Origin of the sequence: Streptomyces sp. NPDC058157, assembly GCF_042884105.1 — a bacterium.
Taxonomy (GTDB): Bacteria; Actinomycetota; Actinomycetes; order Streptomycetales; family Streptomycetaceae; genus Streptomyces.
The window spans coordinates 1-49,932 of sequence record NZ_JBHVUQ010000042.1; the positions used below are offsets into that span (position 1 = coordinate 1).

The 49,932-nt window shown below is 72.8% G+C and carries 52 protein-coding genes and 1 riboswitch; of the genes, 33 read left to right on the top strand and 19 right to left on the bottom strand.

Going from position 1 to position 49,932, the window contains the following annotated elements; genetic code table 11:
- The first annotated feature begins 173 nt into the window (after window positions 1–173).
- The 10 genes from ACFVXK_RS13460 (at window position 174) to ACFVXK_RS13505 (ending at window position 10,238) form a co-directional block, all read left to right on the top strand.
- Window positions 174–764 carry a CDP-alcohol phosphatidyltransferase family protein gene (locus ACFVXK_RS13460; protein WP_344170800.1) on the top strand — a complete coding sequence of 197 codons (591 nt, stop codon included), beginning with the start codon at window positions 174–176 and terminating at the stop codon, window positions 762–764.
- 101 nt (window positions 765–865) lie between these two features.
- The gene (locus ACFVXK_RS13465; protein ID WP_389611650.1) at window positions 866–3,364 is read left to right on the top strand and encodes a sugar phosphate nucleotidyltransferase; all 2,499 of its coding nucleotides are present in this window, start codon (window positions 866–868) and stop codon (window positions 3,362–3,364) included.
- Window positions 3,365–3,485: 121 nt separating this feature from the next.
- Window positions 3,486–4,391: a DUF881 domain-containing protein gene (locus ACFVXK_RS13470; RefSeq protein ID WP_389611651.1), complete on the top strand. Its 906-nt coding sequence runs from the start codon at window positions 3,486–3,488 to the stop codon at window positions 4,389–4,391.
- The gene (locus ACFVXK_RS13475; protein WP_007262894.1) at window positions 4,388–4,720 is read left to right on the top strand and encodes a small basic family protein; all 333 of its coding nucleotides are present in this window, start codon (window positions 4,388–4,390) and stop codon (window positions 4,718–4,720) included. The genes ACFVXK_RS13470 and ACFVXK_RS13475 overlap by 4 nt, the downstream gene beginning before the upstream one ends.
- 5 nt (window positions 4,721–4,725) lie before the next feature.
- Window positions 4,726–5,526, top strand: coding sequence for a DUF881 domain-containing protein (locus tag ACFVXK_RS13480; RefSeq protein ID WP_389611652.1), 801 nt, complete (start codon window positions 4,726–4,728; stop codon window positions 5,524–5,526).
- A gap of 130 nt (window positions 5,527–5,656) precedes the next feature.
- Window positions 5,657–6,550 carry an FHA domain-containing protein gene (locus ACFVXK_RS13485; protein WP_389611653.1) on the top strand — a complete coding sequence of 298 codons (894 nt, stop codon included), beginning with the start codon at window positions 5,657–5,659 and terminating at the stop codon, window positions 6,548–6,550.
- Window positions 6,551–6,598: 48 nt separating this feature from the next.
- Window positions 6,599–7,372, top strand: a complete 774-nt coding sequence (locus ACFVXK_RS13490; RefSeq protein WP_389611654.1) for a MerR family transcriptional regulator — start codon at window positions 6,599–6,601, stop codon at window positions 7,370–7,372.
- 63 nt (window positions 7,373–7,435) lie between these two features.
- On the top strand, window positions 7,436–7,909 hold the full coding sequence (locus ACFVXK_RS13495) for a bifunctional nuclease family protein (RefSeq protein ID WP_007262890.1): 474 nt from the start codon (window positions 7,436–7,438) through the stop codon (window positions 7,907–7,909).
- Window positions 7,910–8,105: 196 nt separating this feature from the next.
- Window positions 8,106–8,744, top strand: a complete 639-nt coding sequence (locus ACFVXK_RS13500) for a MerR family transcriptional regulator (protein ID WP_389611655.1) — start codon at window positions 8,106–8,108, stop codon at window positions 8,742–8,744.
- A 90-nt stretch (window positions 8,745–8,834) separates the two neighbouring features.
- Window positions 8,835–10,238, top strand: a complete 1,404-nt coding sequence (locus tag ACFVXK_RS13505) for a DNA polymerase IV (protein ID WP_389611656.1) — start codon at window positions 8,835–8,837, stop codon at window positions 10,236–10,238.
- 7 nt (window positions 10,239–10,245) lie between these two features.
- Here ACFVXK_RS13505 and ACFVXK_RS13510 read toward each other — a convergent pair whose 3' ends face one another.
- A complete protein-coding gene (locus ACFVXK_RS13510; protein WP_389611657.1) occupies window positions 10,246–10,599 on the bottom strand; it encodes a PRC-barrel domain-containing protein in 354 nt (117 codons plus the stop codon).
- A 112-nt stretch (window positions 10,600–10,711) separates the two neighbouring features.
- Window positions 10,712–10,810, top strand: a riboswitch (glycine riboswitch).
- Between the two features lie 195 nt (window positions 10,811–11,005).
- Here ACFVXK_RS13510 and gcvP point away from each other — a divergent pair.
- Complete coding sequence (gene gcvP, locus ACFVXK_RS13515; protein WP_389611658.1) at window positions 11,006–13,891, top strand: aminomethyl-transferring glycine dehydrogenase; 2,886 nt, start codon at window positions 11,006–11,008, stop codon at window positions 13,889–13,891.
- Window positions 13,892–13,971: 80 nt separating this feature from the next.
- Here gcvP and ACFVXK_RS13520 read toward each other — a convergent pair whose 3' ends face one another.
- Both ACFVXK_RS13520 and ACFVXK_RS13525 read right to left on the bottom strand, forming a co-directional pair.
- Complete coding sequence (locus ACFVXK_RS13520) at window positions 13,972–14,160, bottom strand: DUF5999 family protein (protein WP_042809437.1); 189 nt, start codon at window positions 14,158–14,160, stop codon at window positions 13,972–13,974.
- Window positions 14,161–14,434: 274 nt separating this feature from the next.
- Window positions 14,435–15,055: a hypothetical protein gene (locus tag ACFVXK_RS13525; protein ID WP_389611659.1), complete on the bottom strand. Its 621-nt coding sequence runs from the start codon at window positions 15,053–15,055 to the stop codon at window positions 14,435–14,437.
- A gap of 495 nt (window positions 15,056–15,550) precedes the next feature.
- Here ACFVXK_RS13525 and ACFVXK_RS13530 point away from each other — a divergent pair, with 495 nt between their 5' ends.
- A complete protein-coding gene (locus ACFVXK_RS13530) occupies window positions 15,551–17,086 on the top strand; it encodes a glutamate-cysteine ligase family protein (protein WP_389611660.1) in 1,536 nt (511 codons plus the stop codon).
- Between the two features lie 117 nt (window positions 17,087–17,203).
- Window positions 17,204–18,004: a CPBP family intramembrane glutamic endopeptidase gene (locus tag ACFVXK_RS13535; RefSeq protein ID WP_389611694.1), complete on the top strand. Its 801-nt coding sequence runs from the start codon at window positions 17,204–17,206 to the stop codon at window positions 18,002–18,004.
- Between the two features lie 9 nt (window positions 18,005–18,013).
- Here the strand turns inward: ACFVXK_RS13535 and ACFVXK_RS13540 are convergent, their stop codons facing one another.
- The gene (locus ACFVXK_RS13540) at window positions 18,014–18,832 is read right to left on the bottom strand and encodes a PhzF family phenazine biosynthesis protein (protein ID WP_389611661.1); all 819 of its coding nucleotides are present in this window, start codon (window positions 18,830–18,832) and stop codon (window positions 18,014–18,016) included.
- Between the two features lie 82 nt (window positions 18,833–18,914).
- The gene (locus tag ACFVXK_RS13545; RefSeq protein ID WP_389611662.1) at window positions 18,915–19,670 is read right to left on the bottom strand and encodes a hypothetical protein; all 756 of its coding nucleotides are present in this window, start codon (window positions 19,668–19,670) and stop codon (window positions 18,915–18,917) included.
- Window positions 19,671–19,908: 238 nt separating this feature from the next.
- On the opposite strand from ACFVXK_RS13545, the gene ACFVXK_RS13550 reads away from it, so the two are divergent.
- The gene (locus ACFVXK_RS13550) at window positions 19,909–20,523 is read left to right on the top strand and encodes a PadR family transcriptional regulator (RefSeq protein ID WP_389611663.1); all 615 of its coding nucleotides are present in this window, start codon (window positions 19,909–19,911) and stop codon (window positions 20,521–20,523) included.
- A 72-nt stretch (window positions 20,524–20,595) separates the two neighbouring features.
- Here ACFVXK_RS13550 and ACFVXK_RS13555 read toward each other — a convergent pair whose 3' ends face one another.
- Window positions 20,596–21,024, bottom strand: a complete 429-nt coding sequence (locus ACFVXK_RS13555; protein ID WP_389611664.1) for an SRPBCC family protein — start codon at window positions 21,022–21,024, stop codon at window positions 20,596–20,598.
- A gap of 181 nt (window positions 21,025–21,205) precedes the next feature.
- Between ACFVXK_RS13555 and ACFVXK_RS13560 the strand changes: the two genes are divergently transcribed.
- A complete protein-coding gene (locus ACFVXK_RS13560; protein ID WP_389611665.1) occupies window positions 21,206–22,234 on the top strand; it encodes a DMT family transporter in 1,029 nt (342 codons plus the stop codon).
- A 220-nt stretch (window positions 22,235–22,454) separates the two neighbouring features.
- Window positions 22,455–23,426: a DMT family transporter gene (locus ACFVXK_RS13565; RefSeq protein ID WP_389611666.1), complete on the top strand. Its 972-nt coding sequence runs from the start codon at window positions 22,455–22,457 to the stop codon at window positions 23,424–23,426.
- Here ACFVXK_RS13565 and ACFVXK_RS13570 read toward each other — a convergent pair.
- Complete coding sequence (locus ACFVXK_RS13570) at window positions 23,408–24,073, bottom strand: pyridoxamine 5'-phosphate oxidase family protein (RefSeq protein WP_389611667.1); 666 nt, start codon at window positions 24,071–24,073, stop codon at window positions 23,408–23,410. The two genes, ACFVXK_RS13565 and ACFVXK_RS13570, sit on opposite strands and share 19 nt — an antisense overlap.
- Before the next feature lie 37 nt (window positions 24,074–24,110).
- On the opposite strand from ACFVXK_RS13570, the gene ACFVXK_RS13575 reads away from it, so the two are divergent.
- Window positions 24,111–25,442, top strand: a complete 1,332-nt coding sequence (locus ACFVXK_RS13575) for an aminotransferase class I/II-fold pyridoxal phosphate-dependent enzyme (RefSeq protein ID WP_389611668.1) — start codon at window positions 24,111–24,113, stop codon at window positions 25,440–25,442.
- An 81-nt stretch (window positions 25,443–25,523) separates the two neighbouring features.
- Here the strand turns inward: ACFVXK_RS13575 and ACFVXK_RS13580 are convergent, their stop codons facing one another.
- Window positions 25,524–26,513, bottom strand: a complete 990-nt coding sequence (locus ACFVXK_RS13580) for a DMT family transporter (protein ID WP_389611669.1) — start codon at window positions 26,511–26,513, stop codon at window positions 25,524–25,526.
- Window positions 26,514–26,587: 74 nt separating this feature from the next.
- On the opposite strand from ACFVXK_RS13580, the gene ACFVXK_RS13585 reads away from it, so the two are divergent.
- On the top strand, window positions 26,588–27,499 hold the full coding sequence (locus tag ACFVXK_RS13585; protein ID WP_389611670.1) for a LysR family transcriptional regulator: 912 nt from the start codon (window positions 26,588–26,590) through the stop codon (window positions 27,497–27,499).
- On the opposite strand, the gene ACFVXK_RS13590 is transcribed toward ACFVXK_RS13585, so the two are convergent.
- Window positions 27,496–27,969, bottom strand: a complete 474-nt coding sequence (locus ACFVXK_RS13590) for a pyridoxamine 5'-phosphate oxidase family protein (protein WP_389611671.1) — start codon at window positions 27,967–27,969, stop codon at window positions 27,496–27,498. The genes ACFVXK_RS13585 and ACFVXK_RS13590 overlap by 4 nt on opposite strands.
- Window positions 27,970–28,045: 76 nt before the next feature.
- On the opposite strand from ACFVXK_RS13590, the gene ACFVXK_RS13595 reads away from it, so the two are divergent.
- The 8 genes from ACFVXK_RS13595 (at window position 28,046) to ACFVXK_RS13630 (ending at window position 34,704) form a co-directional block, all read left to right on the top strand.
- Window positions 28,046–28,660 (top strand): cysteine hydrolase, encoded by a 615-nt coding sequence (locus tag ACFVXK_RS13595; RefSeq protein WP_389611672.1) that lies wholly within the window; start codon window positions 28,046–28,048, stop codon window positions 28,658–28,660.
- Between the two features lie 18 nt (window positions 28,661–28,678).
- A complete protein-coding gene (locus ACFVXK_RS13600) occupies window positions 28,679–29,530 on the top strand; it encodes a HipA family kinase (protein ID WP_389611673.1) in 852 nt (283 codons plus the stop codon).
- The gene (locus tag ACFVXK_RS13605; protein ID WP_389611674.1) at window positions 29,527–29,910 is read left to right on the top strand and encodes a DUF3037 domain-containing protein; all 384 of its coding nucleotides are present in this window, start codon (window positions 29,527–29,529) and stop codon (window positions 29,908–29,910) included. The genes ACFVXK_RS13600 and ACFVXK_RS13605 overlap by 4 nt, the downstream gene beginning before the upstream one ends.
- A 146-nt stretch (window positions 29,911–30,056) precedes the next feature.
- The gene (gene fabG / locus ACFVXK_RS13610; RefSeq protein WP_079424777.1) at window positions 30,057–30,818 is read left to right on the top strand and encodes a 3-oxoacyl-ACP reductase FabG; all 762 of its coding nucleotides are present in this window, start codon (window positions 30,057–30,059) and stop codon (window positions 30,816–30,818) included.
- Between the two features lie 29 nt (window positions 30,819–30,847).
- Window positions 30,848–31,609: an SDR family oxidoreductase gene (locus ACFVXK_RS13615; RefSeq protein WP_389611675.1), complete on the top strand. Its 762-nt coding sequence runs from the start codon at window positions 30,848–30,850 to the stop codon at window positions 31,607–31,609.
- A 153-nt stretch (window positions 31,610–31,762) separates the two neighbouring features.
- A complete protein-coding gene (locus tag ACFVXK_RS13620) occupies window positions 31,763–33,346 on the top strand; it encodes an ABC transporter substrate-binding protein (protein WP_389611676.1) in 1,584 nt (527 codons plus the stop codon).
- A 108-nt stretch (window positions 33,347–33,454) separates the two neighbouring features.
- Window positions 33,455–34,123 carry a uracil-DNA glycosylase gene (locus tag ACFVXK_RS13625; protein WP_389611695.1) on the top strand — a complete coding sequence of 223 codons (669 nt, stop codon included), beginning with the start codon at window positions 33,455–33,457 and terminating at the stop codon, window positions 34,121–34,123.
- A 134-nt stretch (window positions 34,124–34,257) separates the two neighbouring features.
- Complete coding sequence (locus tag ACFVXK_RS13630; RefSeq protein WP_389611696.1) at window positions 34,258–34,704, top strand: hypothetical protein; 447 nt, start codon at window positions 34,258–34,260, stop codon at window positions 34,702–34,704.
- Window positions 34,705–34,734: 30 nt separating this feature from the next.
- Here the strand turns inward: ACFVXK_RS13630 and ACFVXK_RS13635 are convergent, their stop codons facing one another.
- Entirely contained in the window at window positions 34,735–35,286 is a 552-nt protein-coding gene (locus ACFVXK_RS13635; protein WP_389611677.1) for a hypothetical protein, read from the bottom strand.
- Between the two features lie 113 nt (window positions 35,287–35,399).
- Window positions 35,400–35,924: a DinB family protein gene (locus ACFVXK_RS13640; protein ID WP_389611678.1), complete on the bottom strand. Its 525-nt coding sequence runs from the start codon at window positions 35,922–35,924 to the stop codon at window positions 35,400–35,402.
- Window positions 35,925–36,014: 90 nt separating this feature from the next.
- Here ACFVXK_RS13640 and ACFVXK_RS13645 point away from each other — a divergent pair, with 90 nt between their 5' ends.
- Window positions 36,015–36,926, top strand: a complete 912-nt coding sequence (locus ACFVXK_RS13645) for a Gfo/Idh/MocA family protein (RefSeq protein WP_389611679.1) — start codon at window positions 36,015–36,017, stop codon at window positions 36,924–36,926.
- On the opposite strand, the gene lnt is transcribed toward ACFVXK_RS13645, so the two are convergent.
- The 5 genes from lnt to ACFVXK_RS13670 form a co-directional block, all read right to left on the bottom strand.
- Entirely contained in the window at window positions 36,865–38,499 is a 1,635-nt protein-coding gene (gene lnt / locus ACFVXK_RS13650; protein ID WP_389611680.1) for an apolipoprotein N-acyltransferase, read from the bottom strand. The genes ACFVXK_RS13645 and lnt overlap by 62 nt on opposite strands.
- Before the next feature lie 67 nt (window positions 38,500–38,566).
- A complete protein-coding gene (locus ACFVXK_RS13655) occupies window positions 38,567–39,028 on the bottom strand; it encodes a nuclear transport factor 2 family protein (protein WP_389611681.1) in 462 nt (153 codons plus the stop codon).
- Between the two features lie 69 nt (window positions 39,029–39,097).
- Entirely contained in the window at window positions 39,098–39,274 is a 177-nt protein-coding gene (locus tag ACFVXK_RS13660; RefSeq protein WP_094191774.1) for a hypothetical protein, read from the bottom strand.
- 115 nt (window positions 39,275–39,389) lie between these two features.
- Window positions 39,390–40,268: an undecaprenyl-diphosphate phosphatase gene (locus tag ACFVXK_RS13665; RefSeq protein WP_389611682.1), complete on the bottom strand. Its 879-nt coding sequence runs from the start codon at window positions 40,266–40,268 to the stop codon at window positions 39,390–39,392.
- A gap of 48 nt (window positions 40,269–40,316) precedes the next feature.
- Entirely contained in the window at window positions 40,317–41,033 is a 717-nt protein-coding gene (locus ACFVXK_RS13670; protein ID WP_389611683.1) for a TVP38/TMEM64 family protein, read from the bottom strand.
- A 389-nt stretch (window positions 41,034–41,422) separates the two neighbouring features.
- On the opposite strand from ACFVXK_RS13670, the gene tuf reads away from it, so the two are divergent.
- The 3 genes from tuf (at window position 41,423) to ACFVXK_RS13685 (ending at window position 44,435) form a co-directional block, all read left to right on the top strand.
- Window positions 41,423–42,604 carry an elongation factor Tu gene (gene tuf / locus ACFVXK_RS13675; RefSeq protein WP_389611685.1) on the top strand — a complete coding sequence of 394 codons (1,182 nt, stop codon included), beginning with the start codon at window positions 41,423–41,425 and terminating at the stop codon, window positions 42,602–42,604.
- Between the two features lie 86 nt (window positions 42,605–42,690).
- A complete protein-coding gene (locus ACFVXK_RS13680; RefSeq protein ID WP_389611687.1) occupies window positions 42,691–43,566 on the top strand; it encodes a patatin-like phospholipase family protein in 876 nt (291 codons plus the stop codon).
- 77 nt (window positions 43,567–43,643) lie between these two features.
- Window positions 43,644–44,435, top strand: a complete 792-nt coding sequence (locus tag ACFVXK_RS13685; RefSeq protein WP_389611697.1) for a spermidine synthase — start codon at window positions 43,644–43,646, stop codon at window positions 44,433–44,435.
- Here ACFVXK_RS13685 and ACFVXK_RS13690 read toward each other — a convergent pair.
- Window positions 44,422–45,738 carry an MFS transporter gene (locus ACFVXK_RS13690; RefSeq protein ID WP_389611689.1) on the bottom strand — a complete coding sequence of 439 codons (1,317 nt, stop codon included), beginning with the start codon at window positions 45,736–45,738 and terminating at the stop codon, window positions 44,422–44,424. The genes ACFVXK_RS13685 and ACFVXK_RS13690 overlap by 14 nt on opposite strands.
- A gap of 88 nt (window positions 45,739–45,826) precedes the next feature.
- Window positions 45,827–46,864: a hypothetical protein gene (locus tag ACFVXK_RS13695; protein WP_389611690.1), complete on the bottom strand. Its 1,038-nt coding sequence runs from the start codon at window positions 46,862–46,864 to the stop codon at window positions 45,827–45,829.
- Between the two features lie 96 nt (window positions 46,865–46,960).
- Here ACFVXK_RS13695 and ACFVXK_RS13700 point away from each other — a divergent pair, with 96 nt between their 5' ends.
- Together ACFVXK_RS13700 and ACFVXK_RS13705 are read left to right on the top strand one after the other, a co-directional pair.
- Window positions 46,961–47,413, top strand: a complete 453-nt coding sequence (locus tag ACFVXK_RS13700) for a DUF4442 domain-containing protein (protein WP_389611691.1) — start codon at window positions 46,961–46,963, stop codon at window positions 47,411–47,413.
- Window positions 47,414–47,580: 167 nt separating this feature from the next.
- Window positions 47,581–48,246, top strand: coding sequence for a DedA family protein (locus ACFVXK_RS13705; protein WP_389611698.1), 666 nt, complete (start codon window positions 47,581–47,583; stop codon window positions 48,244–48,246).
- 103 nt (window positions 48,247–48,349) lie between these two features.
- Here ACFVXK_RS13705 and ACFVXK_RS13710 read toward each other — a convergent pair whose 3' ends face one another.
- Complete coding sequence (locus tag ACFVXK_RS13710) at window positions 48,350–48,925, bottom strand: gamma carbonic anhydrase family protein (protein WP_389611692.1); 576 nt, start codon at window positions 48,923–48,925, stop codon at window positions 48,350–48,352.
- Between the two features lie 132 nt (window positions 48,926–49,057).
- On the opposite strand from ACFVXK_RS13710, the gene ACFVXK_RS13715 reads away from it, so the two are divergent.
- Window positions 49,058–49,804, top strand: a complete 747-nt coding sequence (locus ACFVXK_RS13715) for an acyltransferase (protein WP_389611693.1) — start codon at window positions 49,058–49,060, stop codon at window positions 49,802–49,804.
- Window positions 49,805–49,932: the final 128 nt, after the last annotated feature.

Genomic DNA, 49,932 nt, shown 5'->3' on the forward strand with positions numbered 1-49,932 from the left:
TACTGCAGGGGGGACCCTGTGGGAGAGTAGGACGCCGCCGAACAATCATTGTGGGAAAGCCCCGCACCAGTCATGGTGCGGGGCTTTTCTGCGTTCACGGGCCGATCGTGGACTCCTGTAGGGTCAGGGGAGCATAGATTCGACATTTCTACAGTCACAGTGGAGGCCCCCGGGTGGAGGTCCAGGAGACTCGGGTCCAGACTGACCGAATTTTCACCATTCCGAACATCCTGAGCATGGCCCGTCTCGTGGGCGTGCCGCTGTTCCTCTGGCTCATCCTCGCGAAGCACGACGGTTGGGCCCTGCTCGTGCTCATGCTGAGCGGCGTCAGTGACTACCTCGACGGGAAACTCGCGCGGCGCTGGAACCAGATCAGCAAGCTGGGCCGGCTCCTGGACCCCGCCGCCGACCGGCTCTACGTCCTGACCACGCTGTTCGGACTCACCTACCGGGGGATCCTGCCGCTGTGGCTCACCGCCGCGCTGCTGGCCCGCGAGGCAATGCTGCTGGTCATGGTGTGGATCCTGCGCCGGCACGGCTATCCGCCGCCCCAGGTCAACTTCCTCGGCAAGGCCGCCACCTTCAACCTGATGTACGCCTTCCCACTGCTCCTGCTCAGTGACGGTACGGGGTGGTTGGCCTGGATGGCGTCCGTTTTCGGATGGGCGTTCGCAGGTTGGGGTACAACGCTCTATTGGTGGGCAGGAATCCTTTACGTGGTGCAAGTCCGCCGTCTGGTGAAGGCGGACGCCACGGCCGATTGAGCTCACTCGGCGCCGGTGCTGACGCGGAGGAGTTGCGGAGTAACCGTCCGGGACGGGTGAGGTCGGCCAGACCGTCATCTCTCTAGGAGGACTCTTCCGACATGAAGGCCGTCGTGATGGCCGGTGGCGAAGGAACGCGGCTTCGCCCCATGACCTCAAGCATGCCCAAGCCGCTCCTGCCGGTGGCGAACCGGCCGATCATGGAGCACGTGCTCAGGCTGCTCAAGCGGCATGGGCTCAGCGAGACCGTGGTGACCGTTCAGTTCCTGGCGTCACTCGTCAAGAACTACTTCGGTGACGGCGAGGAGCTCGGCATGGAGCTCACCTACGCCAACGAGGAGAAGCCACTCGGCACCGCCGGCAGCGTGAAGAACGCCGAGGAGGCCCTCAAGGACGACACGTTCCTGGTCATCTCCGGCGACGCGCTCACCGACTTCGACCTCACCGACCTCATCAGCTTCCACAAGGAGAAGGGCGCACTGGTCACGGTGTGCCTCACCCGGGTGCCGAACCCGCTGGAATTCGGCATCACCATCGTGGACGAAGAGGGCAAGGTCGAGCGCTTCCTCGAGAAGCCGACCTGGGGACAGGTGTTCTCGGACACCATCAACACCGGCATCTACGTGATGGAGCCGGAGATCTTCGACTACGTCGACCCCGACGTCTCGGTCGACTGGTCGGGCGACGTCTTCCCGCAGCTGATGAAGGAAGGCCGGCCGATCTACGGCTACGTCGCCGAGGGCTACTGGGAGGACGTGGGCACCCACGAGAGCTACGTCAAGGCGCAGGCCGACGTCCTCGAGGGCAAGGTCCAGGTCGAGATGGACGGCTTCGAGATCTCGCCCGGGGTGTGGATCGCCGAAGGCGCCGAGGTGAGCCCCGACGCCGAGCTGCGCGGGCCGCTGTACATCGGCGACTACGCCAAGGTCGAGGCCGGGGCGGAGGTCCGCGAGCACACCGTCGTCGGCTCCAACGTCGTCGTCAAGAGCGGGGCCTTCCTGCACAAGGCCGTCGTCCACGACAACGTCTACATCGGGCCGCACAGCAACCTGCGCGGCTGCGTCATCGGCAAGAACACCGACATCATGCGGGCCGCCCGGATCGAGGACGGCGCCGTCATCGGCGACGAGTGCCTCGTGGGCGAGGAATCGATCGTCCAGGGCAACGTACGGGTCTACCCGTTCAAGACCATCGAGGCCGGTGCCTTCGTCAACACCTCGGTGATCTGGGAGTCCCGCGGGCAGGCCCACCTGTTCGGCGCGCGCGGCGTCTCCGGGATCCTCAACGTGGAGATCACCCCCGAACTGGTGGTGAAGCTCGCCGGCGCCTACGCGACGACCCTCAAGAAGGGGGCGATCGTCACCACGGCACGTGACCACTCCCGAGGCGCCCGGGCGCTCAAGCGCGCCGTGATCTCGGCGCTCCAGGCCAGCGCCATCGACGTCCGAGACCTGGAGAACGTACCGCTGCCCGTGGCCCGTCAGCAGACGGCCCGGGGCGCCGCGGGCGGGATCATGATCCGGACCTCGCCCGGGGTGCCGGACTCGGTGGACATCATGTTCCTCGACGAGCGCGGCGCGGACCTCTCACAGGCGCAGCAGCGCAAGCTGGACCGCGTGTACGCACGTCAGGAGTACCGCCGGGCCTTCCCCGGGGAGATCGGCGACCTCCAGTTCCCGTCGAGCATCTTCGACTCGTACACGGGCTCCCTGCTGCGGCGGGTGGACACCACCGGGATCGCCGACTCCGGCCTCAAGGTGGTCGTGGACGCCTCCAACGGCAGCGCCGGGCTGGTCCTGCCCAGCCTGCTCGGCCGGCTGGGCGTGGACGCGCTCACGATCAACCCCGGCCTGGACGAGTCCCGGCCCACCGAGAGCAGCGAGTCCCGGCGCGCCGGGCTGGTCCGGCTCGGGGAGATCGTGGCCTCGGCCCGGGCGGCCTTCGGCGTGCGCTTCGACCCCGTCGGCGAGCGGATCTCGCTGGTGGACGAGCGCGGCCGGATCATCGAGGACGACCGGGCGCTGCTGGTCCTGCTCGACCTGGTGGCGGCGGAGAAGCGCAGCGGCAAGGTGGCCCTGCCGGTGACCACGACCCGGGTCGCCGAGCAGGTGGCGGCGTACCACGGCACCCAGGTGGAGTGGACGACGACCTCGCCCGACGACCTGACCCGGGTGGGCCGCGAGGAGACCACGATCTTCGGCGGGGACGGCCGGGGCGGGTTCATCGTCCCGGAGTTCGGCAGCGTCTTCGACGGATCGGCGGCCTTCGTCCAGCTGATCGGGCTGGTCGCGCGCACGCAGCTCACGCTCAGCCAGATCGACTCCCGGATCCCGCGGGCGCACGTCCTCAAGCGGGACGTGCCCACCCCGTGGGCGGCCAAGGGGCTCGTGATGCGCCGGGTCGTGGAAGCGGCCGGGGAGCGGCAGGTGGACACCACCGACGGCGTGCGGGTGGTCGAGGCCGACGGCCGGTGGGCGCTGGTCCTGCCGGACCCGGCCGAGGCCGTCACGCACCTGTGGGCCGAGGGCCCCGACGACGCGTCCGCGCAGGCCCTCCTGGACGAGTGGGCCGCCGTGGTCGACGGAGCCGGCCAGCACTGACCGCAATCCCGCGCGTACGCGCGTACGGAGCGGGACAGGAGTACGGCGGGCCGGGCCGGGAGGCATCCGGCCCGGCCCGCCGGAAGGCCGCATTCGGTGTGGGCGGTGCCGACATGCGACGATGTGCGGCATGTCGCAGCCGTCCAACAACCGGAGTTCGGCCACACCGTCCGCACGCCCGGACGCGTCCATGTCGCTGCTGACCCACGTGATGGACCACAGCCTCGACGAGGGCTATGCGGAAGCCTCGGCGCGGCGCGAGGCGGAGGGTACGGCGGGTCTGCCGCGCACCCTCAAGGCCAAGCTGGCCCTCGCCGCCGGGCTCGTGCTGGCGGCCCTGGTCGTCACGCTGGGCGCGGCGCAGGCGCGGGCGACGGCACCGGTGCTGGCCAAGGAGCGCCAGGAGCTGATTGACCGGGTCGAGCGGGCCGACAAGCGCGCGGACACCCTGGAGCGCGACATCGAACGGCTGCGGACCGAGGTCGCCGACCGCCAGCGCGAGGCGCTCAAGCAGCAGGGCGGGCAGCAGGCCCAGCTCGTGGCGTTGCTGGCGGGTGCAACCGAGGTGCACGGTCCCGGCGTCAAGCTTGTGGTGGACGACGCCAAGGGGTCCTCGTCGGGCGGCGGAGGCGGCCCGCGCGAGAGCGCCGGGTTCTCCGACACCGGGCGGGTCCGGGACCGTGACATGCAGCGGATCGTCAACGGGCTCTGGCAGTCCGGCGCGGAAGCCGTCTCGATCAACGGGCAGCGGCTCACGGCGCTGTCGGCGATCAGGGCGGCCGGTGACGCGATACTGGTCGACAACAGGCCGCTGGTGCCGCCGTACGAGGTCCTCGCCGTCGGGGACGGGAAACGGCTCGGCACCACGTTCCAGGACTCCGTGGACGGGCAGTACCTGCACGTGCTGCAGCAGAGCTACGGGATTCGCTACAGCCTGTCCCCGGTGGACGAGGTGAAGCTGCCGGCCGCGTCGAGTCTGACCGTGCGGACGGCCACTGCAGAAGAGCCGAAGAAGGGTGCGTCGTGATCGCGGTACTGGGCCTCCTGGCGGGAGTGGTGGTCGGGCTTCTCGTCCGCCCCGAAGTGCCGGCCGTGGTGGAGCCTTATCTGCCGATCGCCGTCGTGGCGGCCCTGGACGCGGTGTTCGGCGGTCTGCGCGCGATGCTGGACGGGATCTTCGTGGACAAGGTCTTCGTGGTGTCCTTCCTGTCGAACGTGGTGGTCGCCGCGCTCATCGTCTTCCTCGGCGACAAGCTGGGCGTCGGCTCGCAGCTGTCGACCGGCGTGGTCGTCGTCCTCGGCATCCGGATCTTCTCCAACGCGGCCGCCATCCGCCGGCACGTCTTCCGGGCGTGAGGCCGATGAGCACGGACAACGCCCCGCAGGGGGAGCCGGGACCGGAGCGGGAGCCGGCGCCGGCGCCGCGGCCGGAGCCGCAGCAGACGGGCCGGCAGCGCCTGGCGGCCGGTCTGTGGCCGCCGAGGTTCAGCCGGGCCCAATTGATCGTCGCGCTGCTGCTCTTCGTCCTCGGCCTCGGGCTCGCCATCCAGGTGCGCTCCAACAGCGATTCCAGCGCGCCCCTGCGCGGTGCCCGGCAGGAGGACCTCGTGCGGATCCTCGACGAGCTGGACGGGCGGACCAAGCGGCTGGAGGACGAGAAGCAGAAGCTGGACGACCAGCGCAAGGAGCTCCAGAGCAGCTCCAACCAGGCCGAGGAGGCCCGCAAGCAGACGCTGGAGCGGGAGCGCCAACTGGGCATCCTGGCCGGTACCGTGGCCGCACAGGGCCCCGGCATCACGCTGAGGATCACCGACGCCAAGGGCCAGGTGCGCTCCGACCAGCTGCTGGACACCCTCCAGGAGCTGCGGGCGGCCGGGGCCGAGGCGATCCAGATCAACGGCGTGCGCGTGGTGGCGGGCTCGTACTTCTCGGACGAGGGCGGCGGAGTGGCGATCGACGGTAAGAAGATCACACAGCCCTACGAGTTCAGGGTCATCGGCAAACCGCAGGATCTGGAGCCGGCGCTCAACATTCCGGGCGGCGTCGTCCAGACCATGGAGAAGGAACAGGCCACGGTCGCCGTCACACGGTCGGCGAAGATCGTTGTGGATGCCTTGCGGGCTGCGAAGCAGCCTGACTACGCTCGGTCGTCATCGCCGTGAGACGGGGCGGCGCGAGGACGGTCCCACGCGGGCTGACGCCTGCGGGGGGTCGACGCACAGAAGTCGCGGTGCGTGGTGGAAACTGTCTGGTGGTTACGGACGTTGTCAGAATGTCCGGGTCGGCAGGTGTGTGTATGAGGAGTTCGTCCTGCCCCACGGGCGGGTCTGTTTCGGTCAAGGGGAATCGCCCGTGAAGTTGTTTGAGAAGTTGTTCGGCAAGAAGAACCGCGAGGAAAGCGGTACGGCACGCCACCGTGCGGGCCATGGCGAGGGGGAGGGCCAGGGAGACCGGCCCCTCTTCCGTGACGAGGTGGCCGGCCAGGGACCCGGCGCCGGGGCGCCCGGCGCCCCGTCCGGTGACCCCTCGGCTGCGGGGCGCATAGGTTTCGGAGACCCGGCGACCCCGAACGCGGGTGGCGGGTACGCCCCCGACCCGTACGCCACCAACGCCTCCGCGGGGCAGCCGCGGCGCGAGGAGCCGTCCATGTCGGCCGAGCAGACGTGCGGCAGGTGTGGGCAGCGCAGCGGAGCGGCGAGCCGTTTCTGCTCCAACTGCGGTGCGCCGCTGCGTCCGGGCCTGACGCCCGAGCGCGCCTCGGAGACCACGTCCACCATCTCGATCTCGGGCCTCGAGGCCTACGAGGCCGAGGCGACCGGACAGCACGTCTCGTCCTCGCTCTCGCCCGAGGCCCAGGCCGCGGTCGAGGCGCTGCCGCCCGGTTCCGCCCTGCTCATCGTGCGGCGCGGCCCCAACTCGGGCAGCCGTTTCCTGCTCGACGGCGAGCTGACCACGGCGGGCCGGCACCCGCAGAGCGACATCTTCCTGGACGACGTCACCGTCTCCCGGCTGCATGTCGAGTTCCGCCGGGGTCCGGAGGGCGGCTTCACCGTCGCCGACGTCGGCAGCCTCAACGGCACGTACGTGAACCGCGAGCCGATCGACTCCGTCGCCCTGCACAACGGCGACGAGGTGCAGATCGGCAAGTACCGGCTGGTCTTCTACGCCAGCCTGCGGGGCGTCTGACCCCCACCCCCGGAGAAACTCCGGGGGGACCTCCAGAGGGAAGGTCCCATGCTGCGCACCCCGACCGGCGGTGCCCCGAAGAAGGGCGCCGCCGGCACCGCCGGCTCGTCCGGGCAGCTGGTGAGCATCGGCCAGGTGCTCACGACGCTGCGTGACGAGTTCCCCGAAGTCACGATCTCGAAGATCCGGTTCCTGGAGGCGGAGGGGCTCGTCGAGCCCCGGCGCACTCCTTCCGGGTACCGCAAGTTCAGTACCGGCGACGTGGAGCGGCTCGGGCGCATCCTGCGCCTCCAGCGCGACCACTACCTGCCGCTGAAGGTCATCCGCGAGCAGCTCGACGCGCTCGACCGGGGCGAGCAGGTCCGGATCCCGGCCCCGGCCGCGCACGGGGAGTCCGTGGAGGGCGACGCGCGCGGCCCCGGGTACGGGGAGGCGGGCGGGGAGCGGCCCGCCGCGGCCCGGGTCGGACGGGCCGAGCTGATCGCCGCCGCCGAGGTGGACGAGGAGCAGCTGGCCGAGTGGGAGTCCTACGGGCTCCTCTCGGAGGAGGCCGGCGGCGGCTTCGACGCCGAGGTGGTGGCCGTGGCCCGCTTGATCGCCGATCTCGGCCGGTTCGGGCTCGAACCGCGCCACCTGCGGGCCATGAAGGCCGCGGCCGACCGGGAGGCCGGTCTGGTGGAACAGGTGGTCGCCCCGCTGCGCCGCCACCGCAATCCGCAGACCAGGACGCATGCCGAGGCCACGATGAAGGAGCTCGCGGGGCTCTCCGTACGGCTGCACGAGGCCTTCGTGCAGAGCGCCCTCGGGGTGCGCCTGCACTGAACGCGCACGCCGTGAGCGGGCCCCGACTACCCAAACCTGCCGGGCAGGTCCTAGGGTTGCTGTGTGAACGAGCTCGACGTTGTGGGTGTCCGGGTGGAAATGCCCTCCAACCAGCCGATCGTGCTCCTGCGTGAAGTGGGAGGCGACCGGTACCTCCCCATCTGGATCGGTCCTGGGGAGGCGACCGCCATTGCCTTCGCGCAGCAGGGGATGGCACCTGCCAGGCCGCTGACGCACGACCTGTTCAAGGACGTGCTGGAGGCGGTCGGCGAGGAGCTGACCGAGGTCCGGATCACGGATCTGCGGGAGGGTGTCTTCTACGCGGAGCTGGTCTTCGCCAGCGGCGTCGAGGTGAGCGCGCGGCCTTCCGACGCCATAGCGCTCGCCCTGCGGACGGGGACGCCGATCTACGGCAGTGACGGCGTGCTGGACGACGCCGGGATCGCCATTCCCGACGAGCAGGAGGACGAGGTGGAGAAGTTCCGCGAGTTCCTCGACCAGATCTCCCCCGAGGACTTCGGCACGGGCCCGCAGTAGGGGCGGACGCCGTCGGGGCGAGGGCCGCGTCGTCCACCGGGAAGCTTCAGCCCATTCGAGTAGCCTTTCCCGGCGATGGGGTACGGGAAACCACTCTCAGGGTGATTATCACTCGGCGTGCCGAGTGTGGCGATCGTTGACGCACCCCTGGTCACTGCCTACCTTCGAGGTGGCAGGTCAAGGACGGAGGGTCGGCGTGAGGATCACGGGCGACGGTACGACCGGGGGAATCCCCGTACGGAGTGACGGTGGACCGTCCCCGCTGCTCGGCGGCGGGGCGGGTTCCGCGCACCGTCAGCCGGGGTCGGAACCGGTCGGACCGGTGAACGACTCCCAGGCCCCCGAGCAGGTCGGCTACCGCGGACCGACGGCGTGCGCCGCCGCGGGGATCACCTACCGGCAGCTGGACTACTGGGCGCGCACGGGGCTGGTGGAGCCCAGCGTGCGGCCCGCCTACGGGTCGGGCACCCAGCGGCTCTACAGCTTCCGGGACGTCGTCGTCCTCAAGATCGTGAAGCGCTTCCTCGACACGGGCGTCGCCCTGCAGAACATCCGCACCGCCGTACAGCACCTGCGTGGCCGGGGCTTCTCGGACCTGGAGCGGATGACGCTGATGAGCGACGGCGCGACCGTGTACGAGTGCACCTCCCCCGACCAGGTGGTGAGCCTGCTCCAGGGCGGCCAGGGGGTCTTCGGCATCGCGGTGGGCGTGGTCTGGCGGGACGTCGAGAACGCGCTGTCGCAGCTGCACGGGGAGCGCGTGGACACGGGCGAGACCGTGGTGGGCCACAACCCGGCCGACGAGCTCGCCGCCCGCAGGAACCGGGCCGGCTGACCCCGCGGCTCCCGCAGCGGCCCCCGCGGCCGCGGGGCGGGACCACGCCGGATCACCGTCTTGTCAGTGGCATGCGGCAGCATCGGTGCCGTGAGAACCGCGCCGACCATCCTGCACCTGGACATGGACGCCTTCTACGCCTCCGTGGAGCAGGCGTCGAAGCCCAGTCTGCGGGGGAAGGCCGTGATCGTGGGCGGGCTCGGCCCGCGCGGGGTGGTGGCCACCGCCTCGTACGAGGCCCGGCGCTTCGGGGTGCACTCGGCGATGCCGACGGCCCAGGCCCGCCGGCTCTGTCCCAACGGCGCCTACCTGATCCCCCGCTTCCTGCTCTACCGCGAGGTCAGCGAGGTCGTCATGGGCCTGCTGCGCGAGCTGTCGCCGCTGGTGGAGCCGCTCAGCCTGGACGAGGCGTTCGTGGACCTGGAGGCGGGCGGTACGGCCTTCGACTCCGCGGGCGCCCGGGCCGCGGGGGAGCGGCTGCGGGCCGACATCACCGCCGCGACGGGGCTCAGCGGCTCGGTGGGGCTGGCCGGCTCGAAGATGCTGGCCAAGGTGGCCTCCGAGGAGGCCAAGCCGAACGGGCTGCTGCTGATCGAGCCCGGGACCGAGCGCGAGCTCCTCGCCCCCATGTCGGTGCGGACCCTGCCCGGGGTTGGGCCGGCCACCGGGGAGCACCTGCGCCGGGCCGGGATCACCACCGTGGGGGAGCTGGCCGAGGCGGGTGAGGACGAGCTGGTCCGGATGGTGGGCCGGGCGCACGGGGTCGGCCTGTACCGGATGGCGCTGGGCCTGGACGACCGGCCGGTGGTCGCGGAGCGGGACGCGAAGTCCGTGTCGGTGGAGGACACCTTCGACGTGGACCTCCACGACCGGGTGCGGATCCGCTTCGAGGTGCAGCGGCTCGCCGACCGCTGCGTGGGCCGGCTCCGGGCCTCGGGCCACTCGGGGCGGACCATCGTGCTGAAGGTGCGCCGCTACGACTTCTCCACCCTGACCCGCTCCGAGACCCTGCGCGGGCCCACGGACGATCCGGCGGTGGTGCGGGAGGCGGCCGCCCGGCTGCTGGAGGGCGTGGACACCACCGGCGGGGTGCGGCTGCTGGGGGTGGGCGTGACGGGGCTCGCGGACTACACCCAGGAGGACCTGTTCGCCCAGGCGCTCGGCGGCGCGGCCCAGGAGGCGGAGGCCGCTCCCGCGGAGGGGGCCGCGGAGGCGGAGGGGGCCGACGGGGTCGCAGGGGCTCCAGGGGCCGCCGAGACGGCCGTGGCGCCGGGGGAGGACCCGGGGCGGGCCGCCGGGCGCCACTGGGCCGCGGGGAGCGACGTACGGCACGCGCTGTACGGGCCCGGGTGGGTGCAGGGCAGCGGGGTGGGGCGGGTCACCGTGCGCTTCGAGCAGCCCGGATCGCCGCCCGGCCGGGTCCGCACCTTCCTGGTGGACGACCCCGAGCTGGAGCCCTCCGACCCGCTGCCCCTCGTGGGGCGGCCCGGTTGAGGCCCGGCTAGCCGTTCTCCGGCGGGGGGAGGTGGAAGTCGCCGGGGAGGGAGACGTCCAGGCCGTAGTGGTGGTAGAGCTTGAGCTCCTGCTCGGGGGAGAGGTGGCGGCCCACGCCGAAGTCGGGGGCGTCCTTGATCAGGGAGCGTTCGAACGGGACGCGCAGGACCTCGCCGTCCACCTCGCTCGGCTCCAGCGGGACGAAGGCGTCCCGGCCGAACAGACCGGTGCGGACCGCCGCCCACTCCGGCACGCCGGTGGCGTCGTCCAGGTAGACCTCGTCCACGGTGCCGATCTTGGCCCCGTTCCGGTCGAACGCCTTGCGGCCGATCAGGCTGCGCGGATCGATGTCGGTCTGCACGGTCCCTCCACGTGGTCGCAGTCATCCGTAATGACTACAAAAGTGCATAACGGGATAGGGGGCCACTCGAGGGAGGGTCCAGATCCTCGCTGGTAGGCTGGGTGACGGCTGTTGACCCTGTGCGGGAGAGTCCTCCGAGTGAGCTCGACGGAGGCGCCGAAGGAGCAAATCCTCCCCGGAATCTCTCAGGCATACGTACCGCACGCGACGAGGCCACTCTGGAAAGCAGGAGCGGGTCCCGGGCGCGCAGTGCCGGTCCCCACTCCTCACCGACGGTGAAAGCCGGACGACGGGCGACCCCCGAGACTCCGGTGAAGCTCTCAGGTTGAGATGACAGAGGGGGAGGCCGTCCGGGTGCCCGCGCCGTGGTGCCCCTCGCAGGTCATACGACCAGGAGGCCTCCGTAATGACCGCCAACCGCATTCCGCTCTCCCAGCTCGAGCGGGGCATCCCCTTCGAGCAGCGTCACATCGGCCCGGATGCCGAGGCGCAGGCGAAGATGCTCGCCCAGGTGGGCTACGGCTCCCTCGACGAGCTGACCGCCGCCGCGGTGCCGGATGTGATCAAGACCGCCGAAGCGCTGAACCTGCCCGAGGCGCGGACCGAGGCCGAGGTGCTCGCCGAGCTGCGCTCGCTCGCCGACCGCAACCAGGTCCTGTCCTCCATGATCGGTCTCGGCTACTACGGGACGTTCACGCCGCCGGTGATCCTGCGCAACGTCATGGAGAACCCGGCCTGGTACACGGCCTACACCCCGTACCAGCCGGAGATCTCGCAGGGCCGCCTCGAGGCGCTGCTGAACTTCCAGACCGTCGTCGCCGAGCTGACCGGCCTGCCGACCTCCGGCGCCTCCCTCCTCGACGAGGGCACCGCCGCCGCCGAGGCCATGACGCTGGCCCGCCGCGTGGGCAAGGTCAAGGGCAACGTCTTCCTCATCGACGCCGACGCGCTGCCGCAGACCATCGCCGTGATCGAGACCCGCGCCGAGCCGATCGGCATCGAGGTCGTCGTCGCGGACCTCTCCGACGGCATCCCCGCCGAGATCGCCGAGCGCGGCGTCTACGGCGTGCTCCTGCAGTACCCGGGCGCCTCCGGCGCGGTGCGCGACATCAAGGCCGTCGTCGACCAGGCCCACGAGCTCGGTGCGATCGTCACCGTCTCCGCCGACCTGCTCGCGCTGACCCTGCTGACCTCCCCGGGCGCCCTCGGCGCGGACATCGCGGTCGGCACCACCCAGCGCTTCGGCGTCCCGATGGGCTTCGGCGGCCCGCACGCCGGCTACATGGCCGTCCAGGCCAAGCACGCCCGCTCCCTGCCCGGCCGCCTCGTCGGCGTCTCCGTGGACGCGGACGGCAACAAGGCCTACCGCCTGGCCCTGCAGACCCGCGAGCAGCACATCCGCCGCGAGAAGGCCACCAGCAACATCTGTACCGCCCAGGTGCTGCTCGCCGTCATGGCCGGCATGTACGCCGTCTACCACGGCCCGGACGGCCTGCGGACGATCGCCCGCCGCACCCACCGCTACGCCGCGCTGCTGGCCGCGGGCCTGCGGGCCGGCGGGGTCGAGCTGGTGCACGGCTCCTTCTTCGACACGGTCACCGCCCGGGTGCCCGGCAAGGCCGCCGAGGTCGTCGCCGCCGCCCGCGAGGGCGGGGTCAACCTCCACCAGGCCGACGCCGACCTCGTCTCGATCTCCTGTGACGAGACCACCCTGCGCGCCGACATCGAGGCCGTCTGGGCCGCCTTCGGCGTCTCCGCGGACATCGAGGCCCTGGACGCCGCCACCGAGGACGCGCTGCCCGAGGGCCTGCTGCGCTCGGACGCGTACCTGACCCACCCGGTCTTCCACCAGCACCGTTCCGAGACCGCGATGCTGCGCTACCTGCGCAAGCTCTCGGACAAGGACTACGCGCTGGACCGCGGCATGATCCCGCTGGGCTCCTGCACCATGAAGCTCAACGCGACCACCGAGATGGAGCCGGTCACCTGGCCCGAGTTCGGCCAGCTGCACCCCTTCGCGCCGGTCGAGCAGGCCGGGGGCTACCTCACGCTCATCAACGAGCTGGAGGAACGTCTCTGCGAGGTCACCGGCTACGACAAGGTCTCCATCCAGCCGAACGCCGGCTCCCAGGGCGAGCTCGCCGGCCTGCTGGCCGTGCGCGCCTACCACCGCGCCAACGGCGACGAGCAGCGCACCGTCTGCCTCATCCCGTCCTCCGCGCACGGCACCAACGCCGCGAGCGCCGTGATGGCCGGCATGAAGGTCGTCGTCGTCAAGACGGCCGACGACGGCGAGGTCGACACCGACGACCTGCGCGCCAAGATCGAGCAGCACCGCGACGAGCTGGCCGTGCTCATGATCACCTACCCGTCGACGCACGGTGTGTTCGAGGAGCACGTCGCCGACATCTGCGCCCAGGTGCACGAGGCGGGCGGCCAGGTCTACGTGGACGGTGCCAACCTGAACGCCCTGGTGGGCCTGGCCAAGCCGGGTCACTTCGGCGGCGACGTCTCGCACCTGAACCTGCACAAGACCTTCTGCATCCCGCACGGCGGCGGCGGTCCGGGCGTCGGCCCGGTCGGTGTCCGGGCGCACCTGGCCCCGTACCTGCCCAACCACCCGCTCCAGCCGACCGCCGGCCCGGAGACGGGCGTCGGCCCGATCTCGGCCGCGCCGTGGGGCTCCGCGGGCATCCTGCCGATCTCCTGGTCGTACGTGCGCCTGATGGGCGGCGAGGGCCTCAAGCGCGCCACGCAGGTGGCGGTGCTGGGTGCCAACTACATCGCCAAGCGCCTGGAGCCGCACTACCCGGTGCTCTACACCGGCCCGGGCGACCTGGTCGCGCACGAGTGCATCATCGACCTGCGCCCGCTGTCGAAGGAGACCGGCGTCAGCGTCGACGACATCGCCAAGCGCCTGATCGACTACGGCTTCCACGCCCCGACCATGTCCTTCCCGGTCGCCGGCACGCTCATGATCGAGCCGACGGAGTCCGAGGACCTCGCCGAGATCGACCGCTTCTGCGACGCGATGATCGCCATCCGCGCCGAGATCGAGCGGGTCGCGGGCGGCGAGTGGCCGGCGGACGACAACCCGCTGGCGAACGCCCCGCACACGGCGGCGTCCCTGGGCGGCGAGTGGAACCACCCGTACACCCGTGACGAGGCGGTCTTCCCCGGTGGCGTCTCCGCCGCCGAGAAGTACTGGCCGCCGGTGCGCCGGATCGACGGCGCCTTCGGCGACCGCAACCTGGTGTGCTCCTGCCCGCCGCTGGACGAGTACGACAACTGAGCCCTGACAGGGTGAAGGGGCCGGTCCCGGAGCGTCTGCTCCGGGACCGGCCCCTTCTCGTGTCCGTGCGCCGTGCGGGCTCAGGCCGCCGCGAGCGGGCGGTGCGGAGCGATGATCTTTCCGTCCGGCAGCAGCTCACCGGTGTCCTCGAAGAGCAGGACGCCGTTGCACAGCAGGCTCCAGCCCTGTTCCGGGTGGTTGGCCACCGGGCGCGCGGCCTCCCGGTCGGCGGACTCTGATGACGGGCAGGCAGGCTGGTGCTGGCACATGGATGCGTTCTTTCGCTGCGGTGTGGTCTGTTCGCGGGTCTGTTCGCTACGGCTCGATGCGTGATTCATGGCCGTCCCCCTGGGTCGTCCCCGCACCTGCGGGGAGGATGGTCCTCAGTCTTCCCCCATGACGGCTGCTTCGCAGGGATTTCACGGCAGCAGTCCTCATGGATTGAGGACGCATCACTCGTGCGGGCGGTTCAGGCCAACTGCCCTGTCCTTTCGGATGGTTCGCGGCTGACCCCGGAGGACTAGGCCGAATGGGTGATTCGGATCAGGCCGCGGGGGCCGCCAGGGTGGGCGGCAGCGGCGGGGCCGCCGGGGTCAGCCGGTGGGTCAGCACGGGCAGCAGCTCCGAGACGGGATGCGGCCGGTACGGGGCGATCCCGGGCGGGGCAGGGGCCAGTGGGACGAGCAGGTCGGCGGCGGCGGGCAGGCCGGCGGCGGCGTCGGCGCCGACCGCCCCGTGCAGCCACAGGGTCAGCATGTACAGCTCCGGTACGGAGAGCAGGCGGGGCTGGTAGCCCTTGCCGAGCTGCTCCGCCTGGCGCAGGGCGCGCTCGGTGGCTGCGACGTAGGGACCCTCGAAGAAGTGCGAGAAGGCCCAGCCGTCGGGGGTGAGCCGCGTGTCGGCCGCCGCCACGAAGCGGTCGCCGCTGCGGATCAGGAACCGCCATCCGGTCAGGCGGGTACGGGGCGGCCTGCCGCCGGCCGCGCGGCCGGACATGCTCAGGCGGTCGAGCACGTGCACCGGCAGGGGGAGCTCGGCGGTCATCGGACCCTGGACCGCGCGCAGGGCGGGGGTGTGTGCCTCGTGGACGGCGGTGGGAGAACCGAGTGCCGCGAGAACGCTGCGCAGGGCGGGCGTGGGGGCCGGGGGGACATGCAGCGGCATGGTGGGTCGCCTCTCACTTGGGAGACCTGTGGTGCAGGGGAAGGTGCGGACGGCGCTGTCGCATTCTGGGGTCAGAGGTGGGCATTGGGGCAATGGCCGCGCGCCAACTCTCTGCCTCGTTTGCGGAGTTTATACGACATGTGTTCACACAGTGTTTCGGCTAGCCGTCCCGCCTATTGCCGACAAGGCGCTTACCGGACCCGCTGTCATGGTATTCATGCCGCTCGCGCGTGAAGGAACCGCGCTGACCTCGGAGGTTACCGGAAGGGGGCTCGGCTGGAAAGTGCCGCCAATCATGAACGGGCAAAACCCATGCGGAATTTGCGCAATACGGGTTGCCAGGTGAATGTGCCGGAGCGCCCATCCGGCCACACCGGCGCGCGCTCCCCGCCAAGCCGCTCCCCGCGGCGTTATCGATCACGGGCCCTGGGCATCATCGACCGTAACGTGCGCCCGGGTGTCCCGGGCCGGGCCCGCTCGAGGAGGGACGCTTCGATGGGGGAGAAGGTCGTGGCAGGCGGATTCGACCTGTCCGATCGGCATCGGTATCGGAGGAAGCTTCACGAGTGCCTGGAGGGACTGGAGCGGCTTCTGGCGGAGAAGAGGTTCGACCGCCCCAAGAACATGATGGGACTGGAGATCGAGCTGAATCTCGCGGGTGCCGACGGTTTGCCGCGCATGGTGAATGCGCAGGTACTGGAACGGATAGCGAGCCCCGATTTCCAGACCGAACTCGGAATGTTCAACCTGGAGGTGAACGTACTCCCGCACCGGCTCGACGGCCGGGTATTCGACCGCCTCGCGGAGGAGCTGAGCGCGGGACTGCACTACGCCCACCGGCAGGCCGCCGAGATCGACGCCGGGGTGGTGATGATCGGCATCCTGCCGACGATCACCCGCGCCGACCTGGCCCTGGCCAACCTGTCCGCCGTGGACCGCTACTCGCTGCTCAACGAACAGATCCTGATGATGCGCGGAGAGGACTTCCGGCTGGACATCGAGGGGGTCGAGCGGCTGACCTGGAACACCGGGTCGATCGTGCCGGAGGCCGCCTGCACCTCCGTGCAGCTGCACCTCCAGGTGACCCCGGCCCGGTTCTCGGACGTGTGGAACGCCGCCCAGGCGGTGACCGCCGTACAGATAGCGGTGGGGGCGAACTCGCCCTTCCTGTTCGGGCGCGAGCTGTGGCGGGAGTCGCGGCCGCCGCTGTTCACCCAGGCCACCGACACCCGCCCGCCCGAGCTCCAGGCCCAGGGGGTGCGACCGCGCACCTGGTTCGGGGAGCGGTGGGTGGACTCGGTGTACGAGCTGTTCGCCGAGAACGTCCGCTTCTTCCCCGCCCTGCTGCCCATCTGCGACGAGGAGGAGCCGCTGCGGGTGCTCGCCGAGGGCGGGGTGCCCAGCCTCCAGGAGCTGGTGCTGCACAACGGCACGGTCTACCGCTGGAACCGGCCCGTCTACGGGGTCGCGGACGGGATGCCGCACCTGCGGGTGGAGAACCGGGTGCTGCCCGCCGGTCCCACCGTCGCCGACGTCGTGGCCAACGCGGCCTTCTACTACGGGCTGGTGCGCACCCTCGCGGACGAGCAGCGCCCGGTGTGGACCCGGATGTCCTTCGCGGAGGCGGAGGCCAACTTCGACGCCGCCTGCCGGTACGGGATCGACGCACGGATCCGCTGGCCCCGCCGGGGCCGCTCCGGGGGACTGGTGAACGTGCCGGCGGTGCGGCTGGTGCTGGACGAGCTGCTGCCGATGGCGGCGGCCGGGCTGGACGCCTGGGGCATCGAGCCCGCCGACCGGGACCTGTACCTGGGGATCATCGAGGAGCGGTGCCGGCGCCGGGTGAACGGGGCGACGTGGCAGGTGGACACCTACCACCGGGCGCTCGCGGGCGGACTGGACCGCGACGCCGCCCTGGCGGCCACGACCCGCCGCTACAGCGAGCTCATGCACCGCGGCGACCCCGTGCACACCTGGCCGGTGGGGCTGGCAGGGCAGGAGGTGGAAGCACCCGCGGCCGCCCGCCGCTGACCCCCGCCGCCGACCCCGGATCCGCTCCGGCCATGTCCCGGTGATCCCCTCCGGTCCCCGAGGGGGCAGTATGGGGTGGGTCGGAGCGTGACGGACGGGGCAGGACGGGAGTCGGGCGTGCGGGCGGAGCCGGAGCCGGTGGTCGTGGAGCTGCGCGAGGACGGGCGGCGTGGTGTCCTGCGCACCGAGACGCTGCTCGTGCTCGCGCTGTCGCTGGGCGCGAGCGGGGTCTCGGCGCTGATCAGTTTCATCGGCTCGCTCACCAAGCCCGGCGGCCTCAAGGACCAGGCCGCCACCCTCAACGGCTCCTACGCCCCCGGACGGCCCTGGCTGGACCTGGCCTGGCAGCTGTTCGGGATCGCCACCGCCCTGGTGCCGGTGCTGCTCGTCGCGCACCTGCTGACCCGTGAGGGTGCCCCCGGGCTGCGGGTGCTGGGCTTCGACCGGACCCGGCCCGGGCCGGACCTGGCCCGGGGCGCGCTGGTGGCGGCCGGGATCGGCAGCGCCGGGCTCGCCTTCTACCTGGCGGCCCGCGCCACCGGCTTCAACCTGACGGTGGTGCCCGAGGCGCTGCCCGACGTGTGGTGGAAGTTCCCGGTGCTGGTCCTCTCAGCGGTGCAGAACTCCGTGGTGGAGGAGGTCATCGTGCTGGCCTACCTGCTGCGCCGGCTCGGCCAGCTGGGGTGGTCGCCGACGGCCGCGCTGCTGGCCAGCTCCCTGCTGCGCGGCTCGTACCACCTCTACCAGGGCATCGGCGGGTTCCTCGGCAACGTGGTGATGGGCGTGGTCTTCGTCCTGGCCTACCGGCGCTGGGGCCGGGTGGGGCCGCTGGTCGTCGCGCACGCGCTGCTCGACATCGTGGCCTTCGGCGGGTACGCCCTGCTGGCCGGCAAGGTCGGCTGGCTGCCGACCCCCTAGCGGACGCGTTCACGGGGAGGCGTGCAGCTCCCCGTCGATGACCGTGACCGCGTGGCCGGTCAGCAGGGTGCGCTCGCCCTTGAGACGGACCCGGACCAGGCCCCGGCGCGCCCCGCCCTGCAGGCCGGTCATCTCGGTGCGGCCCGTGCGGGCGGCCCAGAACGGGGCCAGGGCGGTGTGCGCGCTGCCCGTGACCGGGTCCTCGTCGATGCCGAGGGCGGGGAAGAAGCCGCGGCTGACGAAGTCGTGGCCGCGGGCGGGGTCCTCGGCGGGGGCCGTGACGATCACCCCGCGGCGGGAGTACCCGCGCAGGGCCGCGAAGTCGGGGGTGAGCTCCCGTACGGTCCGCTCGTCGGCCAGCTCCACCACCAGGTCGCCGATGTGCGCGGAGGTGTCGTGCACCGACTTGATCTCGGCGCCGAGCGCGCGGGCGACCTCCGGGTCGGGCTCGACCGGGGTGAGGGAGGAGGTGGGGAAGTCCATGGTGATCGTGCCGTCCTCGGCGACCTCGGCCGTCAGGACGCCGCAGCGGGCGGTGAACCGGATCAGCCCCTCGGCCAGGCCGCTCGTGGCCAGGGCGTGGGCGGTGGCGAGGGTGGCGTGGCCGCACATGTCGACCTCGGCGGCCGGGGTGAACCAGCGCAGCGCCCAGTCGGCGTCCCCGCCGGGCGGCAGCGGGTGGGCGAAGGCGGTCTCGGAGAGGTTGACCTCCGCGGCGACCTGCTGGAGCCAGGCGTCCGGGGGGAAGGGGCCGTCGAGGAGCAGGACTCCGGCGGGGTTCCCGTGGAAGGGGCGGTCGGTGAAGGCGTCGATGATTCGCAGGCGCATGGACCGACCGTAGGGGGCCACTTCGGACCCGCGCCAAGGCCAATCCGGGATGACTGGCCTTGGCGCGGGGTGGCGGCGGGGGTCAGGTCCGGGAGAGGGCCTTGGTACCGGAGAGCAGCGGGATCAGGTTGAAGTTCCCGTCACCCCGGCCGCATGTCGGGGCCGTGTCGACGGTGTTCGACACCTTGGTGCCCGTGGTGAACCGGCCGTCGCGGGTGGTCGGGGCCACCGTGGTGAAGTGGTCGTTGAAGCCGTTGCGGCCGTAGTAGTAGACGCACTGCTGGAGGTTCACGTACCGCCCGGCGGACAGGTCCAGGACCTTGACCTCGGACAGGAGGGGGACGAGGTAGTAGAGGCCGCGGCCGGGGCCGCAGTTCGGGGTGGTGTCCCGGGCGTCGGAGACGTTCGTCCCCGTCGAGAACTCGCCGCCGCCGAGGGAGACGACCGTGGTGATGTGGTCGTGCTGGGCCTCGGAGTAGTAGACGCACTGGTGCAGGTTGAGGTAGCGGCCGGCGTTCAGGTCGAGCGTCTGGGCCCAGGTCACCGGGACGGACGTCGTGTAGTTGCCGTCACCGGCGCCGCAGGAGACGTCGGCGTCGGCCGTGGCGGATGCCTTCGTACCGGTGGTGAAGCGGCCGTCGTCGCCCGGTACCACCACCGTGAAGAAGTCCCCGCCCAGGGCCGGCAGGTAGACGCACTGGTGGAGGTTGAGGTAGCGGCCGGCCAGCGGCGCGCGGCTGTCGGCGGTGGCCGCGGCCGGTCCCGGCAGTACGGACAGCAGTGCGGCGGCTCCGGCCGCCGCGGCGAGCCACTTCCTGATCCGTCCCTGGTGGCGCACGGATGTCCCCTTTCATCGGCTTCCTGTGGTTTCGCGGGGCAAGAACAGCACGTGCGGACGAGCGTCGACTAGGAGTCCTGCCGCCGATCCACCCCAAAGGGTGCAGGTGGGGACCGGTGTTGCCGTCTTCGGGTGGCGTTCGCTTGCGATAGTTTCCGATATATCGTTGACACGTCGCGATGGGTCAGCGATAGTGGAACACGTCAAGGAAACCCAGTGAGACGAAAGGAGCGCAGTGATGCGTTCACACGGACAGCACGACCACGGACACGACCACGGACGGGGTCACGGCCACTGCGGGCCGGACCGTCGGGAGGAGTTCAGGGGGCGGCGCGCCGCCTTCGGGCCGTTCGGCCCCGGCTTCGGCGGCGGACCGTTCGGCGGCAGGGGCGGGCGCGGCGGCCCGCGCGGGAGGGCGCGGCGCGGTGACGTGCGCGCGTCCATCCTGGCGCTGCTCGCCGACCGGCCCATGCACGGCTACGAGATGATCCAGGAGATCGGCGAGCGCAGCGGCGGGGCGTGGAAGCCCAGCCCGGGCTCGGTCTACCCGACCCTCCAGCTGCTCGAGGACGAGGGGCTGATCAGCAGCGCGAGCGAGGGCGGCAAGAAGCTGTTCACGCTCACCGACACCGGCCGTACCGAGGCCGAGTCGGGCCCCGACGCCCCCTGGGCGGACGCCGGTCGCGGCTTCGACTTCGAGGCGATGCACGAGATCCGTGCCGCCGGCGTCGGTCTGATGGAAGCCTTCGGGCAGGTCTTCAAGACCGGCACGCCCGAGCAGCGGGAGAAGGCCCTCGCGGTGATCAACGACGCCCGCAAGAAGCTGTACCTGATCCTGGCCGACGAGCACTGACCCGGCCCGTACGACGGCGCGCCCCGCGAGAGCTCTCTCGCGGGGCGCGCCGTCGTGTGCGTGCGGGCGGGGTCAGGCGACCAGGGCGGCGAGCCGGCGCAGCGACTCGTTGAGCGCGGCGGTGGCCGAGTCCTTGAGCTTGCCCGCCATGAGGGAGACGGCGGCGCCGGTGAACTCCCCGTCGATGCGGACCCCGGTGGCCGTGCCTTCGGGGGTCAGGGTGTACCGGGTCAGCACGACGACCCCCATCGGGCCCTTGCCCGTGATGGCGAAGAGGCGCTGGTCCTCCAGCTCCGAGACCGTCCAGAGGACCTCGGCGGGGAAGCCCATCATCTTCATGTTCTCGGTGAAGGTGGCGCCGACCGCGAGGGTCTCGGGGCCGCCCTTGGGGAAGTCGGTGTGGGTCATGCTCCACTGGCCGTACGCGCCCCAGTCGGTCAGCTGGGCCCAGAGCCGCGCGGCGGGCGCCTCGATGCGTGATTCCGCGGTGACTTCAGCCATGCGTCCACCCCTTCTCGTCGGTACGTGCGGCGGAACGTAGCCCCGGGGGCCGGAACATTCAATACTGATGACCTGTCAGAAATCGGGGTCGCCGGACCGGTGTCCGGCCCTTCGGTATCGGGTGCGTCTCAACAGGTGTCACCCTGGTGACGGTCCTGACGCGCCCTGTCATGATGGCCCGATGCAAGCGTCAGGGAAGAACGCCGGACTGGGCCTCGCCCTCGTCTCGGCGTGTGCGTTCGGTGGTTCCGGCGTCGCGGCGAAGCCGCTGATCGAGGCGGGTCTCGACCCGCTCCACATGGTGTGGCTGCGGGTGGCGGGGGCGGCCCTGGTGCTCTCCCCGCTGGCCTGGCGGCACCGTGCGCTGGTGCGCCGGCGGCCCCTGCTGCTGGCCGGCTTCGGGCTGGTGGCCGTCGCGGGCGTGCAGGCCTTCTACTTCGCCTCCCTGTCGCGGATCCCGGTCGGCGTGGCCCTGCTCCTGGAGTACCTCGGCCCGGCGCTGCTGCTCGGCTGGATCAGGTTCGTGCAGCGCAAGCCGGTCACCCGGGCGGCCGCGGCCGGCGCGGCGGTGGCCGTGGTGGGCCTGGCCTGCGTGGTCCAGATCTGGGCCGGGCTCAGCCTGGACCCGCTCGGGGTGCTCCTCGGTCTCGCCGCCGCCTGCTGCCAGGCCTTCTACTTCGTCTTCGCCGACCAGGGCACCGACGGCGAGGACGTGCCCGACCCGATGGGCGTGATCGCGTACGGCATGATCGTCGGAGCCCTGGTGATGACCGGGCTGGCCCGCCCCTGGCAGATGGACTGGCAGGTACTGGGCGGGGACGCGGCGCTCGGGGACCTGCGGGTGCCCGCCCTGGTGCTGCTCGGCTGGGTGGTGCTGGTCGCGACCGTGGCCGCGTACCTGACCGGCGTGGTCTCCGTGCGCATGCTCTCGCCGCAGGTCGCGGGTGTGGTGGCCAACCTGGAGGCCGTCGTGGCCACCGTGCTGGCCTGGGTGCTGCTGCACGAGCACCTCTCGACCTGGCAGATGGTCGGCGGGGCCCTGGTGCTGGGCGGCGCCTTCATCGCGCAGTCCTCGCGGCCGGCCCCGGCGGTGGTGGGGGAGTCCGTTCTGCCGGAGGCAGGAGCAGGAGCAGGAGCAGGAGCAGGGGCCGGGGCCGGGGCCGGGCCCGGGGCTGACGCCGACGCCGAGCCCGAGCGGGCCACGGCGTAGGGCCGGTGGCGCCCGGTCCGATCCGGAACTCCCTGGTCCGGACGGCGGACAGGGCGTAGGGTGCTCGGCATGTACGACACCGTGCTTTCGCCGCCGGCCGCCTAGCGCGGGCGGCCGCCGCCGAACGAGAGACCTGCCACGGGGGTTCCCGGGCCGGTCCGTGCTGCCCGCGAAGCGATGACCCGCAGTCCTCATCCTTCACGCAAGCGCGGAGAAACACGTGTCGAACCACTCGCCCGCCACCGGGCGCAGCCTGCTCTACCTCGTCGTCGCCGGAGTCGCCTGGGGCACCGCCGGGGCGGCCGCCTCCCTCCTCTTCCTGGCCAGTGACCTCGGTCCGCTCGCCCTGTCCTTCTGGCGCAGCGCCGGCGGGCTGGTGGTGCTGCTCGGGGTGCTGGCCGTACGCCGTCCCGCGCGGGCGGCGCGCGGGCGCCGGCCCTCGGTCCGCTCGCTGATCGGGACCGGTCTGATGTTCACCCTCTTCCAGGCCGCCTACTTCGGGGCCGTCCGCGAGACCGGCCTGGCCGTCGGCACCGTGGTGACCCTGGGCGCGGGGCCCGTGCTGATCGCGCTGGGCGCGCGGTACTGGATGGGCGAGCGGCTCGGCTGGGGCGGAGCGGCCGCCGTCGGCGGCGCCCTGGGCGGGCTCGCCGTCCTGGTGCTGGGCTCCGGGGGCGGTGAGGTGAGGCCGCTCGGGGTCGGCTGGGCCCTGCTGTCCGCCGCCGGGTACGCGGGGATGACCCTGCGGGCGCGCTGGCTCGGGCGGCGCGGGGCGTCCGGGGACCCGCTGGTGACCACCGCCTGGTCGGTGGGGGTGGGCACGGTGTGCCTGCTGCCGCTCGCCGCGGTGGAGGGCCTGCTGCCGCACACCGCCGATCCGGTGCGGGTGGCGGGGCTGCTGGTGTACGTGGCCGTGGTGCCGACGGCCCTGGCGTACGCCCTCTACTTCACCGGGGCCGCGGCGGTACGGGCCGCGACCGTGTCGGTGATCATGCTGATCGAGCCGGTGAGCGCGGCCGTCATCGCCGTCGCGGTGCTCGGGGAGCGGCTGACCGGCGCCGTGGTGCTGGGCACCGTGCTGCTGCTGGCGGCGGTGGGCGCGCTGATCGCGGCCGAGGCGCGCAGGCCCGCGGGGCGGGCGGACCGGCCCGCGGACCGGCCCGCCCGTGAGGCTCAGAGCGCGCTGACGTAGTCCGGGACGGCGATGCCGGGGGCCAGGCCGGCGGCCGGGACGGGCGTCCCGTACGCCGGCGCCACCGGGACCACGCCCGACCAGAAGGGCAGGTCCAGGTCCTCGGCGTCGTCGTTCGGGCCGCCCGTGCGGACCTTCGCGGAGACCTCGTTCAGGTCCAGCCGGATCACCGCCGTCGCCGCGAGCTCCTTGGCGTTGGCCGGCCGGGAGTCGGCGGAGCGGCCGGGCACGACGTGGTCGACCAGGGCGTCCAGGGCCATGCGGCACTCCTCCTCGTCGGTGACCTGGTACGCCGTCCCGTGGACGACCACCGAGCGGTAGTTGATCGAGTGGTGGAAGGCCGACTTGGCCAGCACCAGGCCGTCCACGTGCGTCACCGTCAGGCAGACCGGCAGGCCCGGGTCCTCCTTCCCGGCGGCCAGGAGCGGGCGGGAGCCGGTCGAGCCGTGCACGTAGAGGGCCTCGCCCACCCGTCCGAACAGCGTCGGCAGCACCACCGGCGCGCCGTCGCGGACGAAGCCCAGGTGGCAGAGGTAGGTCTGGTCGAGTATCGAGTGCACGGTCTCGCGGTCGTAGCGGGCCCGCTGGCGGGAGCGGCTCGGGACGGTGCGCTCGGTCGGCGCGTAGTCGACGGGGGTGACGCTCATGATGCGGGCTCCGTTGTACTAGTGCATAATTGGCTTTGTGCTAGGAGAATATACGATCAGTGGGCGCCGCGCATCGGAAATCGCGGCCAGCATCGAGGCGGGCGTCGGATCCGGCGCCCTCGCACCCGGAGCGCTGCTGCCGCCGATGCGGGAACTGGCCGGCGAGCTGGGGGTGAACCCCAACACCGTGGCGGCCGCCTACCGGTCCCTGCGCGAGCGCGGGATCATCGAGACCGACGGGCGGCGCGGCAGCCGGGTGCGGGGGCGGCCCGCCAGCGCCCCGCGCGACGCCCTCCGCCCGGACGTGCCCGAAGGCGTACGGGACGTCGCGCACGGCAACCCGGACCTGTCGCTGCTGCCCTCCCTCGACGGAGCGCTGGCCGCCGCGGCCCGCCGCCACGCGCAGGCCCCCACCCGCTACGGGGACGACCCGGTCCTCCCCGACCTGGCCCGCCTCGCCCGCGCCCGGTTCGACGCCGACGGGGTCCCGGCCGGGTCCCTCGGGGTGACCTCGGGGGCGCTCGACGGCATCGAACGGGTCCTGGCCGCGCACCTGCGGCCCGGGGACGCGGTGGCGGTCGAGGACCCGGGCTGGGGGAGCGTGCTGGACCTGGTCCCGGCGCTGGGACTGCGGGTGCTGCCGGTGGCCGTCGACGACCGGGGGCCGAGGCCGGAGGCGGTGGCGCGGGCGCTGGAGGCCGGGGCCCGGGCGCTGGTGGTGACGGCCCGCGCCCAGAACCCGACCGGGGCCGCGGTCGGCCCGGAGCGGGCGGCACTGCTGCGGGAACTGCTGGCAGGCCGGCCCGAGGTGCTGCTCATCGAGGACGACCACGGCGAGGGCATCGTGGACCTGCCGCTCTGCACGCTGGGCGGGGTCACCCGGCACTGGGCGCTGATCCGCTCCACCGCCAAGGCGTACGGCCCCGACCTGCGGCTCGCCGTGCTCACGGGCGACGCCGTGACGATGGACCGGGTGCGGGGCCGGCAGCGGCTGGGCCCGGGCTGGGTCAGCCGGCTGCTGCAGAGCGCCGTGGTCGAGCTGTGGACCACCGGCGCGGTGGACCGGGCGGCGGTGGCCCGCTCGTACGGGCTGCGCCGGGACGGGCTCGTCGACGCGCTCGCCGAGCGGGGGGTGGCGGCGCACGGGCGCAGCGGGATGAACGTGTGGGTACCGGTCGCCGACGAGACGGCGGTGGTCACCCGGCTGCTGACGGCGGGCTGGGCGGTGCGCCCCGGAGCCGTCTACCGGGTGGAGGCGGGGCCCGGGGTGCGGATCACGGTCTCCACCCTGCACCGCCGGGACGTGGACCCCCTGGCCGACGCCGTGGCGGCGGCGGTGCGCCCGGCGGCCGGCGCGCGCTTCGACTGAGCACGGGCGCGCGAAGGCCCCCGCCGCGCGGTGCGGCGGGGGCCGGGCGGCCGCGTCGCAAGACGCGCTCCGACATGCGGGTCAGCCCCTCTTCGCGGGCTGGGGGCGGGCCTGGGTGAGGGCGGCTCCCGCGAGGACGACCAGCGCGCCCACCGGCGTGTTCCAGTGCAGCTGTTCGCCCAGGACCAGGACGCCCGCCGCGGTGGCGATCACCGGGATGAAGTACGTGACCATCTGCGCGGTGGTCGGCCCGATCTCCGACACCAGGCCGTACTGCATCTGCAGCGCCGCCCCCGTGCCCAGCGCCCCCAGGGTGACCACCGCGAGCGTCGGCCACAGCGGGAAGGACGTGGGGGCCGAGGTGAACAGGGCGCTGACGGCGGCCAGCTGGAGCGTCGAGACCATCAGCTGCGCCCCAGTCATCGCGACCGGCGAGCCGGAGGTCCCCGCCAGGGTGCGCCGGACGTAGATCCAGCCGATCGGGTAGCAGAGCGAAGCCAGCAGGGCCAGGGCGGTGCCCTTCGCGTCGACGCCGGTGAAGCCCTGCCAGGCGCCGAGGACGGTCAGCACCCCGAGGAAGCCGATGCCCAGCCCCGCGAACCGGCGGCGCGTGGGGCGGTCCTCGGAGAGGGCGACCAGGGAGAGCGCCATGCCCCACAGCGGGGAGGTCGCGTTGCAGATCCCCGCCAGGGTCGAGGAGATGGTCTGCTCGGCGTAGGCGAACAGGGCGAAGGGGGCCGTGTTCAGCAGCAGCGCGGCCACCGCCAGGTGCCCCCAGGTGCGCCGGCCCCGCGGGAGCGGCTCACGGCGCACCAGCAGCACCGCCAGCAGGGCGAGCGCCCCGAAGAACACCCGGCCGAGGGCGACCTGGAAGGGCGCGAAGGCCCCCGTGCCCACCTTGATGAACAGGAAGCTGAACCCCCACACCACCGAGAGGAGGGCGAACCGGACGCGCCAGTCGAGACCGGCGGCACGGGCGGTACGGGCGGATCCGCGCGGCGGGGCGGACGGGCGGGCGACGGAGGGGGAGGGGGAAGGGGAGGTGCGGCGGGGTGTGGCGGGTGCGCTCATGGGCCTCACTCTCCTGCGCACGATCTCGTAGGACAAGCGAGATTCTCTGAGAGTGACGGCGTAGCATCGCTTACATGTTGAACCTGGAGCGCCTGCGCACCCTCGACGCCCTCGCCCGCCACGGCTCGGTCAGCGGGGCGGCCTGCGGCCTCCACGTGACCACGTCGGCGGTCTCCCAGCAGATGGCCAAGCTGGAGCGGGAGGTCGGCCAGCCCCTGCTGGCCAAGAACGGCCGGGGGGTTCGGCTCACCGACGCCGGGCGGGTCCTCGCCGGCCACGCCGCCCGGATCATCTCGCAGGTGGAGCTGGCGCAGGCCGACGTCGAGGCCCAGCGCGGCCGCGCGGTGGGGGAGCTGCGGATCGGGGCCTTCCCCACGGCCATGCGCGGACTGCTGCCCCGGACCCTGACCTCCCTGCGGGCCGACCACCCCGAACTGCGGGTGCTGGTGCGGGAGAAGGAGCCCGAGGAGGCCATGCTCGCGGTGGTCCGGGGCGACCTCGACATGGCCCTGGCCATCGACTGGCACAACAAGCGGATGCCGGTCCCGGCCGAGCTGACCCGGACCCACCTCCTGGACGACGGCGTCGACATCGCCGTCCCGCACGGCCACCCGCTCGTCGGCCGGACGCAGATCTCCCTCGCCGAGTTCGCCGAGGACGACTGGATCTCCTGGAACGAGGGGCAGTTCTGCCACGAGTGGCTGGTCTTCACCCTGCGCGGCACGGGCGTCGAGCCGCGCGTCGCGCACATCGCCGAGGAGCACCACACCCAGCTCGCCTTCGTCGAGGCCGGGCTGGGCGTGTGCGTGACGCCCCGGCTGGGCCGCGGGCCGGTGCCGCCGGGGGTGCGCCTGCTGCCCGTGTGCGACACCGTGCGGCGCCACGTCTACGCCGTCCGGCGTGCCGACGCCGACCGGCGGCCCTCGATCCGCGCCGCCGTCGAGGCCCTGCGGGCGGCGGCCGCCGCGGTGGAGGCCGACGCCTAGATCTTGCTGAAGTCCCAGGAGACGACCGTGTCCGGGGTCAGCCGGACCCAGGCGTGCCGGCCGTCGTGCGGCATCTCTTCCAGGCCGAAGTTCTTCCGGGGGAAGATCCGTTCCGCCTCCTCCAGCTCGGGGCACGGCTCCCCGGTGCGCGGCGCCTCGCCGACGAAGACCGCCGTCCCGGACAGCTCGACCCCGCGCAGCTCCCCGTACTCCTCTCCCGCGTCCACCACCACCGAGATCCGGGGGTCCTTCCGCAGGTCCGACCAGCGGCGGCTGCGGGTGATCGAGTACAGCCACAGCGAGGTGCCGTCCCAGGCGAACCACAGGGCGCCCACGTGCGGCCGGCCGTCCGGGGAGACCGTGGCCACCCGGCAGGTGCGCTGCTCGCGCAGGAAGGCGTCCACCTCCTCGCCGGTCATCATGATGCGGCGGCCCCGCCGCTGCCCCCGCTCCTCGCGCGTCCCGTCCATCCGTCCCGCACCCCTTCACATCTGACTGTGTGTCAGGAATCATGCGTCCTCTTCCGTCGACGCACCAGGGGGAGCCATGCCGGAGTTCGATCCCGCCACCACCGCGCTGCTCACCGTCGAATGCCAGAACGGGGTCGTCGGCGAGGAGAGCGCCCTGCCCGAGCTGGCCAAGGAGGCCCGGGACTCCGGGATGCTCGACCGGGTCGCGGCGCTGGTCGCCGCCGCGCGCGGGGCCGGGGTGCAGGTGGTCCACGCGGTCGCCGAGCGGCGCCCCGACGGGCTCGGGGCCAACGCCAACGCGCGGCTGTTCCGGGCGGCCGGAAGGCTGCCGGTGCGCCAGCTGACCGGCAGCCGTGCCGTGGAGGTGGCCGCCCCGATCACGGTGGAGGCGCGGGACCTGGTGGTCCGCCGGCTGCACGGGCTCTCCCCGATGGCCGGAACCGACCTGGACGCCCTGCTGCGCAACCTCGGCGTCCGGACCCTCGTCGTCACCGGGGTCTCGTCCAACATCGCGGTCCCGAACACCGTCTTCGACGCCGTGAACCTCGGCTACGAGGTCGTCGTCCCCGCCGACGCCATCGCCGGCGTGCCCGCCTCCTGCACCGCCGAGGTGATCCGCAACTCGCTCGTCCTGGTGGCGACGATCACCACGGCCGACGAGCTGCTTTCGCAGTGGGCGCCACACCGCTGACCGCCGTAACCTGGCCGGATGTTGTCCGAAGTGATCGCGACGCGCTACGTCACGCCCCTGCGTGAGGGCGGCTCGCTCCCGGGAATCGTCGAGGCCGACGACCTCGGTACCTACGTCATGAAGTTCACCGGAGCCGGCCAGGGACGCAAGACCCTGGTCGCCGAGGTCGTCTGCGGACGCCTCGCCCAGCGCCTGGGGCTGCGGGTCCCGCGGCTGGTGCAGATGCAGCTCGACCCCGTCATCGGGCTCGCCGAGCCCGACCAGGAGGTCCAGGAGCTGCTCAAGGCCAGTGGCGGGCTCAACCTCGGCATGGACTACCTGCCCGGCTCGATCGGCTTCGACCCGCTCGCCTACCGGGCCGACCCGGTCGAGGCCGGGCGCGTCGTCTGGTTCGACGCGCTGATCAACAACGTCGACCGGTCCTGGCGCAACCCGAACATGCTGGTCTGGCACGGGGACCTGTGGCTCATCGACCACGGCGCCACGATGATCTGGCACCACAACTGGCCCACCGCCCAGGCCGCGGCCGCCAAGCCCTACAACGCCTCCGACCACGTCCTGGCCCCCGTCGGCCCGGACATCGCCGCAGCCGCCGCCGAGCTGGCCCCCCTCGTCACCGAGGAGCTGCTCACCGAGGTCGCCGCCGACGTCCCCGACGAGTGGCTCGTCGACGAACCCGGCTTCGACTCCACCGACGCGGTGCGGCGCGCCTACGTGGCGGCGCTGCTGCCGCGCGCGGCCACGATCCACGAGAGGATCACCATGGAGGCCGAGGTCCGGCCGCAGTCCGGCCCTCCGGGCTGGCTCGCCGAGCGCCTCCCTCCCCAGTCGGACAAGAACAAGAACAAGCAGAAGAGCGGCGACGAGTGACCAAGCGGGACGTGTTCGAATACGCGCTGGTGCGCGTGGTGCCCCGGATGGAGCGCGGCGAGTGCTTCAACGCCGGCGTCATCGTCTACTGCCGGGCGCACTCCTACGTCGCCGCGCGCACCCACCTGGACGAGGCCAAGCTCCTCGCCCTGGATCCCAAGGCCGACGTGGCCGGGGTCCGGGCCGCGCTGCGCGGGGTCGAGGGGCTGTGCGAGGGCGGCGAACGGGCGGGCCAGGCGGCCGGGGACGATCCGGGGCGGCGGTTCCGGTGGCTGATCGCCCCCCGCAGCACGGTGGTCCAGCCCGGGCCGGTGCACACCGGCCTGACGGCGGATCCCGCCGCGGAGGTGGAGCGGCTGCTGGACCTGCTGGTCCGCTGACCGGGCGGTCCCCGGCCCGCGGCGCGACCGCCGCCGGGCCGGGCCCCGTTGACACGCGGTGCCACGACTCCTAGCGTCTCCTCAGCTGAAGCTACTAAGCGGTTGCTCACCTCGGGCGGCCGCTCTCGAGGGCGAGGAGAACCAGCATGTCCACCACCGAGCAGCGCGTCGCGATCGTGACCGGGGCGGCCCGGGGCATCGGCGCGGCCACCGCCCTGCGCCTGGCCGCCGAGGGCCGGGCGGTCGCCGTGATCGACCTGGACGAGGCGGCCTGCAAGGACACCGTCGAGGCCATCACGGCGGCCGGCGGCAAGGCCCTGGCGGTCGGCTGCGACGTCTCCGACGCCGCCCAGGTCGAGGCGGCCGTCGAGCGGGTCGCGAGCACGCTGGGCGCCCCGGTGATCCTCGTGAACAACGCGGGCGTGCTCCGCGACAACCTGCTCTTCAAGATGAGCGACACCGACTGGGACACCGTCATGAACGTGCACCTGCGCGGTGCGTTCCTGATGGCGCGGGCCTGTCAGAAGCACATGGTCGAGGCCAAGTTCGGCCGTGTGGTCAACCTCTCCAGCAGCTCCGCGCTCGGCAACCGCGGCCAGGCCAACTATGCCGCCGCCAAGGCCGGGCTGCAGGGCTTCACCAAGACCCTGGCCATCGAGCTCGGCAAGTTCGGCGTCACCGCCAACGCCGTCGCCCCCGGCTTCATCGCGACCGAGATGACCGCGCAGACCGCGGCCCGCGTCGGCATGGGCTTCGAGGAGTTCCAGCTCGCCGCCGCCTCCCAGATCCCCGTGCAGCGCGTGGGCGTCCCGGCGGACGTGGCCAACGCCATCGCCTTCTTCACCGGCGAGGACGCGGGCTTCGTCTCCGGCCAGGTGCTCTACGTGGCCGGCGGCCCGCTCAACTGACCACATCCCCGAGAGGCAGGGCGTACGGCATGACGTACAACGGCACGGACAGCGGCAAGGCCGCACTGGTCACCGGGGCGAGCCGGGGCATCGGCTACGGGATCGCCGAGGCGCTGGTCGCCCGCGGCGACCGGGTCGTGATCACCGGGCGCAACGAGGACGCGCTCAAGGAGGCCGTCGAACGGCTCGGGTCGGACCGGGTGATCGGCGTGGCCGGGAAGGCGCACGACGAGGCCCACCAGGCCGTCGCCGTGGAGCGGGCGATGGAGGCCTTCGGCCGCGTCGACTTCCTGGTGAACAACGCGGGCACCAATCCGGTCTTCGGGCCGATCGCCGACCTGGACCTCCAGGTGGCCCGCAAGGTCTTCGAGACCAACGTGATCTCGGCCCTCGGCTTCGCCCAGCGGACCTGGCACGCCTGGCAGAAGGACAACGGCGGGGCGATCGTGAACATCGCCTCGATCGCCGGGGTCTCCGCCTCGCCCTTCATCGGGGCGTACGGGATGAGCAAGGCCGCGATGATCAACCTCACGCTCCAGCTCGCGCACGAGATGGCGCCCCGGGTCCGGGTCAACGCGATCGCGCCGGCCGTGGTCAAGACGAGGTTCGCCCAGGCGCTCTACGAGGGCCGCGAGCAGGAGGCCTCGGCGGCCTATCCGCTCGGCCGGCTCGGGGTCCCGGAGGACATCGGGGGAGCGGCCGCATTTCTTACATCTGCACAAGCGGAATGGATTACTGGACAAACCCTGGTCGTCGACGGGGGAATGTTCCTGAATGCCGGTGTGCACTGACCGATAACCGGACGTATTTGCCTCCCAATGGGAGGCAAATACGTATCGAACACGCGCGAAATCGGTCAAGAGCCTCATGAAACCTGCCCATTGGATGTGTGACGCTCTGCGGTAGGGTCTGCCGCACCCGGTGGCTGATCGAGGAGCGTGCACGTGTTCAACCGGACCAGATGCCTGCAGATCACTGCGGCCCTTGCGTCCATATCCCTGCTCGCCGGATGCGGTCTGCTTTCGGACGACGCCGACGCCGCGGCGAAGAGGATCACCGTCGGAACCACGAGCGCGCCGAGCACCCTCGACCCCGCCGCGGCCTGGGACGGCTCCTGGGAGCTCTACCGGAACATCTACCAGACCCTTCTGGCGTTCCCGACGGGCAGCACCAAGCCGCAGCCGGACGCCGCCCAGAACTGCGACTGGACCGACACGGCGAACATGGCCTACCGGTGCACCCTGCGCAAGGGCCTGAAGTTCTCCGACGGCGAGGCGCTCGACTCCAAGGCGGTCAAGCACTCCCTCGACCGGATCAGGACGATCAACTCCCAGGTCGGTCCCAAGGGCCTCTTCGAGAGCCTGGACAAGATCGAGGCCCCGGACCCGCTCACGGTCGTCTTCCACCTGAAGACCCCCGACGCGACCTTCCCCTACGTCCTCGGCTCGCCCGCCGCCTCGCTGGTCGCGCCCAAGGAGTACCCGGCCGACAAGCTCCGCTCGGACGGCAAGGTCACCGGCTCCGGCCCGTACCTGCTCACCTCGTACAAGGACGGCGGCGAGGCCGTCCTCGACGGCTACGACGGCTACCAGGGCTTCGCCAACCGCCGTAACGACGCGGTGACCATCCGCTACTTCAAGAAGTCCGACCAGATGGTGGCGGCCCTCAAGAACAAGGAGATCGACGCCACCTACCGAGGCCTGTCGGCGCCGGAGATCAAGGACCTGCAGAGCCCCGCCTCGCACAACCAGGGCGTCCAGGTCGTCGAGAACGTCGGCTCCGAGATCCGCTACCTGGTCTTCAACCCCAAGGACCCGCAGATCGCCAAGGTGCAGGTGCGCCAGGCCATCGCCCAGGTCATCGACCGCGGCGCGCTCGTCACCAAGGTCTACCAGGGCACCGCCGAGCCGCTGTACTCGATGGTCCCCAAGGGCGTCGTGGGCCACAAGACGCCCTTCTACGACCTGTACGGCAACGCCGACGTGGCCAAGGCGCGCAAGATCCTCCAGTCCGCCGGGATCACCGCGCCCGTGGAGCTGACGTTCTGGTACACCACGGACCGCTACGGCGGCTCCACGGCCGACGAGTTCACCGAGATCAAGCGGCAGCTGGACGAGAGCGGGCTGTTCAAGATCACGCTGCGGGGCAAGCCCTGGAAGGACTTCCAGGTCGGCTACAAGAACGGCGAGTACCCGGTCTTCGGCCGAGGCTGGTTCCCCGACTTCCCGGACCCGGACAACTTCATCGCGCCGTTCGTCGGCAAGGAGAACGCGGTCGGCACCCCGTACGAGAACCCCACGATCCAGAACGAGATCCTGCCCAAGTCCCGCCGCGAGAGCGACCGCTCGGCCGGCGTCAAGGAGTTCGAGACGGCCCAGCAGATCTTCGCGCAGGACGTCCGGCTGCTGCCGCTGTGGCAGGGCAAGCTCTACGTGGGCGCCCGCGAGGACATCGCCGGGGCCGAGCGGGCGCTGGACCCCCAGACCGCCATGCAGATGTGGGAGTTGTACCGCAAGACCAGCTGGTGACCGCGGGCCCCGGGCGCTCGGGCGCCCGGGGCGCGGCGTTGTCAGTGGGGCCCGGTAGGTTCTGAGGAGTTGCACGAACTTGTACCGGAGGTTGTCGACGTGACCCAGATGCTGCCCGAGTCCTGGCTGCCCGTCCTCGGCGGGGAGCTGGACCAGCCCTACTTCAAGGAGCTCACCGAGTTCGTCGAGAAGGAGCGGGCGAACGGGCCGGTCTACCCGCCGCGCGAGCAGGTCTTCGCGGCCCTGGAGGCCACGCCGTTCGACAAGGTGAAGGTGCTCGTCCTCGGGCAGGACCCGTACCACGGCGCCGGCCAGGGGCACGGCCTGTGCTTCTCCGTGCAGCCCGGGGTCAAGACCCCGCCCTCGCTGCGCAACATCTACAAGGAGATGAAGGAGGAGCTCGGCCTGGAGGTCCCGGACAACGGGTACCTGATGCCGTGGGCGCAGCAGGGTGTCCTCCTGCTGAACGCCGTGCTCACCGTCCGCGAGGCCGAGCCCAACTCGCACAAGGCCAAGGGCTGGGAGAAGTTCACCGACGCGGTGATCCGCGCCGTGTCCGACCGCCCCGACCCGTCCGTGTTCGTCCTGTGGGGCGCCTACGCCCAGAAGAAGATCCCGCTGATCGACCAGGACCGGCACGTCATCGTCAAGGGCGCCCACCCCTCGCCGCTGTCGGCCAAGAAGTTCTTCGGCTCCCGGCCCTTCACGCAGATCAACGAGGCCGTCGCCGCGCAGGGCCATGAGCCGATCGACTGGCGGATCCCGGACCTGGGCTGACACCCCACCGCGCCTCGGCGCCAGAGCCGGTGCCTCCGGTTAGCTTCTTGACGACCGGACCGGACCAGGTCCGGCGGAGCGAGCCGGAGGCCCCGTTGACGGAGCAGCAGCAGGAGGCGTCGGAGGACGCCGTCATGACCAGGATCGGCCAGGCGGTCATCCTGCTGCACGCCGGGGACCGCGAGGAGGCCCGCAACCGGCTCTGCGAGATCTGGTCCGAGATCGGCGAGGAGGGCGACTCCCTCCACCGCTGCACCCTCGCGCACTACATGGCCGACACCCAGGACGACCCCGGCGACGAACTGGCCTGGGACCTGAGGGCCCTCAGTGCCGCCGACGGGCTCGGCGAGGCGGTGCGCGTCTTCTACCCCTCGCTGCACCTCAGCCTCGCGGCCGACTACGTCAAGCTGGAGCGCCCCGAGGCGGCCCGGGTCCACCTCGCACGGGCCCGTGCCGCCACCCGGGCCCTGCCCGACGACGCGTACGGCAACGGGGTCCGCGACGCCATCACCCGCCTGGAGCGCCGGCTCGTGGCGGAGGCGGGGCCGGGCCCCCGGCCCTTCCCCGAGCAGTCTCCCTAAGCCCTGTCGTTGAAGGGCCGCCCGCCCCCTTCAGCCCTCGTGGACGCCCGCGCAGATGCGGGCCTCCGGGCTGTCCGGCTTCCAGTGCCCGTGCCGGCGGCCCAGCGCGCACACGTCCGCCGGGCGGACCGGGAGCTCCCGCACCAGCTCGCGCGGTACCTGGGCGTCGGGCCGTACCGCCCCGGGAAGGCCCCCGGGCAGCCGCTCGGCGTGCCCGGCGGGCCTGCGGGGCTCGGGGATGTCGGGCACGGCCCCCGGCGCCTCCTGCGCCTCCACGGCCTGCGCGGGGCCGCCCGGTGCGGTGCGTGCCGTACCCCGGCCGGCGGCCGTGGGCGCCGACGGGCGCCCGGCGCCGTCCCGGGGGACCGCCTTCAGCGCCTCCAGGGCGGGCGCCTGGACCACCACCGGCAGCGCTCCGGGGCCCCCGCGCGGCTCGTGCCGGGGCGCCGCCGCGTCGGAGGGGGAACCGGCCGGCCGCATCGGCGCGGGGCTCACGTTCACGCAGCCGGAGACCGCCGAGGCCGCCGAGACGGCGCAGGCGGCTCCGAGGAGCAGTTTCGTCGAGGTTCGGGTTGGATGCACCCGCGCAACTCTGCTGTGCGAGGGACCCGTTGCGAAAACCCTGAGCCGATATTCACCCCGCACGGGTGACGCGGAGGCGGTGTCCGGCGGACAGCGCCCGCCCCGCGGCCCCGCTACTCGCCGGTGGCCCCGTCGATGTGCTCGCGCAGGAGGTCGGCGTGCCCGTTGTGCCGGGCGTACTCCTCGATCATGTGCGTGTAGATCCAGCGCAGGCTGAACACCTCGCCCCGGTGGTGGCTCGCGGCGTCCGAGACCGCGTCGAGGGAACGGCCCGCGGCGGCCGCGCGGGCGAGCTCGACCTCCTCGTGCCAGACCCGCTCCGCGTCGGCCCAGGTGTCCGCGGCGGCGAACTCGAAGTCCCCGTCCCGGTTCTCCCGGGTGCTGTACAGATCGGGCAGGTCCTCGCCGAGGGAGATCTCCCGGAACCAGTACCGCTCCACCTCCGCCATGTGCCGCACGAGGCCCATCAGGCTCAGCGCCGAGGGCCGCAGCGGGGTGGCGCGCAGCTGTTCGTCGACGAGGCCCTCGCACTTCCAGGCGAGGGTGGCGCGGTGGTACTCCAGCCAGCCGTCCAGCATCTCGCGCTCGCCGGCGGTGGTGGAGGGTTCGGTGCGGTGGTTTCCCGTGGAGGTGGTCATGGCCGCCATCCTGGCCGAACGCGCCACCGGCGACCAGCGATTATGCTGCGGAGTCCCACACGGCACACGGCACGTACCAGGAGGCTCCCGGTGAAGGTCGGCGTCATCGGACTCGGCGACATCGCGCAGAAGGCGTACCTGCCCGTGCTCACCACCCGCCCCGGGGTCGAACTGCACCTGCAGACGCGCACCCACGCCACGCTGGAGCGGCTCGGCGCGGTCCACCACGTCCCCGAGGGCCGCCGCCACGCCTCCCTCGGCGCGCTGATCGCCCAGGGCCTGGACGCCGCCTTCGTGCACGCCCCGACCGCCGTCCACCCCGAGATCGTGGAGCGGCTGCTGGAGGCGGGCGTGCCCACGTACGTGGACAAGCCGCTCGCCTACGAACTCGCCGACTCCCGCCGCCTGGTCGAGCTGGCCGAGGAGCGCGGCACCTCCCTCTTCGTCGGCTTCAACCGCCGCCACGCGCCCGGGTACGCGCAGTGCGCCGACCTCCCGCGCGATCTGATCGTCCTGCAGAAGAACCGGGTCGGGCTCCCCGAGGACCCGCGCACCCTGGTGCTCGACGACTTCATCCACGTCGTCGACACCCTCCGCTTCCTGCTGCCCGGCGAGGCCGACCACATCGACGTCCGCGCCGTGGTGCGCGAGGGGCTGATGTCGCAGGTGGTGCTCCAGATGTCCGGTGAGGGGTTCACCGCCCTCGGCATCATGAACCGGCTCTCCGGCTCCACCGAGGAGGTCCTGGAGGTCTCCGGGCAGGACTCCAAGCGCCAGGTCGTCAACCTCGCCGAGGTCATCGACCACAAGGGGCAGCCGACGGTGCGCCGGCGCGGGGACTGGGTCCCCGTGGCCCGCCAGCGCGGGATCGAGCAGGCCGTCGACACCTTCCTGGAGGCGGTGGAGGGCGGCAAGGTGCTCGGTGCCCGGGACGCGCTGCTCACCCACGAGCTGTGCGAGCGGGTGGTGCTGACGGCGCTGGAGCAGAACGCGCGGCCCTGACCGCCCCGGCGCCCCGGACCGCGCAGTACAGGCCGAGCGCGGCCAGGCAGGCGCCGCCGGGCCAGTTCCCGAACCGGACGAAGAGGGTCGTGCCCCGGGCCAGCGGCACCTCGTACACGGCCGCCGTGCTCGCCGAGGTGGGCAGGGTGGCGCCGATCCGTTCGCCCTCGGGCCCGTAGACGGCGCTGATCCCGGTCAGGGTGGCGTGCACCATGGGCCGCCCGGTCTCGGCGGCGCGCAGGGCCGCCAGCGAGGCGTGCTGGGCCGGCGCCCAGCTGTGCTGGAAGGTCGAGGTCGACGACTGGGCGACCAGCACCCCGGCCCCCTCGTCGGCCAGGTACCGGCTCATGTCGGGGAAGGCGGACTCGAAGCACACCAGCGGACCGATCCGGGTGCCGTCCGGCAGGTCCATGATGACCGGCCCGGCGCCCCGCATCCGGTCCTCGCCCGCCGCCTTGCCCACCGAGGTCGCCCAGCCCAGCAGGGACCGGGCCGGTATGTACTCGCCGAAGGGCACCAGCCGCATCTTGTCGTACCGGTCGCCGGTGGGTCCCTGGGGCCCGACCAGCACCGAGCTCTTGTAGATCCCCGGCCGGTCCGAGCGGCGGCCGTCCACGTTGACCAGCAGCGGGGCGCCGACCCGCGCGGAGAGTTGCGCCAGCCGCCGGGACAGGTCGGGCCGCGCCGCCAGGTCCGCGCCGACGCTGCTCTCGCCCCACACCACCAGATCCGGGTGCGTGCCCGCCAGGTCCGCCGTCAGGCGCTCCTCGACGGCGAACCGCCGCTCCGCGCCGCCGTCCGCCTCCTCCACCGGGCCGGGCTGCACGACGGCCACCCGCAGCCCGCCCGCCGGCTCCGGGCGCGGCAGCCACTGCCACACCACGCCCGCCAGCACCGCGCACCCCGCCACCGAGGCCACCGCCGCCACCCGGGCCCCCGGCGCGGCGACCAGCAGCACCACGGAGCAGTTCACCGCGACCACCAGCAGGCTCACCAGCCACACCCCGCCCACGGAGGCCAGCCGCAGCGCCGCCGGAACCTGCCACTGACTGGCCCCCAGCAGCCCCCACGGCCCGCCCAGCCCCTGCCAGGACCGGGCCAGCTCCGACAGCAGCCACCCCGCCGGTACGAGGAGCAGCGCGACCCCGGCCCGGCCCGGACCCGGAGCCCCGCCCAGCAACTCCCGTACCAGCAGCGCCCAGGGGATCCACAGCAGCCCCAGCAGCGCGGCGAGGGGCAGGAGGAACACGTGCAGGCTCGGCAGCAGCCAGTGGTGCACCGCGACGACGAACCCCGCCCCGCCCAGCCAGCCCTCCAGCGCCGCCCGCCGCCCGGTGGGGGCGGAGCGCAGCAGCAGCATCCAGGGCACGAGGGCCACGTACGCCAGCCACCACAGCGCCGGGGCGGGGAAGGCCAGGCAGGGCAGTGCCCCGGCGACGACCGCGCCCGCGGCCCGCCACCGCCGGCCGCGCGGGCCCGCGGGGTCCGGCCGGCCCGGACCGGTGCGACCGCCCCGCCGGTAGGGCCCGTGGGACCCGTTCCGCCGGCTCCGCCCGCTCAGCTCCGCGACCATGACGTGCCTCCGCCTCCAGTGTGGGACCGCATCCGGCGGGCCGCGCCCGCAACCTCCCGGCCGGCGTTCAGGCCTGCACGTGGCGCCACTTCTCGTGCACGGTCACCCCGGTGAGCCGCCAGCCGTCGGCGGTGCGGGCGAGCGTGAAGGTGTAGCGCCCGGCGGCGACGAAGTTGGGGGCGGTGCCCGTGTCCCCCTCGCCGGCGAGCCGCATCGGGTTCAGGAAGTCGGCCAGCACGCGCGCCGTGTCCCCGGGGGAGCCGTCCCGGTCCTCCAGCAGGATCCGCCGGTTGACGATGAGGTGCTGGCGCACCGGGAACAGCCGCATGGCCTGCGCGAGCCAGTCGGCCACCTCCCCGGCCGGCCCCTCGATCCCGCCTGCCGAGCCGTAGTCGGCGCGCCCGCCGGGGGTGAACAGGGCGCGGTAGGCGGCCCAGTCGCCGTCGTCGACGGCCGCCGCGTACGCCGAGACCACCTCGTCGACCGCCAGCCGGTCCATCACCGTCGCCAGGTCCACACGCTGCGTCATCGGGTCAGTGTGCGGCCGGCGGCCCACGAGGCCAAGGGGCGTGCGGCCACGGGATCTTACCGACGCGGCTCAGTGGCCGGAATGCGCCTCCCGCTGCCGGATCACCACCAGGAAGGCGTCACTGGCCAGGTCCATCACCACCTCCGCCGGCACGCCCTCGCGCATCCGCTGGGCCGCGTACTCCTCCGCGGGCCAGCTGCCGCGCGGACTCCCCGCCGGAAAACGCTCCAGTACCACCCGACCCATGGGACACCCCCGATTGCTCGCCGTTCAGGTCTCACCGGGCACAACGACGCGGAGGCCGCCCGGGAACGTTCCCGGGCGGCCTCCGTCGCGTACGCGTCGGGTCCTGGCGGCCGTGCTAGCTGCCGGACGCGCCCGCCTCCGCCTCCAGCACGCCCATGCCGATCAGCACGAACAGCGCGATGCCGAGCAGGATCCGGTAGATCACGAACGGCATGAAGCTCTTGCTGGAAATGAACTTCATGAACCACGCGATGACGGCGTAGCCCACGAAGAAGGCGATCACCGTGGCGAAGATCGTCGGCCCCCAGGTGATGTGGCCGGGGCTCTCGATCACGTCCTTGATCTCGAAGGCGCCCGAGGCCAGCACGGCCGGGATGGCCAGCAGGAAGGAGTAGCGGGCCGCCGCCTCGCGCGTGAAGCCCAGCAGCAGACCGCCGGAGATCGTCGCACCCGAGCGCGAGACGCCCGGGATCAGCGCCATCGCCTGGCACACGCCGAAGATCAGACCGTCCTTGACGCCCAGCTCCTTGAGCGTCTTGCGCTGCTTGACCACCCGGTGCCGGCCGCCCTGCTCGTCCCGCGAGGCCAGCCAGTCGGCGAAGCCGAGGATCAGGCCCATCACGATCAGGGTGGTGGCGGTCAGCCGCAGGTCACGGGCCGGGCCGGTGATCTGGTCCTTGAAGACGAGGCCGAGGACGCCGATCGGGATCGAGCCGACGATGACCAGCCAGCCCATCCGCGCGTCCTGCTCGGAGCGCAGCGACTTGGTGTAGAGCGAGCGGAACCACGTCGAGACGATCCGCGCGATGTCCTTGCGGAAGTAGATCAGCACGGCGGCCTCGGTGCCGATCTGGGTGATCGCCGTGAAGGCCGAACCCGGGTCGTGCCAGCCGGCGAACGCGGCCGTCAGCCGCAGGTGGGCACTGGAGGAGATCGGGAGGAATTCCGTGAGACCTTGGACGAGACCGAGGATTAGGGATTCGAACCAGCTCATGTCGGTGGGTGCTCGTCCTTGTGATCGTCGGGCAGTTCGGGTCCGATGCTAGGGCCCGTGGGGTGCGGCACCGACCACAGGGGGGTGTACGGACGAGGCCTCGCGCCCGGCCGGGGCCGCGAGCCGGTCCCGCTTGCGCCAGGCGACCGCTGCGGCGACCACACCGGAGACGGTGATGAACCCGAACGAGACGAGGAACGCGGGGGATCCGGGGGCGGAGGCACTGGCTCCCGCGATCACGTACGCGGCCGTGTTGGGCACCGTGCCGAGGGCCGTGGCCAGCAGGAACGGGAGCCAGCCGCAGCGGGAGACCGCCGCCAGGTAGTTGGCCGCGGCGAACGGCACCCCGGGGAAGATCCGGACCGCCAGCACGGAACGGAAGCCGTGCCCGCTCAGCTGGGCGTCGGCCGCCTTCAGCCAGCGCCCGCGCAGGAACGGGCGCAGCGCCTCCTGGCCCATGGCCCGCCCCAGCCCGAAGGAGATCCCGGCCCCCAGCACCGTGCCGCCGACGGCCGCCGCCAGGCCGAACCAGCTGCCGAAGACCGCCCCCGCGGCGAGGTTCAGCAGCGGGCGCGGCACGAACGCCGCCGTGCACAGCCCGTAGGCCCCCGCGAACAGCAGCACGGCCATGCCCACCGGGAGCCCGGCCGGCCAGCCCTGGGACAGCAGCCGCTGGGGCTCGTAGACCAGGACGCAGACCCCGGCCGCCACGAGCAGTACGACGAGCAGCGACAGCCGCGTCCACGGCGCGAGGAGGAGGGACATCCGGGGAGATTAACCGACAGGCGCGCCGCCCCGCCGTAATCCAGGCCTCAACCGGACGAAGGGAGCCGGGCGCGGCAGCGGTGGGCGTCCGGCAACGGAACGGGCCCCGGCGGTAATTCGTTCGACGCGACGCGGCCCCTCGGGCAGGATCAGCGGCATGTCCCGGTACGCCTTCACCGCAGCGCCGTCCGCAGTCGCGGACGCGCCGAAGGCTGCCCTCCCCGCCTCCGCGGCGGTCGCCCTGGCAGAGGCCTTCGCCGCAGCGGCATTCGCCGCGTTCGACGGCGCACGAAGCTGACCCTTCCCGGATCGTCCGGCGGACCCCGCAGGGGGAGGGTCGGTTCGCTCCAGGGGTCCCCGTTCCAGCTTCGAGACACGGGAAAGACATCATGGCCAAGACGGCCTTCGCCCGCACCAAGCCGCACCTCAACATCGGCACCATGGGGCACGTCGACCACGGCAAGACCACCCTCACCGCCGCCATCACCAAGGTCCTCGCCGAGCGCGGCGGCGCCTCCTTCGTGCCGTTCGACCGGATCGACCGCGCCCCCGAGGAGGCCCGGCGCGGCATCACCATCAACCTCACCCACGTCGAGTACGAGACCGACACCCGCCACTACGCCCACGTCGACATGCCCGGCCACGCCGACTACGTCAAGAACATGGTCACCGGCGCGGCCCAGCTCGACGGGGCCATCCTCGTCGTCTCCGCCCTCGACGGGGTCATGCCCCAGACCGCCGAGCACGTGCTCCTGGCCCGGCAGGTCGGGGTGGACCACATCGTGGTGGCCCTCAACAAGGCCGACGCCGGCGACCCGGAGCTGACCGACCTGGTCGAGCTGGAGGTCCGCGAGCTGCTCAGCGCCCACGGCTACGGCGGCGACGAGGCCCCGGTCGTACGGGTCTCCGGGCTCGGGGCGCTGGAGGGCGACCCGCGCTGGACGGCGGCGATCGAGGCGCTGCTCGACGCCGTGGACACGTACGTGCCGATGCCCGTGCGGTACACGGACGCGCCGTTCCTGCTGCCGGTCGAGAACGTCCTGACCATCACCGGCCGCGGCACCGTGGTGACCGGCGCGGTCGAGCGGGGCACCGTCCGGCTCGGCGACCGCGTGGCGCTCCTCGGCGGCGAGGGTGAGCCCGTGGAGACCGTCGTCACGGGCCTGGAGACCTTCGGCAAGCCCATGGAGTCCGCCGAGGCGGGGGACAACGTCGCGCTGCTGCTGCGCGGGGTGCACCGCGACGGGGTGCGGCGCGGGCACGTGGTCGCCGCGCCCGGCAGCGTGGCCCCGCGGCGGCGGTTCACCGCGCAGGTGTACGTCCTCTCCGCGCGGGAGGGCGGCCGGACGACGGCGCTCTCCTCCGGCTACCGGCCGCAGTTCTACATCCGCACCGCCGACGTGGTGGGGGACGTGGACCTCGGCGCGGCCGGGGTGGCCCGGCCGGGGGAGACGGTCACCATGACCGTCGAGCTGGGCCGGGACGTGCCCCTGGAGGCGGGCCTCGGCTTCGCGATCCGCGAGGGCGGGCGCACCGTCGGCGCGGGGACGGTGAGCGAGGTCCTCGGGTAGCCCCCGCCCGTGGTGGCGGCGGTCCGGCCCTGCCAGACTGCCGTCACCACACGGGAGCGCGGTCGAGCGGGTGAGGAGCGTCGGCGATGAGCGGGGACACGAAGGGCGAGGGGGCGCGTGACACGGCCCTGGTGCTCGGCGGGGGCGGTCTCACCGGCATCGGCTGGGAGGCGGGGATCCTCTACGGGCTCGCCCGCGCCGGCGTGGACCTCACCGGCGCCGACCTCGTCGTCGGCACCTCCGCCGGCTCGGTGGTGGGCGCCCAGCTCGCCTCCGGGTTGCTCACCCCGGCCGAACTGTACGAGCGCCAGCTCGCCGACCCGGCGGGTGAGGCGCCGGCCAGGTTCGGCGCGGGCCTCCTCGCCCGGTACGCCGTCGCCATGCTGCGCTCGCGCGACGCCGCCGAGTACCGTCGGCGGGTCGGCGCGATGGCCCTCGCCGCGGACACTCCCGACGAAACGGAACGGCGCGAGGTCCTGAAGGCCCGGCTCGTCTCGCACGAGTGGCCCGAGCGGCGTCTGGTCGTGACCGCGGTCGACACGCTGACCGGAGAGAGCGCCGTCTTCGACCGGGAGCGCGGGGTGGGGCTGGTGGACGCCGTCGCGGCGAGCTGCGCCGTGCCCGGGGTCTGGCCGCCCGTCACCGTCGACGGCCGCCGGTACATGGACGGCGGCATCCGCTCCGCCGTCAACGCCGACCTGGCGGCCGGCTACCGGCGCGTGGTGATCCTCGCCCCGCTCCCCTTCGGAGCGGGGAAGCTCCCGTCCCCCCTCCGGCAGGCCGGGCGGCTGCGGGCCGAGGGGGCCCGGGTGCTGCTGATCACCCCGTCCCCGGAGGCCCGCAAGGCCTTCGGCCGCAACGTGCTCGACCCCGCCCGGCGGGCACCCGCGGCGCGGGCGGGTCTGGCCCAGGCCGCCGCGCACGCGGCCGGGGCGGCGGCCGTCTGGTCGGACACCCCCTAGGACCGCCCGACAATGGTGGGGTGAGCGACGAACAGATCCCGGTGATCCGGGAAACGGGCCAGGGCACCGCCAAGCTGATGCCGGACGTGGACCGGGAGCGGGCCTGGCTGCTCACCGTGAACGGGGCTCCGCAGTCCTACGTCGACCTCGACGAGCCGGAGCACCTGGAGTTCGAGTACGTACGCCGCCTCGCGCACGTCCTGGACTGCGCGGCCGAACCGGGGGCCGCGCTGGACCTGCTGCACCTGGGCGGCGGCGCGCTGACCCTGCCCCGCTACGCCGCGGCGGCCCGGCCGGGTTCCCGCCAGACCGTGGTCGAGTTCGACGCGGCCCTGGTGGAGCTGGTGGCGGAGCACCTGCCGCTGGCGGCCGGGGCGCGGGTGGAGGTGCACGCCGCCGACGCCCGGGCCTGGCTGGAGCGGGCTCCGGGGGCGAGCGCGGACGTCCTGGTCGCGGACGTGTTCGGGGGTTCGCGGGTGCCGGCCCAGCTGACCTCGGTGGAGTACGCCCGCCAGGCCGCCCGGGTGCTGCGGCCCGGCGGGCTCTACGCGGCGAACCTGGCCGACGGGGCGCCGTTCGGCTTCCTGAAGGCCCAGCTGGCCAATTTCGCGGCCGCGTTCGGGGAGCTCGCGCTGATCGCCGAGCCGGGTGTGCTGCGCGGGCGGCGCTTCGGCAACGCGGTGCTGCTGGCCTCCGACGCCCCGCTGCCGGTGGCCGCGCTGGCCCGGCGGTGTGCCGGGGACGCGTTCCCGGCGCGGGTGGAGTCGGGGGAGGGGCTGCGGCGGTTCATGCGCGGCGCGGGGGTGGTGGCGGACGCCGACGCCGTCGCCTCGCCGGAGCCGCCGGAGGGGGCGTTCAGCGTGGGGTGACGGCTGCGGCGTCCGGTGGCGCGTCGGCGGGGGCGGGCCCGGTCCCGGCGGACTTGTGGGGGACCGGCCTGCGGGTGATGTGGCGGACCTCCGGGACGAGGAGGACCAGGGCCGTGGGGACGATCACCAGGGCCGCGCAGCCCCACAGGGCCGGGGTGCGGCCGACGACGCTCTCGGCCGGGCCGGCCAGGGCGGTGGCCAGGGGGAGCAGCGAGAGCGAGCCGAACCAGTCGTAGGCGGAGACCCGGGAGAACTTCTCCTCGGGGATCTCCTGGTGCATCGTCGTCATCCAGTTCACGCCGAACACCTCGACGGCCGTGCCGCTGACGAACATCACCGCGCACAGCCCCCAGGTGGGCAGCGGAACCGCGAGGCCCGCCGAGGGCAGCGCCAGCGGGAACACGCACAGGGTGCCGACCAGCAGGAGGCGGCGCGGTTTCCACAGCATCATCAGGACGGCGCCGGCGATGGTGCCCACGCCGAAGAAGGCCAGGGCCACCCCCCAGGGTGCCGGTCCGCCCAGCCGGTCGCGGGCGACGAGGGGCCCGTACACCGACTCGGCGGCTCCGACCACGGCGACGACGACGGAGAACTGGAGCACGATGCTCCACAGCCAGGCGCGGGAGCGGAACTCCACCCAGCCCTCGCGCAGGTCGGCCAGCAGCCCCCCGCCCGGGGTCCGTTCGGCGATGTGGCCGACGTCGAGGAAGGCGCGCAGGGCGCCCGCGACGGCGAAGGCGGCCGCGTCCACGGCCAGGACCCAGCCGGGGCCGATCGCGGCGATCAGGGCGCCGCCCAGGGCCGCGCCGCCGATGCCCGCGCCGTTCATCGCCATCCGGAAGAGGGCGAACGCGCGGTTGGAGTGCTCGCCCGAGACGCTGGACAGGAGCATGCCCTCGGCGGCCGGGTTGAAGAAGGCGGTGCCGGTGCCGCACAGGGCGGTGAGCAGCATCATCTGCCACAGCCGGGGCTCGCCGGTGAGGACCAGCACCGCGAAGGCGGCCTGCGAGAGGCAGTTGAGGGCGTTCGCCGCGACCATCACGCGGTGGCGCGGGAGCCGGTCGGCGAGGGCGCCGCCGACGAGCAGGAAGAGGACGAGGGGCAGCGTACGGGCCGCGGCGACGAGGCCGACGTCGCCGCCGGAGCCGCCCGCGTCCATGACGGCGAAGGCGGAGGCGATGAGCGCTCCGTGGCTGCCGAGGTTCGTCACGACCGCGGCGCCGGTCAGCAGGGCGTAGTTGCGGCCCGCCCAGGAGGGGAGGCGGCGCGGAGCGGCGGGGGAGTCGGTGGGGGGAGAGCTCACCGGGGGACTATCCCCCGCCCCGGGCCGAGAATCCAAACGAATAACCGGAAAACGGATAATCGGCCCAGGGGTGGGGTGGTGCGTGAGGTCAGTTGGCGACGAGGCGGACCGAGCTCATGATCTTCTCTTCGGTGGCCTGGTCGACCTCGCCGGGGACCCCGGCGGCGCTCCACAGGACCCAGCTGGCGAAGTCACCCTTGGAGTTGCGGAAGCTGAAGGCGATGCTCTTGCCGTCCGTGGAGCACTTGTTCTCCTTGGGGACGTCGCTGACGGTCGCCGTCGCGTAGTGCCCCTTGAGTCCGGAGAGGGTGGTGAACTCCTTGGACTCGGAGATCTTGACCTTGTCCTCCGGCAGCTTCTGCGAGAAGGCGGCGAACACCCAGGTGCCCGCCTCGCTGTGCGCGGCCCCGGCGGTGTCCTTGGCGCCCTGGCCGCCCTTGGTGCCGGTGCCGGCCAGGCCGGTGCTCTCCTCCTTGCCGTCCTTGTTGGAGTCCACCTTGCACCAGTCCTCCTTGAGGAAGGCGGGTGCGGAGAAGGTGACGAGCGGGGAGCCGTCGCCCTTCTTCGAGTCCTCGAAGCCGGCGATCACCCCGGAGCTCGCCACGTTCCACTCCGGCGGGACGTCGAAGGCGGTGCCGTGCTTCGGGTTCATGACCACCTTCCAGCCCGGGATGACGGGCTTGGCGTCGCCGCCGCCGCGCGGGTTGCCGCTCGGGGCGGGCGGCGCGGCGGAGGTGGCGGGCGCGGAGGAGGCGGCGGCCGGCTTGTTGCTCGCCTGGTTGCTCCCCTTGTCGTCCCGGGTGAGTACGAAGGCCGCGGTCGCGGCCGCCGTCACGACGACCGCCGAGGCGGCCACGATGGCCACGGTCTTCGTCGAGAACGGGCTCCCGCCGGAGGCCCGGGGCGCGGGCGGCTGCGGGGTGGGCTGGCCCCACGGCTGGACCGGCGGCGGGGTCTGGTAACCGCCCGCCTGCGGGTAGCCGTAGCCGGGCTGCTGCTGTCCGAATCCCGGCTGGGGCTGCTGCTGGTACGGGTTCGGCTGTCCCGGCTGCTGCTGGTACGGGTTCTGTTGCGCGTCCTGGGGGCCCTGCTGTCCCCCGGGCGGCTGCTGCTGTCCTGGCCACATGGCCGGTAACCATAGTGGGAGAGCCCCGCGGGAGCCACGTCCGCCCCCTCGCGGACTCTGGCCAAGTCCATCTACTCGTGGGTAACATCGCGTGCCATGAGCGCAGAACAGATGAACGTGGGCGAACTGCTCGCCCAGACCGTGCCGATGGCCCGCACCCTCAACCTCCAGTTCCTGGAGACCACTCCGGAGCGCGCCGTCGTCCGGCTCCCGGACCAGCCGGACTTCCACAACCACGTCGGCGGCCCGCACGCCGGCGCGATGTTCACCCTGGCCGAGTCCGCGAGCGGTGCGATCGTCCTGGCCGCCTTCGGCGACCAGCTCTCGCGCGCGGTGCCGCTGGCCGTCAAGGCCGAGATCGGCTACAAGAAGCTCGCCAAGGGCGTCGTGACGGCCACCGCCACCCTCGGCCGCCCGGCCGCCGAGGTCGTCGCCGAGCTCGACGCGGGCGGCCGCCCGGAGTTCCCCGTCACCATCGCCATCCAGCGCGAGGACGAGGCCGTCACGGGCGAGATGACCGTGGTCTGGACGCTGCGCCCCAACGCCTGATCCCGGCGGCCGGCAGCCCGCCGCGCGGTCCGCGCCGTCGGGAGGTGTTCGCCGGTCGTTCGCCCCGGGAACCCGTGCTGCGGGCAAGGCCCGTCGCGGGGAGCGGATAGGCTGCTCGTTCGGCGTGTCCCCGGGGCGCGCCGGTGACGACGAGGGAGGGCGAACCGGTGCACGTCCAGGAATGGCTGGAGACGATTCCGGCGATCAGTGTCTATCTCCTGGTGGGTCTGGTCATCGGACTGGAGAGCCTGGGCATCCCGCTGCCGGGGGAGATCATCCTCGTGAGCGCGGCCCTGCTGGCCTCTCAGCAAGGGCACATCGACCCCGTGGTCCTCGGGCTCTGCGCGATCGCGGGGGCGATCGTCGGCGACTCCATCGGGTACGCGATCGGGCGCCGCGGCGGCAAGCCGCTGCTGGAGAAGCTCGGCCGGCGCTTCCCGAAGCACTTCGGGCCGGAGCAGGTGGCCGTGGCGGAGCGCTCGTTCGACCGGTGGGGGATGTGGGCCGTCTTCTTCGGCCGGTTCGTGGCCCTGCTGCGGATCTTCGCCGGGCCGCTCGCGGGCGTGCTGCGCATGCCCTACTGGCGGTTCCTGATCGCCAACGTCCTCGGCGGCGTCCTGTGGGCCGGCGGCACCACCGCGGTCATCTACACGGTCGGCATCGTCGCGGAGCCCTGGCTGAAGCGGTTCTCCTGGCTGGCCCTGGTGGCCGCCCTGCTGCTCGGGCTCGCCGTCACGCTGGTGGTGCGCGCCCGGATGAAGAAGGCCGCGGCCGCCGCCCGTGAGGAGGCGGCGGCCCAGCGGGTGACGGCCCCGGCGGGCGCCGCGGACTGACCCTCCCGGGTCGGGGCCGGACGGCCGCCGGGCGATCGGGCGATCGGGCTTCCGCGCCCCCGGTCCGGGGTCCGGGGGTGCGGTCGCGCCGGGTCCCTCGCGGTCAGTCCTGCGGCAGCAGCGCGGCGCGGTGCTGCCCCGCCAGCTCCGTGTACATCGCGGCGTTCACCTTGATGTGCTCGCGCTCCTCGGCGGTGAGCTCCCGCCGTACCTTGGCCGGCACGCCCGCGACCAGGGAGCCGGGCGGGACCACCATGCCCTGCGGGACCAGGGCCTGCGCGGCCACCAGCGAACCGGCGCCGATCACGGCCCCGTTCAGCACGGTCGCGCCCATCCCGATCAGGCAGTCGTCCTCCACGGTGCAGCCGTGCACGACGGCGTTGTGCCCGATCGAGACCCGCTCGCCGACGGACACCGGGAAGCCGGGGTCGACGTGCAGCGTGCAGTTGTCCTGGACGTTGCTGTCGGCGCCCAGCGTGATCGGCCCGCAGTCGCCGCGCAGCACCGCCGAGTACCAGACGCTGGCGCCCGGGCCCAGGGTGACGTCGCCGACCACGACCGAGGTCGGAGCGGTGAACGCCGTCGGGTCCACGGACGGCCGCCGGTCGCCCACGGCCGCGATGAGAGCTCCCTGACCGGCCTGGCCGGCCCGGCCGGGCTGACCCGTGTGGTTCGTCATGATCGTTTCCCTCTGTTTCCGGATGCCGCGCTACCGGCACCGTAGGGCACGGGCCGCCCCTGGGCGGCGATGGGGTGAAGATCACAGGAACGCGGTCCGGACGTCCGGCGCGCGGCCCACTACCGTGGCCGGGTGCCGAAGAACCAGAACACGTTCTCATCCCTGGCGGCCCTGCGCCGCCGCGTGGCCAGCCGCGCGGTCCATGCGGGCTGGCGGTGGATGCAGCAGGCGGGCGCGGTCACCGCGCAGAACCCGGGCCGGCTGCGCTTCGGGGCGATCGGCGACGGCACCCGGCTCGCCTTCCCGCAGGGCACCGTCTTCGGCGAGCCGTGGATCCGCATGGGCGGCCACTGCATCATCGCCGAGCAGGTCACGCTGACCGCCGGGATGATGCCCGGCCTCGACCTCGGCCCCGACCCGGTGCTGGTCCTGGGCAACGGCGTGGTCCTCGGCCGGGGCAGCCACGTGATCGCGGACGCCCGCATCAGCATCGGCAACGACACGTTCTGCGGGCCCGGGGTCTACATCACCTCCACCAACCACAGCTACGACGACCCGCACGAGCCCGTCGGCAAGCAGTGGCCGCGCAGCGCCCCGGTGGAGATCGGGCCGGGCTGCTGGCTGGGCACGGGGGCGGTGATCCTCCCCGGGGCGAAGCTGGGCCGCAACGTGGTGGTGGCCGCGGGGGCCGTCGTGCGGGGCGAGGTGCCGGATCACGCCGTGGTGGCGGGGGCCCCGGCCAAGGTCGTGCGCCGCTGGGAGCCGGAGACGGGCTGGCAGCCGCCGCTGCGCACCCCGGCGCCGGTGCCGATCCCCGACGGGGTGACCTCGGCCCAACTGCGCGGCCTGGCAGCCCTGGCGGAGACCGCCGAGCCGTAGCCGGCCCGCGGCGGGGCGGATGCCGTCGGCCCGCCCCGGGCCCGCGGCCGCCGCGGCCCCGGCCCGCCGTGCCGGGTGCGGGGCGGGGACAGCGCGGGGCGGGGGTCCCGGGGGGCGGGGCGCGGGGC

What these genes read in the sequence shown, in the direction of transcription:
- ACFVXK_RS13465 (WP_389611650.1), top strand. Translation starts at nt 866, where the DNA reads ATGAAGGCCGTCGTGATGGCCGGTGGCGAAGGAACGCGGCTTCGCCCC.
- ACFVXK_RS13470 (WP_389611651.1), top strand. Translation starts at nt 3,486, where the DNA reads ATGTGCGGCATGTCGCAGCCGTCCAACAACCGGAGTTCGGCCACACCG.
- ACFVXK_RS13480 (WP_389611652.1), top strand. Translation starts at nt 4,726, where the DNA reads ATGAGCACGGACAACGCCCCGCAGGGGGAGCCGGGACCGGAGCGGGAG.
- ACFVXK_RS13490 (WP_389611654.1), top strand. Translation starts at nt 6,599, where the DNA reads ATGCTGCGCACCCCGACCGGCGGTGCCCCGAAGAAGGGCGCCGCCGGC.
- gcvP (WP_389611658.1), top strand. Translation starts at nt 11,006, where the DNA reads ATGACCGCCAACCGCATTCCGCTCTCCCAGCTCGAGCGGGGCATCCCC.
- ACFVXK_RS13520 (WP_042809437.1), bottom strand. Translation starts at nt 14,160, where the DNA reads ATGTGCCAGCACCAGCCTGCCTGCCCGTCATCAGAGTCCGCCGACCGG.
- ACFVXK_RS13525 (WP_389611659.1), bottom strand. Translation starts at nt 15,055, where the DNA reads ATGCCGCTGCATGTCCCCCCGGCCCCCACGCCCGCCCTGCGCAGCGTT.
- ACFVXK_RS13530 (WP_389611660.1), top strand. Translation starts at nt 15,551, where the DNA reads ATGGGGGAGAAGGTCGTGGCAGGCGGATTCGACCTGTCCGATCGGCAT.
- ACFVXK_RS13540 (WP_389611661.1), bottom strand. Translation starts at nt 18,832, where the DNA reads ATGCGCCTGCGAATCATCGACGCCTTCACCGACCGCCCCTTCCACGGG.
- ACFVXK_RS13550 (WP_389611663.1), top strand. Translation starts at nt 19,909, where the DNA reads ATGCGTTCACACGGACAGCACGACCACGGACACGACCACGGACGGGGT.
- ACFVXK_RS13555 (WP_389611664.1), bottom strand. Translation starts at nt 21,024, where the DNA reads ATGGCTGAAGTCACCGCGGAATCACGCATCGAGGCGCCCGCCGCGCGG.
- ACFVXK_RS13560 (WP_389611665.1), top strand. Translation starts at nt 21,206, where the DNA reads ATGCAAGCGTCAGGGAAGAACGCCGGACTGGGCCTCGCCCTCGTCTCG.
- ACFVXK_RS13570 (WP_389611667.1), bottom strand. Translation starts at nt 24,073, where the DNA reads ATGAGCGTCACCCCCGTCGACTACGCGCCGACCGAGCGCACCGTCCCG.
- ACFVXK_RS13580 (WP_389611669.1), bottom strand. Translation starts at nt 26,513, where the DNA reads ATGAGCGCACCCGCCACACCCCGCCGCACCTCCCCTTCCCCCTCCCCC.
- ACFVXK_RS13585 (WP_389611670.1), top strand. Translation starts at nt 26,588, where the DNA reads ATGTTGAACCTGGAGCGCCTGCGCACCCTCGACGCCCTCGCCCGCCAC.
- ACFVXK_RS13590 (WP_389611671.1), bottom strand. Translation starts at nt 27,969, where the DNA reads ATGGACGGGACGCGCGAGGAGCGGGGGCAGCGGCGGGGCCGCCGCATC.
- ACFVXK_RS13595 (WP_389611672.1), top strand. Translation starts at nt 28,046, where the DNA reads ATGCCGGAGTTCGATCCCGCCACCACCGCGCTGCTCACCGTCGAATGC.
- ACFVXK_RS13600 (WP_389611673.1), top strand. Translation starts at nt 28,679, where the DNA reads ATGTTGTCCGAAGTGATCGCGACGCGCTACGTCACGCCCCTGCGTGAG.
- fabG (WP_079424777.1), top strand. Translation starts at nt 30,057, where the DNA reads ATGTCCACCACCGAGCAGCGCGTCGCGATCGTGACCGGGGCGGCCCGG.
- ACFVXK_RS13615 (WP_389611675.1), top strand. Translation starts at nt 30,848, where the DNA reads ATGACGTACAACGGCACGGACAGCGGCAAGGCCGCACTGGTCACCGGG.
- ACFVXK_RS13625 (WP_389611695.1), top strand. Translation starts at nt 33,455, where the DNA reads ATGCTGCCCGAGTCCTGGCTGCCCGTCCTCGGCGGGGAGCTGGACCAG.
- ACFVXK_RS13630 (WP_389611696.1), top strand. Translation starts at nt 34,258, where the DNA reads ATGACCAGGATCGGCCAGGCGGTCATCCTGCTGCACGCCGGGGACCGC.
- ACFVXK_RS13640 (WP_389611678.1), bottom strand. Translation starts at nt 35,924, where the DNA reads ATGACCACCTCCACGGGAAACCACCGCACCGAACCCTCCACCACCGCC.
- lnt (WP_389611680.1), bottom strand. Translation starts at nt 38,499, where the DNA reads ATGGTCGCGGAGCTGAGCGGGCGGAGCCGGCGGAACGGGTCCCACGGG.
- ACFVXK_RS13655 (WP_389611681.1), bottom strand. Translation starts at nt 39,028, where the DNA reads ATGACGCAGCGTGTGGACCTGGCGACGGTGATGGACCGGCTGGCGGTC.
- ACFVXK_RS13660 (WP_094191774.1), bottom strand. Translation starts at nt 39,274, where the DNA reads ATGGGTCGGGTGGTACTGGAGCGTTTTCCGGCGGGGAGTCCGCGCGGC.
- ACFVXK_RS13665 (WP_389611682.1), bottom strand. Translation starts at nt 40,268, where the DNA reads ATGAGCTGGTTCGAATCCCTAATCCTCGGTCTCGTCCAAGGTCTCACG.
- ACFVXK_RS13670 (WP_389611683.1), bottom strand. Translation starts at nt 41,033, where the DNA reads ATGTCCCTCCTCCTCGCGCCGTGGACGCGGCTGTCGCTGCTCGTCGTA.
- tuf (WP_389611685.1), top strand. Translation starts at nt 41,423, where the DNA reads ATGGCCAAGACGGCCTTCGCCCGCACCAAGCCGCACCTCAACATCGGC.
- ACFVXK_RS13680 (WP_389611687.1), top strand. Translation starts at nt 42,691, where the DNA reads ATGAGCGGGGACACGAAGGGCGAGGGGGCGCGTGACACGGCCCTGGTG.
- ACFVXK_RS13685 (WP_389611697.1), top strand. Translation starts at nt 43,644, where the DNA reads ATGCCGGACGTGGACCGGGAGCGGGCCTGGCTGCTCACCGTGAACGGG.
- ACFVXK_RS13695 (WP_389611690.1), bottom strand. Translation starts at nt 46,864, where the DNA reads ATGTGGCCAGGACAGCAGCAGCCGCCCGGGGGACAGCAGGGCCCCCAG.
- ACFVXK_RS13700 (WP_389611691.1), top strand. Translation starts at nt 46,961, where the DNA reads ATGAGCGCAGAACAGATGAACGTGGGCGAACTGCTCGCCCAGACCGTG.
- ACFVXK_RS13710 (WP_389611692.1), bottom strand. Translation starts at nt 48,925, where the DNA reads ATGACGAACCACACGGGTCAGCCCGGCCGGGCCGGCCAGGCCGGTCAG.